At 60.8% G+C, this 57671-nt stretch carries 40 protein-coding genes and 1 pseudogene (2 of these 41 only partly in view); 33 read left to right on the forward strand and 8 right to left on the reverse strand.

Features of this window, described 5'->3' with window-relative positions:
* The 6 genes from LJX92_RS09275 to LJX92_RS09300 form a co-directional block, all read left to right on the forward strand.
* Positions 1-13098: the 3' portion of an SDR family NAD(P)-dependent oxidoreductase gene (locus LJX92_RS09275; RefSeq protein WP_228309635.1), read on the forward strand. 6465 nt of this gene lie to the left of the window's left edge; 13098 of the gene's 19563 nt are visible here — the last part of the coding sequence; its start codon lies beyond the left edge, outside the window; the stop codon is at positions 13096-13098.
* Between the two features lie 32 nt (positions 13099-13130).
* Positions 13131-14390, forward strand: coding sequence for an NADH:flavin oxidoreductase/NADH oxidase family protein (locus tag LJX92_RS09280; RefSeq protein ID WP_228309637.1), 1260 nt, complete (start codon positions 13131-13133; stop codon positions 14388-14390).
* Positions 14391-14468: 78 nt separating this feature from the next.
* The gene (locus tag LJX92_RS09285) at positions 14469-14747 is read left to right on the forward strand and encodes a phosphopantetheine-binding protein (protein WP_032881025.1); all 279 of its coding nucleotides are present in this window, start codon (positions 14469-14471) and stop codon (positions 14745-14747) included.
* Positions 14748-14787: 40 nt separating this feature from the next.
* Positions 14788-15531 (forward strand): SDR family NAD(P)-dependent oxidoreductase, encoded by a 744-nt coding sequence (locus LJX92_RS09290; RefSeq protein WP_032877026.1) that lies wholly within the window; start codon positions 14788-14790, stop codon positions 15529-15531.
* Positions 15532-15554: 23 nt separating this feature from the next.
* Positions 15555-16577 (forward strand): zinc-binding dehydrogenase, encoded by a 1023-nt coding sequence (locus tag LJX92_RS09295; protein ID WP_032877025.1) that lies wholly within the window; start codon positions 15555-15557, stop codon positions 16575-16577.
* Between the two features lie 56 nt (positions 16578-16633).
* Positions 16634-16885, forward strand: coding sequence for an acyl carrier protein (locus tag LJX92_RS09300; protein WP_032877023.1), 252 nt, complete (start codon positions 16634-16636; stop codon positions 16883-16885).
* A 20-nt stretch (positions 16886-16905) separates the two neighbouring features.
* Here the strand turns inward: LJX92_RS09300 and LJX92_RS09305 are convergent, their stop codons facing one another.
* Positions 16906-17916, reverse strand: coding sequence for an NAD-dependent epimerase/dehydratase family protein (locus LJX92_RS09305; protein WP_032877022.1), 1011 nt, complete (start codon positions 17914-17916; stop codon positions 16906-16908).
* A gap of 161 nt (positions 17917-18077) precedes the next feature.
* Here LJX92_RS09305 and LJX92_RS09310 point away from each other — a divergent pair, with 161 nt between their 5' ends.
* From LJX92_RS09310 to LJX92_RS09415, 22 genes are all read left to right on the forward strand, one after another.
* Entirely contained in the window at positions 18078-18314 is a 237-nt protein-coding gene (locus tag LJX92_RS09310) for an acyl carrier protein (protein WP_032877021.1), read from the forward strand.
* Positions 18301-19539, forward strand: coding sequence for a beta-ketoacyl synthase N-terminal-like domain-containing protein (locus LJX92_RS09315; RefSeq protein ID WP_103735468.1), 1239 nt, complete (start codon positions 18301-18303; stop codon positions 19537-19539). Before LJX92_RS09310 ends, LJX92_RS09315 begins: the two co-directional genes overlap by 14 nt.
* Positions 19536-20801: a hydroxymethylglutaryl-CoA synthase family protein gene (locus LJX92_RS09320; protein WP_032877019.1), complete on the forward strand. Its 1266-nt coding sequence runs from the start codon at positions 19536-19538 to the stop codon at positions 20799-20801. The genes LJX92_RS09315 and LJX92_RS09320 overlap by 4 nt, the downstream gene beginning before the upstream one ends.
* Positions 20798-21565, forward strand: coding sequence for an enoyl-CoA hydratase/isomerase (locus tag LJX92_RS09325; RefSeq protein WP_032877018.1), 768 nt, complete (start codon positions 20798-20800; stop codon positions 21563-21565). Before LJX92_RS09320 ends, LJX92_RS09325 begins: the two co-directional genes overlap by 4 nt.
* 53 nt (positions 21566-21618) lie before the next feature.
* Positions 21619-22362, forward strand: a complete 744-nt coding sequence (locus tag LJX92_RS09330; RefSeq protein WP_228309639.1) for a polyketide synthase — start codon at positions 21619-21621, stop codon at positions 22360-22362.
* Positions 22363-22373: 11 nt separating this feature from the next.
* The gene (locus LJX92_RS09335; protein ID WP_148852244.1) at positions 22374-25949 is read left to right on the forward strand and encodes a beta-ketoacyl synthase N-terminal-like domain-containing protein; all 3576 of its coding nucleotides are present in this window, start codon (positions 22374-22376) and stop codon (positions 25947-25949) included.
* Positions 25950-25994: 45 nt separating this feature from the next.
* Positions 25995-26933 carry an alpha/beta fold hydrolase gene (locus LJX92_RS09340; RefSeq protein ID WP_032877016.1) on the forward strand — a complete coding sequence of 313 codons (939 nt, stop codon included), beginning with the start codon at positions 25995-25997 and terminating at the stop codon, positions 26931-26933.
* A gap of 82 nt (positions 26934-27015) precedes the next feature.
* Positions 27016-30108 carry an isoleucine--tRNA ligase gene (gene ileS, locus LJX92_RS09345; RefSeq protein ID WP_032877014.1) on the forward strand — a complete coding sequence of 1031 codons (3093 nt, stop codon included), beginning with the start codon at positions 27016-27018 and terminating at the stop codon, positions 30106-30108.
* A 60-nt stretch (positions 30109-30168) separates the two neighbouring features.
* On the forward strand, positions 30169-31020 hold the full coding sequence (locus tag LJX92_RS09350) for a 4'-phosphopantetheinyl transferase family protein (protein WP_078820780.1): 852 nt from the start codon (positions 30169-30171) through the stop codon (positions 31018-31020).
* Between the two features lie 125 nt (positions 31021-31145).
* Positions 31146-32510 (forward strand): cytochrome P450, encoded by a 1365-nt coding sequence (locus LJX92_RS09355; RefSeq protein ID WP_103735464.1) that lies wholly within the window; start codon positions 31146-31148, stop codon positions 32508-32510.
* Complete coding sequence (locus tag LJX92_RS09360) at positions 32507-33436, forward strand: VOC family protein (protein WP_032877010.1); 930 nt, start codon at positions 32507-32509, stop codon at positions 33434-33436. Before LJX92_RS09355 ends, LJX92_RS09360 begins: the two co-directional genes overlap by 4 nt.
* A 47-nt stretch (positions 33437-33483) precedes the next feature.
* On the forward strand, positions 33484-34839 hold the full coding sequence (locus LJX92_RS09365) for an ANL family adenylate-forming protein (protein ID WP_228309641.1): 1356 nt from the start codon (positions 33484-33486) through the stop codon (positions 34837-34839).
* Positions 34836-35609, forward strand: a complete 774-nt coding sequence (locus LJX92_RS09370) for an SDR family NAD(P)-dependent oxidoreductase (RefSeq protein ID WP_078820783.1) — start codon at positions 34836-34838, stop codon at positions 35607-35609. The genes LJX92_RS09365 and LJX92_RS09370 overlap by 4 nt, the downstream gene beginning before the upstream one ends.
* Complete coding sequence (locus LJX92_RS09375) at positions 35603-35923, forward strand: acyl carrier protein (protein ID WP_032877008.1); 321 nt, start codon at positions 35603-35605, stop codon at positions 35921-35923. The genes LJX92_RS09370 and LJX92_RS09375 overlap by 7 nt, the downstream gene beginning before the upstream one ends.
* Positions 35920-38157 (forward strand): beta-ketoacyl synthase N-terminal-like domain-containing protein, encoded by a 2238-nt coding sequence (locus tag LJX92_RS09380; RefSeq protein WP_223018440.1) that lies wholly within the window; start codon positions 35920-35922, stop codon positions 38155-38157. The genes LJX92_RS09375 and LJX92_RS09380 overlap by 4 nt, the downstream gene beginning before the upstream one ends.
* Positions 38158-38301: 144 nt before the next feature.
* Positions 38302-38544: a hypothetical protein gene (locus LJX92_RS09385; RefSeq protein ID WP_032877005.1), complete on the forward strand. Its 243-nt coding sequence runs from the start codon at positions 38302-38304 to the stop codon at positions 38542-38544.
* Positions 38534-38917 (forward strand): Rieske (2Fe-2S) protein, encoded by a 384-nt coding sequence (locus tag LJX92_RS09390; RefSeq protein WP_050549317.1) that lies wholly within the window; start codon positions 38534-38536, stop codon positions 38915-38917. Before LJX92_RS09385 ends, LJX92_RS09390 begins: the two co-directional genes overlap by 11 nt.
* A 69-nt stretch (positions 38918-38986) precedes the next feature.
* Complete coding sequence (locus LJX92_RS09395) at positions 38987-40564, forward strand: class I adenylate-forming enzyme family protein (protein WP_158254352.1); 1578 nt, start codon at positions 38987-38989, stop codon at positions 40562-40564.
* Between the two features lie 34 nt (positions 40565-40598).
* Entirely contained in the window at positions 40599-42587 is a 1989-nt protein-coding gene (locus LJX92_RS09400; protein WP_228309642.1) for an alpha/beta fold hydrolase, read from the forward strand.
* Positions 42588-42626: 39 nt separating this feature from the next.
* Positions 42627-44018, forward strand: a complete 1392-nt coding sequence (locus LJX92_RS09405) for an aromatic ring-hydroxylating oxygenase subunit alpha (RefSeq protein ID WP_228309644.1) — start codon at positions 42627-42629, stop codon at positions 44016-44018.
* 191 nt (positions 44019-44209) lie between these two features.
* A complete protein-coding gene (locus LJX92_RS09410) occupies positions 44210-44914 on the forward strand; it encodes a helix-turn-helix transcriptional regulator (protein WP_050549315.1) in 705 nt (234 codons plus the stop codon).
* Positions 44915-44951: 37 nt separating this feature from the next.
* Positions 44952-46490: an amidase gene (locus LJX92_RS09415; RefSeq protein WP_228309646.1), complete on the forward strand. Its 1539-nt coding sequence runs from the start codon at positions 44952-44954 to the stop codon at positions 46488-46490.
* Here the strand turns inward: LJX92_RS09415 and LJX92_RS09420 are convergent.
* The gene (locus LJX92_RS09420) at positions 46483-47058 is read right to left on the reverse strand and encodes an acyl-homoserine-lactone synthase (protein ID WP_050549314.1); all 576 of its coding nucleotides are present in this window, start codon (positions 47056-47058) and stop codon (positions 46483-46485) included. The two genes, LJX92_RS09415 and LJX92_RS09420, sit on opposite strands and share 8 nt — an antisense overlap.
* 153 nt (positions 47059-47211) lie before the next feature.
* On the opposite strand from LJX92_RS09420, the gene LJX92_RS09425 reads away from it, so the two are divergent.
* The gene (locus tag LJX92_RS09425) at positions 47212-47439 is read left to right on the forward strand and encodes a helix-turn-helix domain-containing protein (RefSeq protein WP_228309647.1); all 228 of its coding nucleotides are present in this window, start codon (positions 47212-47214) and stop codon (positions 47437-47439) included.
* 270 nt (positions 47440-47709) lie between these two features.
* Here the strand turns inward: LJX92_RS09425 and LJX92_RS09430 are convergent, their stop codons facing one another.
* Together LJX92_RS09430 and LJX92_RS09435 are read right to left on the reverse strand one after the other, a co-directional pair.
* Entirely contained in the window at positions 47710-48843 is a 1134-nt protein-coding gene (locus LJX92_RS09430; RefSeq protein ID WP_416309135.1) for a catalase family protein, read from the reverse strand.
* A 29-nt stretch (positions 48844-48872) separates the two neighbouring features.
* Complete coding sequence (locus tag LJX92_RS09435; protein WP_148852238.1) at positions 48873-50681, reverse strand: di-heme-cytochrome C peroxidase; 1809 nt, start codon at positions 50679-50681, stop codon at positions 48873-48875.
* Between the two features lie 247 nt (positions 50682-50928).
* On the opposite strand from LJX92_RS09435, the gene LJX92_RS09440 reads away from it, so the two are divergent.
* The 4 genes from LJX92_RS09440 to LJX92_RS09455 all read left to right on the forward strand — a co-directional run bounded on the left by LJX92_RS09440 (position 50929) and on the right by LJX92_RS09455 (position 53220).
* Positions 50929-51669, forward strand: coding sequence for an FKBP-type peptidyl-prolyl cis-trans isomerase (locus tag LJX92_RS09440; RefSeq protein WP_005786709.1), 741 nt, complete (start codon positions 50929-50931; stop codon positions 51667-51669).
* 291 nt (positions 51670-51960) lie between these two features.
* Complete coding sequence (locus LJX92_RS09445; protein ID WP_005786711.1) at positions 51961-52416, forward strand: YkvA family protein; 456 nt, start codon at positions 51961-51963, stop codon at positions 52414-52416.
* A gap of 97 nt (positions 52417-52513) precedes the next feature.
* Complete coding sequence (locus tag LJX92_RS09450) at positions 52514-52852, forward strand: helix-turn-helix domain-containing protein (RefSeq protein ID WP_005786712.1); 339 nt, start codon at positions 52514-52516, stop codon at positions 52850-52852.
* Entirely contained in the window at positions 52849-53220 is a 372-nt protein-coding gene (locus LJX92_RS09455) for a hypothetical protein (protein ID WP_005786715.1), read from the forward strand. The genes LJX92_RS09450 and LJX92_RS09455 overlap by 4 nt, the downstream gene beginning before the upstream one ends.
* Here the strand turns inward: LJX92_RS09455 and LJX92_RS09460 are convergent.
* The 4 genes and pseudogenes from LJX92_RS09460 to LJX92_RS09475 form a co-directional block, all read right to left on the reverse strand.
* Positions 53217-54257 (reverse strand): annotated as a pseudogene (locus LJX92_RS09460) (GGDEF domain-containing protein); the annotation flags it as partial. The gene LJX92_RS09455 and the pseudogene LJX92_RS09460 overlap by 4 nt on opposite strands.
* Before the next feature lie 180 nt (positions 54258-54437).
* Positions 54438-56519: a carboxy terminal-processing peptidase gene (locus LJX92_RS09465; protein WP_228309648.1), complete on the reverse strand. Its 2082-nt coding sequence runs from the start codon at positions 56517-56519 to the stop codon at positions 54438-54440.
* Between the two features lie 360 nt (positions 56520-56879).
* Positions 56880-57533 (reverse strand): HAD family hydrolase, encoded by a 654-nt coding sequence (locus tag LJX92_RS09470; RefSeq protein WP_148852237.1) that lies wholly within the window; start codon positions 57531-57533, stop codon positions 56880-56882.
* Positions 57534-57566: 33 nt separating this feature from the next.
* A protein-coding gene (locus LJX92_RS09475) for an ABC transporter ATP-binding protein (RefSeq protein WP_032876992.1) crosses the window boundary here: on the reverse strand, positions 57567-57671 show its 3' end. The gene runs 885 nt beyond the window's last position; 105 of the gene's 990 nt are visible here — the last part of the coding sequence; the start codon falls outside the window, past its right edge — the gene reads right to left on this strand; it ends in the stop codon at positions 57567-57569.

The following is a 57671-nucleotide window of genomic DNA, read 5'->3' on the forward strand; positions in this document are numbered from 1 at the left end:
CGCTATGGCATTGACCCGGCCACCGTGCAGTTGGTCGAAGCCCATGGCACCGGGACGCGCCTGGGTGACCCGATCGAATTCCAGGCGCTCAAGGGGGCGTTCTCCCGTTACACCCAGCGCAAGGGTTACTGCGCGATCGGTTCGGTGAAGTCGAACATGGGGCACGCCGCCACCGCCGCCGCCATGGCAGGACTGTTCAAGGTCCTGTTGGCGATGCGGCATCGGCAACTGCCGCCGTCCTTGCATTTCCAACACACCAACCCGGCCATCGATTTCGCCGACAGCCCCTTTTTCCTCAATCAGCACCTGGGCGATTGGCCCGCGATTGACGGGGCCCCGCGCCGCGCCGCGATCAGTTCTTTCGGGTTCAGCGGCACCAATGCCCATATGGTCCTGGAGCAGCCACCCCTGCGCGTCCACCAGGCCAGTCTGGTGCCGGCGGTACTGATCGTGCTCGATGCACGCACCCGCGAACAACTGCACCAGCGCATGGCGGACCTGTTGGCGTTATGTGAGCGGGACGCGTCATTCGCAGTCGTAGACATGAGCTACAGCCTGCTCACCGGGCGCCAGCGTTTCGAGCAGCGTTTCCATGTTGTGGTCGCGGACCGCGCCGAATTGATCGCTGCGCTGCGCAGAGGCATGCCGGCTGACACGGCCGATCTGGCCGAAGCACACCAGCGCCGATTGCAAGGCTTGTCTGCTCGCGCCACGGGTCAGTCTCTGTACTACTTGCAGCAGTTGGCTGTATTTGCCGATGCCTGGGCAGCCGGCCAGGCAGTGGACTTCGCACCGCTGTTCGACGCCCTGGATTGCCAGCGCATGCCCCTGCCGGGCTACCCCTTTGCTCGGGAGCGTTATTGGGTAGTGGAGGCGATGCCCGCCCAGGACAAGGCTACCCATCCGCTGTCGGCCGCCATGATGCCCAATGACGGGGCGGCCATGGTCTTGCGCCTGGAGGGTGACGAATACTTCCTTGATCAACACCGCATCAACGGCGAGCCGGTGGTGCCCGGGGTGGCTTTTCTGGAGGTGCTCGCCCTTGCACGTGCTGCACATACACCTTTGACACCACTGAGCCTGATCAACCTGGTATGGCAGGCACCCTTGCGCGTGGTCTCGGAGCCCGTCGAGGTACGGGTGACACTCGATGTTCAGAGCCGACACACAGGGCTTGGCGGTGTTGAGGTCCACTCCGGGCACCCTGCGCAGGTGCACTGCGCCGGCCACTACGCTGCGCCGGCCACCGCACCCGCTGCGCTTGATCTGGCCGCCCTGCGTGAGGCCTGCCGAACGGCACCTCATTCAGCACATGACTGTTACCGGCACTTCACTGGCCTGGGGGTGGATTACGGGGTGAATTTTCGCTGCCTGGTGGAGTACGCCGCCAGCGCCGATATCGACCATCCGCAGCAACTGTTGGTGCGCTTGGCGCGCAACCCCGGTGCGACCCCCAACACCGGCTGGCTGCTCGAACCAGGCCTGACTGATTCGGCGCTGCAGGCCGCCGCCCACTGGCTGGCGCGCGATTGGCCGGAGCCGCGGGCGCTGGTGCCGTTTTCCCTGGAGCGCCTGGATGTGTTCAGTGCCGCTGAACCGGTATGGGCGTATGCAGTGCGCCGCCAGGCGGCAGGTTGGGCGAGCGTTCCGGCCGTGGATATTCAACTGGCCGATGCCAACGGCACGATCTGTGCGCAATTGCAGGGGTTGAGTTTTCGCGCCCTACCGCCACCGCAGCATCCCGGCGGTACTTCGCTGGATGCCGGGGAGAGCACCCTGTGGACGGGGGACTGGCAGCCTCGCGAGGCCACCATGGCGTTACCTGATTCTGTTGGAGAGCGCCTGTTGATGGTGGCCGCCGCGCCGCAGCGACTGCTGATGGAGCAGGCGCTGCACGGCTTGCCCTGGCATTCGCTGGTGGAGAGTGAATGGCCTGTGGGCGAGGGCTATACCCAGGCCGCGATTTCGTTGATCACACACTTGCAGGCGCACCTGCGCAAGGCTGACGGCCGGCCGTTGCACGTGCAACTGCTGGTGGAGCCACATGGGCCTTGGGCACTTTTCGAAGGCCTGGCGGCTATTCTCGAAACGGCGGCATTGGAGAACCCGGCGCTGACGGTCCAGTGCCTGCTGGTGGAGATCCAGGCGCCATCGGCGTCGCTTGTGAATGTCGTGAATCAGGCGCTGGCCCTGGGCGATCCACGCTTACGCTGGTGTGACGGGCAGTGGCAGAGCTTTGTCTGGCGCCAGTTGCCGAGCGGCCCCGGTGTTGTGCCCTGGAAGGCGACCGGGGTCTATTTGATTACCGGGGGCGCAGGCGGCATGGGCCAGGTGCTGGCCGAAGAGATTTTCCGCCATGCACCCGGGGCGACCCTGGTGCTGGCCACGCATCGGCCAACAACGCTAGAGGGCTTGGCGCACTTACACCCCGCATTCAATCGCTTGCGTGAGCGTGGGGCGCGGGTCGAAGTGGTCACCCTGGAGGTCAGCGATCGGCTGGCCACCCAGGCCCTGGTCGAACGGATCCTTGAGCGTTATGGGCGGCTGGATGGCGTGGTGCATAACGCGGGGGTGACACGCGACGCTTACCTGTTGCAAAAGACCGCCGAAGACGTGCGCGAGGTGTTTGCGCCCAAGGTCCAGGGCGTGTTGAACCTCGATGCGGCCACCGCTGAGGTGGCGCTCGATTTCTTCCTGGTGTCTTCGTCCATCAGCGCGCAGTTGGGCAATGTCGGTCAAGCCGACTACGCAGCGGCCAACTGCTTTATGGATGGGGTCGTGCGCGCGCGCCAACGTCAAGCCGAGCAGGGCCTGCGACACGGCCTGAGCATGGCTGTGGATTGGGGATATTGGGCCGACGGCGGCATGCGTATCGATGCGTTGTCCCTGGGCTTGCTCAAGCAGGCCTGGGGCCTTCTGCCTATGCCACGCGACGCCGGGTTGCACGCGCTTTATCAGGCGTTCAAGCACCGCCAGGCGAACACGCTGGTGCACTACGGCGTTGCATCGAGTGTGCGGCGTCTGCTGACGCCGACGACGCATCGTGTCGAGCCGCTCGAGCAGTGGCTGCTGGCCAACGTGGCAGCGCTGACCGGCGTGCCCGTAGCTGACATTGACCTGCAGCAGCCGTTTGCCGATTACGGCTTCGACCTGCCTATGCGCCAGGCCCTGGTGCAGCGCCTGAGCGAGACACGTGACCTGGCAGGGCAGGGCGCCCGCCTTTTGCGCTGCGAATGCCTCCAGGCTTTGCTCGACCATATCGTGCAGCTGCCTCTTACCGATTTGACGGAGAAGACTCCCGCCATGGATACACGCGACGACAGCCAGACCCGACACGCCAGGGATTTCATTATCGGACTGCTCAGGACCGTGTTGGTGACCGTGACTCGGGTCAGCCCGGCCCAGCTCCAGGATGACCGGCATTTCGAACACTACGGCATTGACTCGCTGATGGTCATCCAGATGACCGCCGAGTTGGAAAAGTCCTTTGGCTCCTTATCCAAGACCTTGTTCTTTGAACACAGCTCGATCAAAGAGCTGGCCGATTACTTTACGCGCAGGCATGCCGAGCGGCTCGGCGAACTGGCCGGTAGTGGGCCCGTGGCTCCGGCTCCTACGGTCGCCGAGTCGACGCCCGTGGCGCCCGTGAACGCACTGCCGGACGCCTCGCTCGCGCAGCCGATCGCCATTGTCGGCCTCAGCGGCCGCTACCCCAAGGCTGAGGACTTGCAGGCATTCTGGCGTAACCTGGCCGAGGGTGTCGATTGTGTCACTGAAGTGCCGGCCGAACGTTGGAGCCTGGGCGACCTGGCGCAACCGGGACGCTTGCCCGGCGGTAAGACCCTGAGTCGGTGGGGAGGCTTCCTGGATGACGTGGACAAGTTCGACCCGCTGTTTTTCAACATCTCACCCCACGACGCCGAATACATGGACCCTCAGGAGCGTGTGTTCCTGGAGTGCGCCTACGCGACCTTTGAGGATGCCGGCATGGCCTTGGGCCTGCGTAGCCCCGGTGCATTGCGGCGCACCGGTGTCTATGTAGGGGTCATGTACCAGGAGTACCAACTGTTCGGTGCCGAGCAAACCTTGCTGGGGCGCCCTATGGCGTTGTCCGGCAGCAGTGCGTCGATCGCCAACCGGGTGTCCTGGAGCCTCGGGCTCAGTGGTCCCAGCCTGGCTGTGGATTCGATGTGTTCGGCGTCGCTGACGGCGATCCATCTGGCGTGCCAGGGCATTCGCAGCGGTGACTGCGACGTGGCACTGGCAGGCGGCGTCAACGTCAGCGTGCACCCCAACAAATACTTGGGCCTGGCCCAGGGGAATTTTGCCTCCAGCCAGGGGCGCTGCCAGAGTTTCGGTGAGGGCGGCGATGGGTATGTGCCGGCCGAGGGGGTCGGTGCGGTCTTGCTCAAGTCCTTGAGCCAGGCGGTGGCCGATGGCGATCGTATCTACGGCGTGATACGTGGCAGCCAGATTAACCATGGTGGCAAGGCCAATGGATTCACCGTACCCAACCCCAATGCCCAAGCCGATGTGATCACCCAGGCGTTGGCCGCCGCCGGCGTAGACGCCGCCGATGTGGGCTATGTCGAGGCCCATGGGACTGGTACGGCCCTGGGCGATCCTATCGAACTGGCGGGCCTGGCCAAGGCTTACCGGCACTACACCGACCAGACAGCGTTCTGCGCGTTGGGCTCGGTCAAATCCAACCTCGGTCATTGCGAAAGCGCTGCCGGCATCGCCGGCCTGACCAAAGTCCTGTTGCAAATGCAAAAGGGCCAGTTGGTGCCTTCGCTGCACAGTGAGGTACTCAACCCGGCCATCGATTTTGCCCAGTCACCCTTCGTAGTCCAGCGCCACTTGGCGCCCTGGCCGCGACGGGTGCGCCGCGTAGAGGGCGTCACCGAGGAGCGCCCACGCCTGGCCGGGTTATCGTCCTTCGGCGCCGGCGGTTCGAATGCACACTTGATCATCGAGGAATACCTGGCGCCGACGCAGCCTGAGTCGCAAAGCCGGCAGCCACTGCCGGTGGCCGTTCTGTTGAGCGGCGCCAACGCCGAGCGCCTGCAAGCCTCGGCCCGGCGCCTCCTGACATTTTGCGCCGCGCCAGAAGCGCACGACCTGTCCCTGCACGACCTGGCCTATACCCTGCAAACCGGTCGAGAAGCGCACAACGCGCGGCTGGGGTTCCTGGCACATTCTATCGACGATGTGCAGGCGTGTTTGCGCGAGTATCTGCAAGGGGCGCTGACATCCGGGCGTGTGCAGGTCGGGTCGGCCCGGCAGGATGAGAACCCGCTGGTTCGGCTGTTGGGCGAAGACGATCTGTCGGCCATGGTTGCGCAATGGGCGGCCACCGGGCAGCAGGACAAACTGTTGGCACTGTGGGTCAGCGGCGGCGATATCGACTGGCAGGCGCTGTTGCCCGGACGCTGGGGCAGGATCATTTCCTTGCCAGGCTATCCGTTTGCCCGCGAACGCTTTTGGTACACGGGGATCAATTCCGATATCGGCCAGCAGAGCCCTCGCAGCCCCGGTGTGCAAGCGGCACCGCTCAGCGTGCTCAACTGTTCCGACCTGACGGGCCTGGGCTTTACCTGCCAGGTCAGTGGGCGAGACAGCTTTCTCGCCGATCATCACGTCCAAGGCAAGGCCATGATGGCGGGCTCCGCGTTTCTGGAACTGGCGCGAAAAGCAGCAGTAGCGGTGGCCACGCCTGACCAGCAGGGCGCCTTGGTGCGCCTGAGCGATGTGGTGTGGTTGGCACCCCTGGTGCTGGAAGACGGCGATGCACAACTGCGGGTACGCCTGTTTCCCGATGACACCGCACGTGTGCGTTTTGAGATCGCCACGAGCGGCGCCCAGGCACAGGCGCTCAACGTACGAGGTGTCATTGAACAGGTGCCCATGCCGACCCGTCCCCAGGTGGACCTACCCGCCTTGCTCGCGCGGCTACGCAGCAGCGCCGACTTCCATGAGCGTAACCCCGGACAGCTCTACGACGCCTATGCAGGCCTGGGCATCGATTATGGCGCAACGCACCGTTGCCTCAGCGCGGTGTATGTCGGCGACGGGCACGCCCTGGCCCTGATCGAGTGGCCTGCAGCGCAGCCGTTCGAGGCGAGTTACGGCCTGCACCCGTCAATGTTGGATGCGGCGCTGCAAGCGACGCGCGTATTGAGCGACGAAAGCGCACGACTGCAAGTGCCTTTCGCCCTGGACCAGTTGCAGGTGTTTGCTGCGTGTGAACCGCGCATGTGGGTACAGGTTAACCGCGACCCACAGCGCGAGAGTTATGACCTTGAGTTGTTCGATGAGCTCGGCTGGTTGTGCGCCAGCCTGCGCGGCCTGAAGGTTCGACAGTGGGCGCCGCCCGGTAATGGGGGGCTTGTCGAGGGGGACGAAGAGGTCGGGCTGCCGGCTGGCGAGGTGCTACTGGTGCCGCAGTGGAGCCCGTTGGCCATGCAGGCCGTCACTGCCTCGCCGACGGCCACACTGGTCATCGGTGCCGATGCTTCGCAACTGCGCAGCCTGGAGGGCGCGCAGGGGCCGTTGCTCAGTTGTGCGTCGGTACCCTCGGACAGTGTCGAGCAGTGGGTGACGCGGTTCCAGGGGTTGCCGGCCTTCGACCGCCTGGTGCTAGTCATCCCACCGAGTGCCGCCCGGCACGCGGGCGATGAATGCCTGATCGATGAACAGCACGCGTGCGCCCTGGAGCAGCTGCGTATCGTGCAAGCGTTGCTGCGTTGCGGGTTTGACAAGCGTGCGCTGCATTATGTGGTGGTGACTCGCGACGCTTGGACGCCCCATGACGCCCAACCCGTACACGCCGCCGTCCACGGCCTGGCGGGCAGTCTCGCCAAGGAGATGCCGCATTGGACGGTACAGGCCGTAGATCTGGCGCATCAGGAGCGTCTGGCCCCCACACATTTGGCGGTGATGCCCGTTGACCCTGCGCATACCTCGCGGCGCCTGCGCGATGGCGTCTGGGAGGGCCGGCAGTTGCTGCTTCATCGGCCGCAGGCGTCCGCGCAGCCGGCTTATCGCAGCAACGGCGTGTATGTGGTGATTGGCGGCAGTGGCGGCATCGGCCAGGTGTGGACCGAAAGCGTGGCTCGCGAGCACGCCGCCCAGGTGGTCTGGTTGGGGCGCCGGGCATTGGATGCTTCCATTCAGGCAGCCCTTGATCAGGTCGCGCTGCACGGCCCACGTCCGTTTTACATGAGCGTCGACGCCACAGATGCCGGGCAGTTGCAACAAGCCTGCGAGCAGATCCTGAGCCGCTTCGGCCGTATCGATGGCCTGGTGCATTCAGCCATCGTGCTGGACGACCGCAGCCTGGCGAATATGAGCGAAGACCAACTGCGGCGCAGCTTGCAGGCCAAAGTCGATATCAGTGTGCGCATGGCCCAGGTGTTCGGTGGCCAGGCACTGGATTTCGTGTTGTTCTTTTCGTCCTTGATCGCCTTCACGCGTAATGCCGGGCAAGCCAACTACGCGATGGGGTGCGTGTTCAAAGATGCCCTGGCGCGGCGCTGGGGAAGCAGCGGGTCGGTACCGGTCAAAACGTTGAACTGGGGCTATTGGGGGAGCATCGGCGTGGTGTCGTCAGCGGCCTACCGGCAACGCATGGAGCGTGAAGGCATTGGCTCCATCGAGCCGCGTGAGGCCATGCAGGCGGTGCGCACGTTGCTGGCCAGCCCACTGGACCAGATGGCATTCATCAAGACGTTGCGGCCGATCACCCTGGACGGCAATGCCGAGGCCGATCAGTGGGTCAGCCAGGCAATGGTAGCCAACGGGCCTTTGCACATTGAGGCTGATGTGGCGCAGTGGGTAGCTGCCGATGGTGCGCACGCTGCGGCCTTGCAAGACAAATACCGCCGCGACGCACAGCGCGAACGACTGCCGCAATGCCAGGTACTTTTGGTGCAATTGCAGGCAGCCGGGCTGTTCGACCAACCCACACCGCAGACCACCCAAGCCCTGTATCAACGCTTGCAGGAATGCTCCAGCGGGACGGTAGGTGTCGATCCTCGTTGGCTGGCCCACAGCCTGCGCTGGCTGGCCGATGAGGGCTGGCTGGCCACTGATGGCGACACTTGGCGCGTGCAGCGCGTGGTGGCCGCCGAGAGTGCCTGGGCCGCCTGGGACAGTGCATTGCGCGAGGCCGAGGGCGACGCCGACCGGCGTGCCCAGGCGCAGTTGGTTGACGCCTGCCTGCGCGCCTTGCCTGCGGTGCTGAGTGGGCACCTGCGTGCGACCGAGGTGATGTTCCCCGAGGGTTCCATGGCGCGGGTCGAGGGCATCTACAAGCACAATGCGGTGTCCGACTATTTCAACGAGGTGATCACCCAGGCGGTGCTGGCGCGGGTCCGCGCCGGTCACCAGGCCGGGGCGGCACCGGTGCGCATCCTTGAGATCGGCGCCGGCACCGGCGGCACTAGTGCAAGGGTGCTGCAGGGCCTGGATAGCTTGGGTGTCGAGGTGGGGCAGTACGCCTACACCGACCTGTCGCGGGCGTTTTTGATGCACGCCCAGACGGCTTATGGCGAGGGGCGGTCTTACCTGGATTACCGCATCCTGGATGTGGAGAAAGACCTGGTGCAGCAGGGCCTGGAACTGGGCAGCTATGATGTGGTGATCGCGACCAATGTCCTGCATGCCACCGCCGATATTCGCCAAGTGGTCGAGCACGCCAAGGCAGCGCTGAAGACGGATGGCTGGTTGTTGTTGAACGAGCTGAGCCAGGCGTCACTGTTCAGTCACCTGACCTTCGGCCTGCTGGAGGGCTGGTGGCGTTATCGCGACGAGGCGTTGCGGCTGCCGGGTACGCCGGGCTTGTCCAGTGAGCGCTGGCAACAGGTGCTGGAAGAGGCGGGTTATCGCGGGGTGATGTTCCCGTGCCAGGCGTTTCATGGGCTGGGCCAGCAAGTGGTGATGGCGCGCAGCAACGGGGTCGTGCAGGTGCCTCGGCGTGTCAGCCAACCAGCGGCGCCGAAGGTGGCTTTGGCCGCCCAGCCTGCTGCTGCGCCGCAACACGGCGTGGCGGCACCGGTACCGGCCGCCGATCAATTTACCCAGGTGCGCCAGGAAGTCATGGCCAGTGTGGCCAAGGCATTGAAGGTCGCCCTGGAGGTGATCGATCCACAGGAGTCATTCTCCGATTACGGGCTTGACTCGATCACCGGCGTCAACCTGGTACGGGTATTGAATGAGCGCCTGGGCATCGACCTGGGCACTACGGCACTCTTCGACTTTTCTACCGCCACGCGTCTGGCCCGGCATATTGTCGAGCAACATGGCGCGCACTTACCGCAGCCCGCGGTGACACGTGCGGCAGCCGCACCGGTCGCGCCCTTGGCCGTTGCAGTGCCGACGGCGTCCTCGCCTGCCGCCGCCCCGGCGCCAAGGGTTCAGTCGCCCGAGTCCTTCGTGCGAGAACCCATTGCAATCATTGGTATGAGCGGCCGCTTTCCCGGCGCCGAATCCCTCGATCAATTATGGGAACATCTGGCCCAAGGCCGCGACCTGACCACCCCGGTCGAGCGCTGGGACCTGCGCAGCTCCCAAGCCGATGTGTCAGGAAAGGGCCTGTGCCAGCGCGGTGGCCTGTTATCCCGGATCGATGAGTTCGACGCGTCGTTCTTTAACATCTCTGGCCTTGAAGCCACTTGCATGGATCCGCAGCAGCGGCTGTTCCTCGAGCAGGCCTGGACGGCACTGGAAGATGCCGGCTACGTAGGGCAGGCGACTGAGGGGCAACCGGTGGGGGTTTATGTAGGCGCCAGTGCCAGCGACTATCGCAGCCTGTTCGCTGAAGCTGCGCCCGCGCAAGCCTTCTGGGGCAACGCCAGCTCGATCATTCCTGCACGTATCGCCTACCATCTGGATTTACAGGGCCCGGCCATTGCCGTGGATACCGCCTGTTCCAGTTCGCTCGTCGCGATCCACCTGGCATGCCAGGCGCTCTGGACCGAGGAGATCGGCATGGCCCTGGCCGGCGGTGTGTTCGTGCAGTCAACCGCCGGGTTTTATCAGGCGGCGCAAACCGCCGGCATGCTCTCGCCCAGCGGGCATTGTCACGCGTTCGATGCGCGTGCCGACGGTTTCGTCCCCGCCGAAGGCGTCGGTGTGCTGATCCTCAAGCGCCTTCGCCAGGCGCAGGCGGATGGCGATTATATTCATGGCGTGATCAGTGGTATTGGCAGTAACCAGGATGGCGCCAGCAATGGCATCACTGCGCCGAGCGCGCAATCCCAGGAGCGGCTGATTCGCCAGGTGCACCGTGACTTCGCGATTGAGCCGGGTACGATTTCGATGGTGGAGGCCCATGGGACGGGTACACCGCTGGGCGACCCGATCGAATTCGAAGGCTTGACGCGAGCGTTCGCCCGACCTGGGCAGCAGGCAGGCTACTGTGCCCTGGGGTCGATCAAATCCAACCTTGGGCATTGTGTGACTGCGGCCGGAGTCGCCGGTGTGCTGAAGGTGGCGCTGGCGCTGCGCCACGGCCAGTTGCCTCCGGCAGCGGGTTTCACCCAGGCCAATGCGGCCATCGCCGTTCAGGGCAGCCCCTTTTATGTGCCGGATCAACTGCGTCCCTGGGCCACACTCGACGGTGTGCCACGGCGTGCCTCGGTCAGCTCCTTCGGGTTCAGCGGTACCAACGCTCACCTGGTGATGGAGCAGGCGCCGCTTCCACAACAGCGCGGCGCGTCCGGGGCCGGGCCCTGGCTGGTAGTGCTGTCGGCGCGCTCCGCGCAGCAATTGCGCGAGCAGGCGAGCAATCTGGCTGCCCACTGTGTGGCCGTGCAACGGTTGGACATGGCAGCGATGGCCTATACGCTGATGGCGGGGCGCAAGCACCACGAATGGCGCCTGGCCATGGTCACCCATGACGCCGGGCAATTGCAGCAAAGTCTTGAAGGCTGGTTGCAGGGGCGCGACGAGGCGACGGTGCACAGCGGGCATTGGGACGTACGCCGTTTCGTTGAACAACAGGAGGTGCTGCAGGCGGCCCGCGAGTGCCTGATTCGTCTGATGGGCAATCGCGATCAATCGACACGTGGCGAGGCATTGACCTCCCTGGCGCAAGCGTTTGTACAAGGGTATGAGCTGGATTATTCCAGCCTGTTCATGGCCGATGAGCGGCGTCGCGTGCCGTTGCCAACCTATCCGTTCTTGCGTCAGTCCTATTGGGTATCGGCGCCCGAGGTCGAGGAGCCGACGGCGGTACCGGCAGAGGAGGTGGCGGGCCAGTGGTTGTTCTGCGCGGAGCAATGGCGGGCTCACGACCTGCCAAGCAACTTTGACTGGGCAGCAAGCATCAAGGCCAGGTCTGGCGCGCGCGTGGCGGTGGTCACCCGTGAACAAGCGCGTTTCGATGCCTTCAGCCAACTGCTCTGCACGCTGTGGGCGCAGGCAGGGAGCCCGCCGCCGTCCGTCCAGCGCCTGCTGCCGGATGCACTGCCGGCTCGGGGGGCGTTACCCGAGGTGATCTTCTTCATCGGTGAGAACTCCAGCGACGGGAGGGCGTCGCCACCCGGAGGGTTGGACGCGATCAAGCAAGTGTTGGAGGTCAGCCGGCATCTGATGGCGACCGATTGGGAGCATGCCGTGGAGTGCTTCCACGTGTATCGCGCAAGCGGTTCCGGCAGCGACTGTGACGCCCAGGCAATCAGCGGTTTTGCGGCTTCCGCGAGCCTGGAGAATGCTCGGCACGGCTGGACGTTATTGGAATGTGACGCCGTGGCCGGCCCCGCCAGCGATTTACAGCTGATTGTGCGTGAATGGCTGGCTGCCGACCGTCAGGGCAGTGCGCCAGCCGTGGTCAAGTACCAGGGTACCCAGCGTTTGCGCCGGCTATTGGTTCAGCGTGAGGCGGCTGAGGCGCAAGCCCCGCGCTTTCGCCGCGATGGCCATTACCTGGTAGTGGGCGGGCTGGGGCCGGTGGGCGAGTTGTTGTGCCAGGAACTGGCGGGCACCTTCCAGGCGCGCCTGAGCATCGTCTCGCGCTCGGCGCCGAACGCCGAGCAACAGGCTCGCTGCGATGTGCTGCGCGCATTGGGCGCCACGGTCGATTACAGCAGCGTCGACATCACTGACCTGCCGGCGCTGCAACAGGTGGTCGAGCGTCGCGTGCAGGCGGCCGGGCCTTTGCAGGGTGTGATTCACTTGGCGCGGCTAGTGGATGACGGCTTGATTGTGGCCAAGCAGTGGGAGGCGTTCGAACGCTCGATTGGGGCCAAGGTCAAGGGCACGATAAACCTGGATCTGGCCACTGCCGATCAACCCCTGGCGTTTTTCACCGTGTTTTCGTCCATGGCGGCCTATGGCATCCGTGGTTCAGCCGATTACGGGTATGCCGCCGCGTTCCAGAATGCTTTCGTGCGCTACCGTCAGACGCTTGAGCGCCAGGGCAAGCGTCATGGCGTATCGAGTGCTTGCACCTGGGGTGCCTGGTGCGTGGATCGATACATGCCGGCCAATCGCCCGGCGCATTTGCAGGCCCTTGGGTTAGGGCTGATCGACATGCAGTCGGCGTTCGAGTACCTGCATACCGGCGCCGAACCGGGTGTGGTCGGCGCGATGAAAGTGCTCGATCCGGCCCTGGCCTGTCGCGGTCTGGGCATCGAACCTTTACCCGCGTCGAGTGTGCCGCCGGCTGGCGATGCCATCGGCTTGCACGCCCAACTGCACGCCTGGGAACAGGCGTGCGAGGCCGGGGCGACGCCGGATGCCGCGCAATGGTGCAAAGTGCTCAGCCGCTTTGAACTCGACGCTCTGGATGAGGCGACCATTGACCGTCTCGACCGCTTGTTCTTCCCCAGCGCACCCCGGCCGGCAACGGTCGGCGCGGGTGCACTGCTTGAGCAAGTGCGCGAAGTGATTGAGCGGGTGCTGGTGGTTGATGAGCCTGACCTGGACACCGCGTTTTCCCGGTATGGCATGGACTCGGTGGGCGCCATGCAGGTGTCTTCGGCATTGAGTCGGGCCTTGGGTTGGCTGGTGGAGCCGCGCTGGCTGGTACAGCACGCCACCATTCGTGCCCTGGCCGAATTCCTGCAAAGCCGGAACGAGGCCGCCACCCAATGACCGATCACTCTTCACTCTCAAGGAATGTGACCATGGACCAGAGTCCAGCGCTGCCCGATCTGGGCAGCTCCTTCGCGCTGCCCAATGGCGTGCGCCTGAAAAACCGCCTGGTCAAGGCCGCCATGAGCGAACAGCTCGGAGATCGACGCCATGATCCAGGGCCTGGCATGGAGAACCTCTACCGCCAGTGGGCACAGGGCGGCATAGGTTTGTCGATATCCGGCAACATCATGGTCGATCGCAATGCCATCGGCGAGTTGAGAAACGTCGTGCTGGATGCCCACAGCGACCTGAATGCATTCCGGCGCTGGGCCCTGGCAGGCAGTAGCCATGGCACGCACCTATGGGCCCAACTCAACCATCCGGGCAAGCAGATCATCAAGCTGCTGTGCGACGAGCCGGTGGCGCCATCGGCCATCAGCCTGGGCAGCGGGCTGGAAAAACACTTCAATTGCCCGCGCGCACTGACTGAGGACGGCATCGAAAAGATCATTGCGCAGTTCGCCACCAGTGCGCGACTGGCCAAGGTCGTCGGGTTCACTGGCGTGCAGATCCACGCGGCCCATGGCTATCTGATCAACCAGTTCCTGTCACCGCTGCACAATCAGCGTAGCGACCAGTGGGGCGGGAGCCTGGCCAACCGCATGCGCTTTTTGGTCCGGGTCTACCAGGCGATCCGCAGCGTGGTGGGTGACGCGTTTCCAGTGGGGATCAAACTCAACTCGGCGGACTTCATGCGGGGTGGCTTTACCGAAGAGGAGTCGTTGCAGGTGGTGGTAGCCCTTGGCAATTTGGGGCTCGATCAACTGGAAATATCCGGCGGCACCTACGAAAGCCCAGTGATGGTCGGCAACCAGGCCGCCAGCACCCGCGAGCGCGAAGCCTACTTTCTCAATTACGCGGCCAGGGTGCGCGAGGTCAGTACGCTGCCGTTGGTAGTCACCGGTGGTTTCCGCTCTGGCGCTGCGATGACCGCGGCGCTGCGAGACGCGGCCACCGACTTCATTGGGCTGGCACGTCCACTGGCGCTGGAGCCGGACATGCCGGTCAAGCTGTTGTCCGAAGCCACTTACCGTGTCGACCTGCGGCCCTTGAGTACAGGCTTTGCCGCCCTGGACCGCATCGCGACGCTCGATGTGTCGTGGTACGAACATCAATTGCAACGTATGGCCCGCCACCAGTTGCCTAAGCCCGGCCTGAGCGAGTGGCTCAGCCTGGGCAAGACCCTGCTGGATTTTGCCGCCTGCGCCAGGAAAAAGCGCAGTACGCAGTGCTCAACCTATAAGCGCTGATAGGTGGCAGCCCTCGGGCACTCTTGTACATTGCGCCCGACAGTCCCTCCCATGAACCCTGAAAGGCGGAACATGTACATGGAAGAAATCTATACGTTCGTAGTCAGTACGCTGGCTTCCAGTTGCAAGGTTCAACCCGGCGATATCGAACCGACCACCAACTTGTTCGCCGATCTGGGGATCGATAGCGTGGATTTTCTCGATGCGGTGTTCTGCATCGAGAAGCACTACGACATCCGTATCCCGGTGGGCCAATGGATGAGTGCCGTCAACGAAGGCAACGCGGCAATGACTGATTACTTCGTGATGGAACACTTCGTTGCCCAGATCGCTGCTCGTGCGGCAGCCTCGGCATGAGTGATACCTGGGCCGTCGGTTGGCCCCGGAAGATTCAGGCATGCGTAGGCAGGTAGTCGTTACCGGCGGCGGCCGAGGCATTGGCGCCAGTATTTCCACGGCGTTGGTGCAGGCCGGGTTTGTCGTATTGATTGTCGGGCACCGTGGCATCAGCGCGGGCGTTGCCTTGTGCGAAGAGCTGGACGCCCGATACGGCGCAGGCAGCGCACGCTGGGTTGGCTGCGACCTGGGCGATGCCTTGGCCGTGGAGGGCCTGTGCCGCTCGCTGGAGGCAGAAGACATTTATGGTCTGGTGCATTGCGCGGGCGTCAGCCAGGACAGCCTGGCCGCCGTTGCGGACCTGGATACCGCGCGGCACATGATGCAAGTCAATTTCTGGGCATTTGTGCAGTTGTACCAGGCCCTGGTGCGGCCCATGTCCATGCGCCGCGCAGGCAGAATCCTGTGCATCGGCTCGGTCGCAGCCGACTTCGGTATGAAGGGAAATGCGTTGTACGCCAGCAGCAAGGCAGCGCTGCGGGGTTTTGTACGTTCGAGCATGACCGAAGTCGCCTCACGCGCTATTACGATCAATTGTATCGAGCCGGGTTTTATCGAGACGGCACTGCTGGATCGCTACGCCGAACAGCGTTCGGCCATCGACCGGCGGATCCCAGCGGGTCGCTATGGTTCGCCGGAAGAAGTGGCGGGGCTGGCGGCGTTTTTGTTTTCAGAGGCCGGCAGCTACATCAACGGGCAACATCTCACCGTCGATGGTGGCCTGTCACGCAGCATGGCCGGCTAGCCAACCTGTAATGAGGAGGTTTGATGCGGGCGCTTCAACTGGTTGATAAACAGCGCCTGGCGCTGCGCGAGCTGGTGTTGCCTGCCAGGCCCGCGCCGGGTCACGCACGGGTGCGCATGGCGTTCATGACGCTTAATCACCTGGATCTTTTCGGTTACCGCGGGATGGCCTTCGCACGACGGACATTGCCTGTCACGGTGGGTGCCGAAGGCGCAGGCTTTGTGCAGGACGTGGGGCCAGGTAGTGACCCCGAACTGATCGGGCAGGCCATGGCGATCTACCCCAGTGTATTTTGTGGGTGCTGCCCGGCCTGTCTAGCCGGCCGGGAGAACCTGTGCGCCGACTCGCCCGGCGTAATGGGGTTTCATTGCGACGGGGTTGCCGCCGAGTACGTCGATGTCCCGCTGCGTATGCTGGTGCCGATACCTGCTGGCGTGCCCATGGAAATGGCGGCCTGCGCGCCGGTGACCTTCGCCACGGTGCACCATATGTTGATCGACAACGCACGCCTGATGAGCGGCGAAACCCTGCTGGTGCACGCGGGAGGCAGCGGGATCGGCTCAATCGCCATTCGCCTGGCCCGTCACCTGGGCGTCACGGTATTCGCAACGGTTGGTCGTGCCGACAAGGTTGAGCGTGCCCGGGCATTGGGCGCCGAATATGTGATTGATTACCGTGAGGAACGATTCCTGCGGGTGATTCGCGAGCAGACGGCACGCCGCGGGGTCGACGTGGTGTTCGAGCATGTGGGGGCCGATACCTGGGAGCAGAGTCTCCTGAGCCTGGCGCGTGGTGGCCGCCTGGTGATCTGCGGCTCGACCACAGGCGTGGAGGCGCCCACTAACCTGATGCACCTGTTCAATCAGCAAATTCACATTCATGGCTCTTTCGGTGCGCCCCTGAGTGGGCTGCGCGATGCATTGGCGTTGATCCAGCAGGGCGTGTTGCCCGTGATCGACTGCGTGATGCCGGTGGCCGGTTTCGAAAGTGGCTTGCAGCGCCTGCGCGAGCGGGATGTGTTCGGCAAGATCGTATTGCAATTCTAATCCGCGCCGGCGCCTGCACGCGCCGGCGTTTTTGTCGCTTGTAGGAGGAGGTGAAGATGGAAATCAACGTGGCGCAGCAAACGGTCAGTGAGTCGATCCGTGAGTTGAAGTTGCCGGGATGGGAGACGGCGTCGATCGAGACTGAAACGCACTTGCAGGGTGAACTGGGCATCGATTCCCTGCACAAGCTGATATTGCTCACGCGCTTGCAGGAACGCTCGAATTTCCAGTTTGCACAACTGAACAACGAGGCCTACAAGTTTGACACCGTAGGCGATCTGGTCAATCTCCTGGTAGCGCATGGCTAGGTGCCCTGCGCTACCTTGATTCAGGGTGCTGTCGGGGATAATGATTGAAGGGTATCGGCGACGCTGTGTTCCAGCGGCCGATAGCTCAATTGAAAGGCGCGCCTGGCGCGCTGGTCATCGAATACCCGGCGCACGCCAAGGTTCTGTCGCAGATAGCGACGCGACAGGCGTGAGTTCAGCATCGCGCTGAGGTACATCAACCAGTCGGGTGCTCGTCTTTGGGGTGCCTTGCTGTCGGGAAAGCGCTGCTTGATCATTGTGGCCAGTTCCAGCATCGAAGCCTCATGGCCCGGCACGATAAAGCGCCCCTCAATGACGTCATCCAGCGCCGCGCGCACATGCAGTTCGGCCAGGTCGCGCACATCCACGAAATGAAAGTTCAGGTCCGGGCAGACTGGTGTCTTGCCCGTGTGCAGGTCATGGAGGATGGCAATGCTGGTGGCAGCATGCCGGGGGTCGAGCACCGGCCCGATGATCACCGATGGGTTGATGCACACCACGCGAGGCTCGCAGGGCCAGGGCTGGAAGGCGTCCGTCACCAGTCGCTCGGCGGCTGTCTTGGAATACCAGTATGGGTCGCTGGCTTCCAGGGAGGCATGGTTCCAGTCGGCCTCGCTGAAGGCGTGCCCGGCTGGCATGTCTGGCGACAGAATGGCCGCCATCGACGAGGTGTACACGAAGGTGCGCACGCTGGCGGCCTGGCGTATGCCGTCGATTACGTTTTGCGTGCCGTTGACATTCATTTCCAGGGTTTGCTGCCAAAGCCGCGAGCCAGGCCGGGCGTTGTTAGTGACGCTGGCGGCGCAGTGAATAACGGTGTCGCACTCACTGAACAGGGCATTGCACGCGCCTGGCTGCGCCAGGTCGACTACGTGTAGGCGCAGTTGCGCGTGGCGGGCTGCCAGGCCTTGCAAATGCGCAGTGGGGCGGCGCAACAGGGCGTCGACGGTGCAGCCGTGGTGCAGCAGCTTTTCCACAATATGGCTGCCCAGAAAGCCTGAGGCGCCGGTGATACAGATGTGTCGGGGCATCGGTAGCGATCCTTGGGTGTTCACACGGTTGCTGGGTATAGCCCAGACCGCGATCACTGACTACTACAAGGTCTTATAGGTTTCCCGCCGATTTCGATCCGCTAAGTTAGTCGCTGCACCCCCTGAGCAACCACCGGTTGAGCCGGCTAAAGGATAGATAAATGACCCAGGCCGAAGTCTTCGATTTGATCGTCAAGCATGCCCGCGAAACCCTCCCTGAGCTTCAACAACCCATCGCCCGGAACGACCGCCTGGTGGACCTGGGCGCCAATTCGATGGACCGCGCCGACATCGTCGCCATGACTTTGAGCGCCCTTGGGTTGCGCATGCCAATGGTGCAGACGCAGGCCGCTCGCAATATCGGCGAATTGGCCGAGTTGCTTCATGGCAAGCTCTGACACGCAAGGGCTGTTGATCAGCGGGCTGGGCGTGGCTTCGTCCATCGGCACCGGTCAGCATGACTTTATCCAGGCCTTGCTGGCTGGCAATCATGCTTTTTCGATGATGCGCCGCCCGGGTCGTCAGTTGGAAAGCACATTCATCGGTGCTGAAATCGATGTGGACGAGCAAGCCGGCGCCAACCTGGAATCCGGTTCGCGGGGCATGTCGTTCTCTGCGCGCATTGCCCTGGCGACCTTGGCAGAAGCGTGGGCGGATGCGCAGCTGGATCAGTGTGACCCGACGCGTATCGGCCTGGTGGTCGGTGGCTCTAACTTCCAGCAGCGCGCCATCGAGCAGGCCCATGCGCCTTGCGCGCTGACCCCGTACTTCATCAAGCCCAGCTACGCGACGCAGTTTCTCGATACCGACCTGTGTGGAGTTTGCACCGAGCGCTTCCCCATTCGGGGGTTCGCTTACACTCTGGGGGCTGCGTCGGCCAGTGGGCAGATGGCGATTATCAATGCGGCCCAGGCTGTGCGAGCCGGGGATGTGGACGTGTGCATTGCCTTGGCGCCGGTGATGGATCTGTCGTATTGGGAGTGCCATGGCTTTCGCTCCCTGGGGGCGATGGGCTCGGACCGTTTTGCCGAGAGTCCGGCCCTGGCGTGCCGCCCTTTTGACCGTGATCGCGATGGGTTCATCTACGGTGAATCCAGTGCAGTCGTGGTGATTGAAAGCGAGGCCAGCGTGCGCCGCCGTGGCGTTTCGCCGTATGCGCGGATTGCCGGCTGGTCAGTGGCGATGGACGGCAATCGCAACCCCAACCCTTCGTTTGACGGGGAGTCCTGTGTGATCCGCCAGGCCCTGGACAAGTCGGGCTGGCGGGCGCGCCAGGTGGACTATATCAACCCGCACGGCAGTGGCTCGGTACTGGGTGATGAAACCGAACTGCGTGCCTTGGCTCATTGCGGCTTGCGCGAGGCGTCGATCAACGCGACCAAGTCCCTCATCGGTCATGGCCTGGCTTCTGCCGGGCTGGTGGAGACCATAGCCACGGTACTGCAAATGAAGGCCGGGCAACTGCACCCCAACCGCAACCTGGATCACCCCCTGGATACCGGGTTCGCATGGGTCTGCGACCGCGCTGAACAGCACGCCCTGCGCTGTGCACTCAACCTCAGCTATGGCTTCGGCGGCATCAATACAGCGTTGTGTCTGGAAAACTCAGGAAGGCTGCAATGACGAGGCAAGTGGGTATCGAGGCAATGAACGTATTTGGCGGCGCGGCGAGCCTGGATGTGACCATGCTTGCGCGACACCGCAAGCTGGACTCCCAGCGTTTCGGCAACCTGCTGATGCACGAAAAGAGCGTGGCGTTGCACAGCGAGGACCCGGTGACGTTTGCCGTGAATGCCGCCAAGCCACTGATCGATGCCTTGAGCCCGCAAGAGCGCGATCAGATTGAGTTGTTGATTACCTGTACCGAGTCGGGAATCGATTTCGGCAAGTCCGTCAGTACTTATGTGCATGACTACTTGGGGTTGAAAAAAAACTGCCGGGTTTTCGAACTCAAGCAGGCCTGCTACTCGGGCACTGCCGGTTTTCATAGCGCGGTGCAGTTCGTGTTGTCCCAGACCTCGCCCAATGCCAAGGCACTGGTGGTCGCAGTGGACCTGTGTCGCTTCCTGATGATTGGTGAAGGCGGCGCCGCAGCGCAGGACTGGGCTTTTTCGGAACCCAGTGGCGGTGCGGGCGCAGTGGCCATGTTGATCAGTGACAAGCCGCATGTATTCAGCCTCGACATCGGCGCCAGTGGTTATTACAGCTTCGAGGTGATGGACACCTGTCGGCCGGAGCCCGACAGCGAAGCCGGGGACGCCGATCTATCGTTGATGTCGTACCTGGATTGCTGTGAGCAAACCTTCAATGAATATCGCCTTCGGGTCGACGACGTGGACTATGCGCGCACGTTCGACTACCTGGCGTTTCACACGCCTTTTGGTGGCATGGTCAAAGGCGCGCACCGCTTGATGATGCGCAAGTTCGCGCCAGCCGACCCGCCAGCCATCGAAGCTGATTTCGCCCAGCGTGTGGCGCCCGGGCTGGCGTACTGCCAACGCGTGGGCAATATCATGGGGGCCACGATGTTTCTGTCCCTGGCCGGCATCATCAGCACCGCGCGGTTCGATGAGCCTCGGCGTATTGGATGCTTTTCCTATGGCTCGGGTTGCTGCTCGGAGTTTTTCAGCGGTACGGTCACGCCCCAGAGTCGTGATCATCTGTCTGCCCAGGCCATCGCACAACAACTCGATAGTCGCTATAGCCTGAGCCTGGCTGAGTACGAGTCAATCCTGCTGGGCAATGACGCCGTGCGGTTTGGTACCCGCGACCACACCGTCGCCTGTCCAGTCACCGACAGCGTAATCGCGGCGGGAGGGTTGTCGGGCAAGTTACTGTTAAGCGCGATCAACGGTTACCACCGCGAATACAGTTTCCAGCCATGAACTTCCAGGCCACCGAGTTTCGCACTGAAGGCAGCCTGGCATTCCTGCGTTTTGCGCGTCCTGAGTCGAACAATACGATCAACCGCCAAATGGTCGACGAATGCCTATGGGTATTGGAACACTGCCAGGCGCATTCGACCGTGCTGGTGCTTGAAGGCGGGCCCGAGGTTTTTTGTTTCGGCGCAGATTTCCAAGGCATGCATGACGACGCCGTGCGCGGCGCCAGCGAACGCCATCAACCAGAGCGGCTCTATGAAATCTGGCAGCGCATGGTTACCGGTTCGTTCATCACGGTGAGTCATGTACGGGGCAAGGCCAACGCCGGGGGCATGGGCTTCGTGGCTGCGAGTGACATCGTTCTCAGCCATACCGATGCCCAGTTCAGCCTCTCGGAACTCATCTTTGACGTAATGCCGGCGTGTGTGTTGCCGTTTCTGATTCGTCGCGTGGGCTTCCAGCGCGCGCATTACCTGACGCTGTCGACCCAGCCGGTCAGTGCGGCACAGGCCAGCCAGTGGGGGCTGGCGGACGACGTGGCAAGCGATAGCGATGCGTTGCTGCGCCGCCACCTGTTGCGCTTGCGGCGCCTGTCCAAGCATGGCGTCGAGCAATACAAGGGCTATATGAACAGGCTGTCCACGTTACCGTTCGACGCCCGACAGATGGCCATCGAGCAAAATCACCAGGTATTCAGCAACCCGCGCACCCGCGAAAACATCCACCGCTATGTCAGCCACGGCCTGTTCCCATGGGAGCCTGATTGATGTGCCTGACGGGCGCGCCCATGGCTGGCGAATCGTTGCAAAGAGGAGTGCCGATGGACAGTGTCATCGATTTTCAGGCGCGTGACGACGGGGTAGTGGTGCTCACGCTCCAGGACCGTGAGCATAAGAATACCTTCACGCCGGCGTTGATCGACGGATTGATACAGGCCTATGCGCGAATCAACGCCAGCGACGCCTACAAGGCAGTGGTGATCACGGGCTACGACAGTTTTTTTTGCAGTGGCGGCACCCGCGAAGGGCTGCTTGCCTTGAACCAGACGCGTGGCGATTTTACCGATGCCAATGTCTACAGCCTTGCATTTGAATGCAAGATCCCGGTGATCGCCGCGATGCAGGGGCATGCTATCGGCGGCGGCCTGGTAATGGGCTTGTTCTGCGACATCGTGGTGTTGTCCCGCGAGAGCCTGTATACCGCCAACTTCATGAAGTACGGCTTTACCCCCGGCATGGGCGCGACCTATATCCTGCCCTCCCGGCTCGGTAGCCTCGGCCAGGAAATGCTCCTGGCGGCGCAGAGCTACAGTGGTGCGCTACTTGAAGCACGCGGCGCGCCGTTTGCAGTGTTACCGCGTGCCCAGGTGCTGGCCCACGCCCTGGAGTTGGCGATGGAGTTGGCCGACAAGCCCCGGTTGTCGCTGGTCACGCTCAAGCACCATCTAAATCGCAAGCTGCGCGAAGACCTCCCCGCGGTCATTGAGCGTGAGCTGGCGATGCACGCGTTGACAATGCATCAGCCGGAAGTCGGCAAGCGAATCTCAACCTTGTTTGGCCGGTGAGAGAGACCCTTATGACCCTGAAGACCATCCTCGACGAACTGCGCGAGGGCCGGCTGAGCATCGAGCAGGCCAAGGCACGCCTGCGTATGCTGCCGGCACCCCAGCCGACGGCGCAAACCCCTGATCCCGTGGCGGTGGAAGCTGGCGATATTGCCATCATCAGCATGGCGGGACGCTTTCCTGGTGCGGCGTCGGTGGAGCAGTTCTGGGACAATTTGCGTGCTGGCGTAGACAGCATTACGCAAGTGCCGGCGACCCGCTGGGATACCGACACGTATTTCAGTGCACAAAAGGGTGAGCCGGGCAGGGCGTATTGCCGATGGGGCGGGTTCATCGAGGATGTGGACCGTTTCGATTCACTGTTTTTCGGCATTTCTCCGCGCGAAGCCCAGTTGATGGACCCTCAGGAGCGCCTGCTTTTGCAGGAGGTCTGGACCTTGTTCGAACGCATCGGCTACACCCGCGATTACCTGGCTGAGTCCTGCGACGGCGAGGTCGGGGTGTTTACCGGTTCGATGTATCAGCAGTACCACGCGTTCGACGCCGATGTGCCGCGCAAGGCCACGGTAGCCTTGTCATCGACCGCAAGCATGGCCAACCGGATTTCGCATTTTTTCAACCTCAAGGGTCCCAGCCTGGCGCTCGACACCATGTGTTCCTCGGCGGCAACGGCGCTGCATCTGGCCTGCGAAAGCCTGCGCAGCGGCAGTTGCCGGTTGGCGGTGGTGGGGGCGACGAATCTGTCTATCCACCCGTTCAAATATATTGCGTTGTGCCAGGGGCAACTGCTCGCCAGTCATCCGGGGGTTCGAGCCTACGGGCAGGCAGACGGGTTCCTGCCCGGTGAAACCGTGGCTGCGGTGCTGCTCAAGCCGCTCAAACAGGCGATTGAAGAAGGTGACACGGTCACTGCGGTGATCAAGTCCACCGCTATCAGCCACAAAGGCTATACACCCGGCTACAGCGTGCCGAGTGCTGCTGCGTTCGAGACCCTGCTGTCGCGGCATTTCCAGCGCTCGGGCATCGACCCCCGGAGTGTCGATTACGTCGAGACCTCGGCCTCAGGTGCAACCCTGGGCGATGTCGCTGAGTTCCAGGCGTTGCGAAGCGTCTATGGGCCGCGCAATACGCACTTGCCACACTGCCGTCTGGGTTCGGTGAAGTCGAACATTGGCCATGCAGAAGCCGCGATTGGCCTGGCGCAGGTGATCAAGGTGGCGTTGCAACTGCGTGACCGGGTGCTGGTGCCGTCGATTCTGACCGAACCGCTTAATCCACAAACCCGCGCTGATGAGGCGCCGCTGCGGGCCCAGCGCAGCCTGGAGCATTGGCACCATCCCAGCGATGCACCTGGCGGCATGCCCTGGCCGACACCGCGCCGTGCCGCTGTGCATACATTCGCCGCTGGCGGTGCGAATGCCCACCTGCTGTTGCAGGCGTACGACGCTGCACCCGCCGCCGTTGAGCCGGTCTCAACGCCAGGCCCGTGGCTATTGGTTTTTTCCGCAGCGACTAACGAGCGCCTGCAGGCTGTGCTTGGCAGTGCTCGGCGAGCATTGGCTGCCACCCCTTCGCTCACCCTGGATGACTTGGCGTTTACCCTCAGTCAGGGTCGTGAAGCCATGAACTGCCGGGTGGCATGGGTGCAGCGCCAACCTGGCACCTTGCTCGACACTCTGGATGCGGCGCTGGCCTGTGTTCACCGGCAACAGGGCAGTGTGGACGGCGTGGTGATTCACTATGGTGACCTTGAGGAGGTCGAGGTGCCGGATACCGCGCCCCTTGAGCGCCAGACGTTGAGCCTGGAAGAGCAGGCCCGGGCCTGGGTTGTTGGACAGATCAGCCTGCAACAGGTGTCTCGCCAGGCCAGCCTGCGTGCTGGCCGCCGCATCGTCGAGCTGCCGACTTATCCGTTTGCCAAGGTTCACTGTTGGCTGCCGACCGTTGACACATCCGCCACGCCTGCGCCTGCGATAGCCATCGCGCTGGAGGCGAACGCCGAGGATGTGCATGAGGTGGTGCGTGCGCAAATCGCCGCACTGACGCAAATCGATCCGCACACGTTGCAATTGGGCAAGCCGTTGCTTGATTACGGTTTGAATTCAGTGACCATGCTGGTGCTGGCGGCTTGCCTTTGCCAGGCATTGGAGGGGCTGGATGAGAGTCGTGACGGCCCGCAGTTAGTGCTGTGTAGGACAGCCGGCGCGCTGATCGAACAGCTTGAGCAAATGCTCGCTCCCATGCCGCCTCCGGTCAGCGAGCCGATGCCGTCGACCGCTACCCCGATCGTGCCGAGTGTGCCTGCGGCGAGTAACTACGTTGCGCCGGAACAATTGCAGGTGTACCACCGCAACGGCTACGCCTTCGATTTTGCCCACCAACCCGCCGCGCTGCCGGAGCGGGCATGGGCCGGCAAACGCGGTGTGGTGCTGGGGGCCGGGCCGGCTGGCCTGGTGGCAGCCCTGACCCTGGCGGCCAATGGTTTCGAGCAGGTGTATGTGGTCGAAAAGCGTACCGCGATCAACCGTATGCAAATGGTCACGCTTTACCCTCACACCTTGCCCTACCTGAAAAGCATCGGGGTGCTGGATGCCGTGGCACGGCGCGCCGCACGGATTGTGCGACACGATTTCTACCTCAATAGCGCCGGGCAGCGCACCCGGTATTTCTCCCGCGAGTTGCCGGCCGGCATTCTCGACAGTATCGATGCAAGCATGGCGTATGGAGACGAGACAGTCGCCGAGCTGTTCGTGGGTGAGTCGGTGATGGCCATTTCCCTGGCCGACTTGCAGGCGGTGTTGATGGAGCAGGCTTGCGCGCGGGGCGTGCGTTTTATCGCCGACCATCAGGCGACGGTGGTCGCCGACGACAGCAGGCCCGCTACCTGGCAAGTGTTGCTGAGTGCAACGGCAGGTGCGCCGTCATTCCCCCTCGATGCCGATCTGGTTGTGGTCGCTGACGGTGCGCGCAGTGCCGTGGCCCAGGCCGCGGGCATCGAGTGCACGCTGCTGCAGACCCCTCAGGGCAGTGAGAGCTGGTATGTGTTTCACTGCGCCAGTGAGGTTGCGACGTCACGCTTGAGCTATGAGTTCGCCTTCGATTCGCGCGGGCGTCTCGATCACTGCGCTTTTGGCCTGGCCTACCCTGTGCGCAAAGAGTTTGGCGTGGCGTTCTACAGCAGCACACCGACGCCACCGGCGCTCGAGCTGCTTTTGGACAAAGCTGACTTCTTCGCCAAAAGCTGGGGCGTCGAGCACCAGGGGATCAACTGGTTGACGCAACGTATTGCGGTGCATCACAGCAGGGCCGAACGGGTAGTTGATGGCAACCTGTTGTTGGTAGGAGATGCAGCCGGCACCGGCTCGCCCAACGCCGGCCTGGGTTCGGGCCTGGCGATTTCGGCCTATGGCTGGGCCCTGAACGAGTATTGCCGGCGGGCTGCGACGGATCGGGAGGCCGCGGCGGATTTCTATCAGGCCGCCGCCAGCCGCTATCCGTTGGCATGGCAAAGCCGTTCGCTGCACATCTGGGACGAGATCAACAATCTGGCAGCAGGCGTGGCGGGGCAGCGACAAACCGGTACATGAGGCACCTTGGGGCAAGCAGGCACAGTGAAGAGAGGGACACACAGCATGCAACTGATCACGCACGATGGCTTGAGCCTGGAGGTGCTACACACGCAGGCGCCGGGTGGCACCGTGGTGTTCGTCAATGCCCTGGGCATCGGCAACGCCGTGACGCAGGGCGTGGCCCAGGCGCTGCAGGCGGCCGGTATTGGCTTTGTCACCTGGGAACGGCGCGGATTGCCGGGGGCGTATGATGATAGGTTTCGCGAATATGCGCTGGACGATCAGGTGCGCGACCTGGAACACCTGATGGCCATGCTCGCTCCTGGCCCGGTGGTACTGGCCGCCTGGTGCACCGGCATTCATACCGCGTTGGCTTATGCGCGCAGATGGCCCGCACGCTTGGAGGCGCTGCTGTTGTTCAACAGCCCGAATTTCTTCAATAGCCGCTACAGCGCAGTGGCTGGCGATGCCATTGGCAAGGTCAGTCGCATATTGGTCGAAGATGAGTCCAAGCTCGATTTCATGTACCACACCATCTTCGCCAATAACACGGAACAGACAGCCACCCGCCTCACAGGGCTGGCCGATGCGCGCATCCGCGGCTTGGTGGAGGCTCCCTTCAAAAGCGGCCCCCAGGCATTGCTGCGCTATATGTACCTGATCCAAAGCGCCGCTGAGCCTGAAGTGGATCGCCAGTGGTGTGCCCCGATCAGCGTGCCAGTCCTGGTGATAGGGGGGCGGAAAGACACCATGGTGTCGTTCCAGGACTCACTGAGCCTGGGAGAGATTCTGCCCAATGCGCAGGTGCGCATCATGGACGATTGGGGGCACTACACGCTTTTCTCTGATACACAAGAGAGTGTATCCAAGGTTATGCTGGGGTTTCTGCAAACGCTGGAAGCGTTTGACTGTCGTACCGTGCCACCTGCTTTTCTCACCCCTTTTTGTGCGCCGTCAGTTGTATCGGCCGCCAGTCGACAGGGTGAGGCAGACGTGGATTGACGGGCGATGGCGGCGGCAGACCGCCAGGTAAGGTAAAGCCCCGAGGGGGTGCTTTTTTTGTTTTTACTGACAGGTGTGACTGATGAGTACGGAAGGAAGTGGGCCGGTTAGATTTCCGGCAATGGAAGATGCGGTACTCGAGCGGTGGGAAAAAGAAAAGACGTTCGAGCAATCCATCAGCGCCCGTGAGGGTAAGCCGGTGTACGTATTTTATGACGGCCCGCCGTTTGCTACCGGCCTGCCGCACTACGGCCATATTCTGACTTCCTATATCAAAGACGTCATACCGCGTTACCAGACGATGCTCGGCAAACAGGTCCCACGCCGCTGGGGCTGGGATTGCCACGGCTTGCCGGTGGAGTTCGAAGTCGAGAAGGCCATGGGCTTCAAGTCCAAGCGCGATATTCTCGAGTTTGGCGTGGAGCAGTTCAACGACGAGTGCAGAGAACTGGTGCTCAAGTACGCCGATGACTGGCGTGGCTTTGTCAACCGGATGGGCCGTTGGGTCGATTTCGATGGCGCCTACAAGACCATGGATAACGACTACATGGAGTCGGTGCTGTGGGGCTTTAAAACCTTGCATGACAAGGGGCATGTCTACGAGGGCGGCAAGATCGTGCCTTACTGCGTGCGTTGCCAGACGGTGTTGTCGAATTTCGAGGCGCGCCTGGACGACGCCTTCCGCCCGCGCCGCGATATGTCCGCCTATGTCAAGTTCAGGCAACAAGACCGCCCGGACACTTTCTTCCTGGCATGGACCACCACACCCTGGACGTTGCCTGCCAACGTCGCACTGGCCGTGGCCGCCGATGAAAACTATGTGTGCATCGAGCACGGCGAAGAGCGCCTATGGCTGGCCGAAGGTTGCCTGGGCGGCTTGTTCGATGAGCCGGTGATCCTGGAACGCTGTACCGGCGCAGAGCTGGCTGGGCTGCGTTATCTGCCGGTGGTCGGCGAGGTGATCGATGCCTCGGCCCATCGCGTGGTCACCGCCGACTTCGTACAGATGGGCGATGGCTCTGGCATTGTCCACATTGCCCCTGCGTTCGGTGAGGACGACGCCTTGCTCGGGCAGCAATACGAGTTGCCTGCACCTAACCCTGTTCGCGACGACGGTACCTTTTCCGATGCGGTGGCGCAGTATGCCGGGCAGAATATTTTCGAGGCCACGCCGCGCATCCTTGCAGATCTGAAGAGCAGTGGCTTGCTGTTCAAGCAAGAACAGATCGAACACAACTATCCACACTGCTGGCGTTGCGATAACCCTCTGATCTATCGCGCGGTAGAGTCCTGGTTCATCCGCGCGTCGGCGCTGCGCGAGCAGTTGGTGGAAAACAACAGCCAGGTCAACTGGGTGCCCGAGCATGTGAAGGAAGGGCGCTTCGGGGACTGGATCCGTAATGCCCGCGATTGGGCGGTGTCACGCAACCGTTTCTGGGGTGCGCCCATCCCGGTATGGCGCTGTGACCAGTGCGGCACCGTCGAGGTGATGGGCAGCATCGCGCAGATCGAAGCGCGTTCCGGGCGCAAGGTCGAAGACCTGCATGTGCCTCATATCGACGAGCATCGTTTCGCCTGCCAGTGCTGCGAGGGCACCATGAGTCGGGTGACCGGTGTCTTCGATTGCTGGTTCGAATCGGGCGCAATGCCGTTCGCCAGTCGGCACTACCCGTTCGAAAACAAGCAGGAGTTCGAACAGACTTTCCCTGCCGACTTCATCGTCGAGTACCTTGCGCAGACCCGCGGTTGGTTCTACACGATGATGGTCATCTCCACCGGCTGTTTCGAGCAGAACCCCTTCAAAAACGCCATGTGCCACGGGGTGATTCTGGCCAAGGACGGTCGCAAGATGTCCAAGCGCCTGAAGAACTACCCCAACCCGATGGATCTCATGCAGACCCACGGTTCGGACGCCTTGCGCGTGGCCTTGCTGGCATCGCCGGTCTGCAAGGGAGAGGACATCAAGTTCAGTGAAGAGTCGGTGCGCGACGTGGTGCGCCGCTACCATCTGCTGTTCTGGAATTGCCTGCAGTTCTATAAAACGTTCACCGAAATCGACCAGTTCAGTCCTTCCGGCGACCTTGGCCAGCCCCTGGACAATGTCCTGGACCACTACTTGTTGCATGAGTTGGCGGCGCTGGAATCGGATATCAAGATGTGGATGGAGTCTCTGGATTTTTCCAAGATCTATTCGCGTATCGAAGTGTTCATCAACGTCTTGAGTACCTGGTACCTGCGCTTGAACAAGGCACGCATCTGGCGCGATGGCCTGGATGACGACAAGCGCCAGTGCTATGAAGTGCTGCACTACGCGTTATCTAATTTTGCTCGTCTGCTGGCGCCCTTCATGCCGTTTCTGGCTGAGGCGGTCTACACCGAACTGGGGTATGCCGACTCTGTGCACCTGCAAGACTGGCCGAGCATCGATCGCCAGTACCTGTCGTACGAGCTGGCCGATGAGATGAGCAGCCTGCGTAACTTGATCGCCAGCGTGCGCAATGTGCGCGAAACCAATGGGGTTTCGCAGAAGTTTCCGTTGCGCAGCATTCGCGTCGCGGGTATCGAACAGGCCGTACTGGAGCGCTATGCACAGTTCCTCGAGGAGGAACTCAACGTCAAGCAGGTCCAGTGGGCCGCCGATGCCGACGAGTGGGCGCAGCCCGTGGTGGTATTGATCTTCTCCTTGCTCGGCAAGCGACTGGGCCCGGCGATGAAGGCGGTCACCACAGCGGTAAAGGCCGGAGAGTATGTAATCGATGAACAGGGGGTGCTGGTTGCCGCAGGGCAGACGATCCAGCCCCACGAGTTCGAGCGTCGCCTGACCGTGCGTGACACGCTCAATAACGTCGGGATTGTCGAGAACATGGTGGTCTGGCTGGACTTGGACATCGATGCCTCGCTCAAGCGCGAAGGCGCCGTACGTGAGCTCAACCGCAGGCTGCAAGACCTGCGCAAGAAAGCCAAGCTGGGCTACACCGAAAAAGTCGACATCGCCGTGCTCGGCGGTGCCTATGTCGATGAGATCCTGGTGCACCACGAGGACTGGCTCAAGAGCCAGTTACTGGTCCAGAGCTTGTTGCGCAGCGATCTTGAGGCGCCGCTGGCAGTGGACGAAGTCGAGCTGCCCGAGGGCGACCCTGTGCGTATTCAACTGCGCCGTAGCGTACTGGCCTGAGGCAATGCCGACCTGGTGCCGCGCTGTCGAGCGGCACCAGGTGGTGCCGCTGGAGTCACGATGGATCGTGAGTGGCCGTTACCACCGGGCGATATCCAGTTGTGGGTCTGTCGTGATGAGTTGATCGTCGCGGCTGACCTGTTGGCCGAATATGCCGCGGTGCTCAGTGACAGTGAGCGCCAGCGGATGGCGCAATTTCATTTTGCCCGACATCGCCATCAGTACCTGGTTACCCGGGCGCTTGTGCGTCATGTGTTGTCGATGTATCGCCCCGGTATTCCCCCGCAGCACTGGTGCTTTGCCTACAACGATCACGGCAAGCCGTGTATCGATCCGGTGTTGGACCCCTCGCAGTCCCTGCACTTCAATGTTTCCCATACCGATGGCTTGATCGTCATGGCTGTGTCGCGACAGGCAATCGGCATCGATGTTGAAGACCTGCAGCGCCAGGGCGACGGCGTTTCGGTGGCCGATACGTTCTTTGCGGCCGCCGAGCGCCACGACCTGCAGCAGTGTGGCGCAGCGCACCGTGCGCAGCGATTTTTCGAGATATGGACACTCAAGGAAGCCTACATAAAGGCCCGCGGCGAAGGTCTTGCTGTACCGCTCGACAGCTTTGCCTTCCGGCTGGGGCCAAGCTGCGGACATTCCCTTCAATTCAACCCACCGACAACCGACGCCCGGCATTGGCAATTCTGGTCAACACTGCTGCTGGCGCGCTACTGCCTGGCTGTGGCTGCCTGTCATGAATCGCCTCGGGCCAGGTTTTGCCTGCGCGTGCAGGAAGTCATTCCCCGCGTGCGTACCCTCGACCTGGCCTGCCTGTGTCGGCGCCAAGCGGCCCCCCACACGGTGACGCCGCCATGGAGGCTGCCGGGCATCTGCGCCACACCCGAGATCGACCTCGGCTAATTTACCTATCAGTGCTTATAGGTTTGGATCGCGCCGCTTTTGGTTATGCTTTTTTCGCTGGGCACTGATGTGTCGCAGGCAGGGCGCGGCAATGCATAGACCAAACGCCATCCGGGAGAGCAACGATGACATCGTGGGAAAGAGAGGTCTCGAGTGGGGCCGGCAACCGCCAGCTTCCCGTGGTCAAGGGCTGGCCACTGCTCGGCAGTGCGTTTGCCTTGATCCGCAACCCCCTGGGCTTCTTGCAAACCACGCGCAGTACCTATGGCGATGTCTACCGGGTCAAGGCCGCGCATATGAACTTCGTGGTATTGGCCGGCATGGAGGCGAACCGATTCGTGGCGGACAAGGGCAAGGATTGCTTTGTCTCAAGCGGGTTCTGGGAAGCGACCTTGCAAGAGATGCAATGCCCGCATTCGTTCATCGGCGTGGATGGTGATGCCCATCGCTTCCAGCGCAACCTGATGAAGCCGCTGTTCTCCAAGTCGGCGTTCAACGAGCGCATTCCCATGCTTGCGCAGATCTTCACGGATACCCTGCAAGCGCGCTACGGCGTTGATCAAAAGGTGTCGGCGCTGTTTCGGCATGTGCTGTCGCAGCAGATTGGTGGATCACTGCAGGGTTATCAACCCACGCCGGATGAAGTCGAGGCGCTGATGCGGTATCAGAATACCGCGATGAACGTTTGTGCCCTGAAAAAGTGGCCGCGGCTGGCGTTGCGCCTGCCGGGTTACCGGGCGGCGAAAAAGCAGGTGCAGGCGCTGGCTGACCGGATTATCGAGTCGGAACGGACCCAGGAGCAAACCCAGGGTTACTTCCAGACGCTCAAGGAAAAAGGGCAGATGGTCCAGCCCCAGTGGTTTACCCCAGGAGATATGCGCAACCACGCCATCATCTCCTACCTGGCAGGCATCGACACCGTCGGTGCCACCTTGAGCTTCATGCTGCTGGAGCTTTTCAAGCAGCCGCACTTGCACCAGGCGTTGCGTGATGAAGTGGATGCCTGTTTCAGCCAGGGATTGCCGGACGCTGATGGCCTGGAAAACATGGAGACCCTGAAGAACTTCATCCGCGAGGTGATGCGTCTTTATCCAACGGCCTACGCCGTGCGCCGTACGGCAGCGAAAGACTTCGAGTTCCAGGGTTACTCGATCGACAAAGGGCAGGACATCATTCTATTCACCACTGCCAACCACACGGATCCTGCGTGGTTCAAGAACCCTCAGGTCTTCGACATCACTCGCTATGAAGAGCCGCGGCTTGAACACCGCGCCAGCGGCGCCTGGGCACCCTTCGGTCGTGGGCCGCACACCTGCATCGGGGCGGGGCTGGCCAATATCCTGTTGTCGTTGAACCTGGCGCTGTTTTTGTATCACACCGATTTGCGCCCGGCGTGCAAGCTCAGCGATATCAAGATGGATTTCTCCAACCCCGCCGCAGGCTTGAGCGAGCGATTTGCCATTTCCTTTACGCCACGGAATCGCCCGTGAGCAGGTCCGAACTTGCGCCGCCGCGATTGTGCCAGGTCGCAATCTGCTCCGCCGACGCCGCCACCAGCATGCAGTTTTATGCCGCGTTGTTGGGTTTGCGTGCCACCGGCAGTTTTCAGGTTCGCGGACCCATGGCTGCCCGACTGTTCGAGATGACGGCGGTGCAGGGCGTCAATTACTGGATGGCTGACGCACAGGCATTTTTTCAGCTTGAATTCTTCGAGTTCAGCCAACCGTGCCGGTTGCCGGCGGCAACGCGCACACGCAGCGGCTACGAGCGCTTGTTTGTCGCGGTAGCCGATATAGACGCCGCCGTGGCGCGCTTGCAGGCGGCCGGTATACCCGTCGACCTCACCGGCACAGTGCTGCGCGACCCCGATGGCGTACCGGTGCAACTGGTGGAGGCTGAGGCTGGCGGCGCGGTCGGGCGCATTATCGGCGTACGGCTGGTGGTCGAAGATCTGGAGGACGCCGTGGATTATTTTCATCGGGCGCTGGGGCTGCCGCTGTCGGCGTGCCAGCCCTCGGCCACGGTCAGCTGCGACACGCCGCGCTGCGCCCTGGATGCGGGTGAGCACTGGATCGAACTGGTGCACCGCCAAGGCGTGGGCGCCGTACGACCACTCAATGAACCCGGACTGATGAATGTCGCCCTGGGCGTACGCCGCCCAAGCCACTTCAATGCCCTTTACCGACGCGTGCTGCGTGAAGGCTTCAGCTCAAGCACGCCGCCGGTTGGCGGTGGGTTATCCCACGTGGTGTACCTGCGCAGCCGCGCTGGGCTGTCGGTGGAGTTGCTGCAATTGCCCGCCTGGATGGATGCCATCTGGGGCTTTCGCGCTCCCGGAAGGTTGGCCAGGCTGGCGCGGTTACTGATTGGAGGGCTGGTCGGGTTGTCGGCCAGGATGGCTCGCGCATCGCCTTGAGCGTTCGTGCGGTGTTTTGGCAAACAGCAACAGGAGCACAGGCAGACATGAGAGAGGAACGTAATTGGATCAGCGACCGCCTGGCTTCGTTCGGCGACGGCATTGCGCTGATCGCCGATGGGCAGCAGTCCTCCTTCAACGCCATAGGGCAAGCGATGATGTCCTGGCAGGCGCTTCTGGCGCACCAGAACATCGCGTGCTGCACGGTAATCATCAATGGTGATTATAGCTGCGCGATGGTGGGGGCGATTCTGGCCTTGTACACCCGGCATTGCGTGGTGGTGCCACTCAATCGCAGTTCGTCTGAACGCTGCGCGGCGGTGGCACGTACGACAGGGGCCAGTTGGATCATCGACGCCGATCACCCCGGCGATCTGCAGGCGTTAACCACACAGTTGCCCACCCACGAGTTGGTGGCAGGCCTGTTCGATCGCCGAGAAGCCGGTCTGATATTGCTCAGTTCAGGCAGCAGCGGCGAGCCCAAGGCCATCCTGCTCAGCCTCGAAAGGCTTTTTGCCAAATACCGCGATGCGCCGCGCTCAAGGCCTCGTACCACGGCTGCATTCCTGTTGCTGGACCATATCGGCGGTTTCAATACGTTGCTGCACTGTTTATTCAGCGGCTCGACACTGGTCAAGCTCGATTCCCGCGACGCCGTGAGCATTTGCCGGCAGATTGCTGAACACCGGATCCAGCTCCTTCCCGCCACCCCTACATTTCTCAACATGCTGCTATGGGGACGGGCGTACGAGACCTACGATCTTTCCAGCCTGGAACTGGTGACCTACGGCACCGAGACCATGCCCGAATCGACCCTGGCCGCGCTGAACGAGGTGTTCCCGGCTGTGCGTTTCAAGCAGACCTATGGCATGAGCGAGCTGGGCATCCTCTCCACGCGCTCGGAGTCGAGTGACTCGCTGTGGATTCAAATTGCCACTGACGATGTGCAGGTGAAGGTGGTTGATCAGATTCTGTGGATCAAGACCCGCACCGCGATGCTCGGCTATCTGAACGCGCCGTCGGTGATCGATCAGGAGGGCTGGCTATGCACGGGGGATATGGTTGAAACCCGTGGCGATTATTTCCGCATCCTCGGGCGTGGAGAAAGCCTGATCAATGTGGGAGGGCTCAAAGTGCTGCCGGTAGAAGTCGAGAGTCGGCTGTTGAGCCTCCCCTTCGTCAAGGATGCCGTGGTATGGGGGCGCAAGAGTCCGGTCACCGGGCAGATCGTGGCCGCCACGGTCGTTCTGGAGGGTGAGTTGGACACCGACGACGCCAAGCGCCAGATCATGCTGCATTGCCAGCAAGGGTTGGAAGATTTCAAGGTGCCGCGTCATATCGAATTTGTGACCGGGCGCCTGCACAGCGATCGATTCAAGAAAATCAAGGTGGCCTCGCAATGACTGATGCAGTTTCTGACGCTTTACACACTCGCCATGACAGCGCTCCATCTGCGGTAAAGGGCACCATCATTGTCAGTGGCGGTAGCCAGGGCCTGGGATTGACGACGGTCCGATGTTTCCTGGAGGCAGGCTATAACGTCGCGACCTTCAGTCGTCGAGAGTCCCCGGCTGTCACGGAGTTGAGCGAGCGTGCCGACTTTCATTGGCAGGCACTGGACTGCACCGACTACTCAGCGCTCACCGCCTTCGTCCAGCAGGTGGAAAAGCGCTTCGGTGGCCTCGACGGGCTCGTCAACAATGCCGCCACCGGTGTTGAAGGCATCCTCAGCACGATGCGCGTGGCGGACATCGACAGTGCGCTTGATATCAACCTCAAGGGCCAGTTGTACCTGACCAAGCTGGTCACGGCCAAGCTGCTCAAGCGTGGCGCGGGCAGCGTGGTGAATGTGTCATCTATCAATGCCCTGCGGGGTCATTCCGGCCTGACGGTTTACAGCGCAACCAAGGCCGCGATGGATGGCTTGACCCGCAGCCTGGCCAAGGAGCTGGGCCCACGGGGCATTCGCGTCAACTCAGTTTCGCCTGGCTACTTTTCCAGCGACATGGTCAAGGACCTGAGCCCCCAGACACTCAGCAGGATCGAGCGCCGCACACCGTTGGGGCGTCTGGGTACCCAGCAGGAAGTGGCGGATCTGATCCTGTACCTGGTAGACCGGGGCACCTTTGTCACCGGTCAAAACATCGCAGTCGATGGAGGTTTCACATGCTGAATCATCAAGTCATGGATCAAGTATTCGATCAAGTAGAGCACCAGATCGCTCAGGTTCTGGGGGCGAAGGGTGGGCCTTTGGTGGCGGTGGAAATTGACAGCCGCTTCAGCGACTTGGGCCTGAGCTCCCTGGATCTGGCGACGCTGATCAGCAACCTGGAAGCGGTTTATGGAACAGACCCCTTCGCCGATGCCGTGGCGATCACCAGCATCGTGACCGTGGCGGACTTGTGTCGAGCGTATGCGCAACAGGGTGTGCCGGGGCCGAGTCCGGACCCGCTGGACGCCCAACTGCGTGATCTGCGCCAACTGTGAGCCAGGCCCTAGAGAGCCATCTGGGCGACCTGGCCGTTGTCGGGTTGGCATGCCGCTTTCCGGGTGCACCTGACCAGCGAGTGTTCTGGGAGAACCTGCGCCAGGGCCGCGAGTCGATCGTTGACCTTGACGATCAGCAACTGAGCGCGGCGGGTGTCACCCGCGAGCAATGGAGCGAGCCTGGTTATATCCGGCGCAGCCCGGTGCTTGAAGGCATCGAATGGTTCGATGCGCGGTTCTTCGGGGTTTCCGCGCGCGAGGCCATATTGCTCGATCCGCAGCATCGACTGTTGCTGGAGGTGGGGTATGAGGCGCTTGAGGATGCCGGGCATGTCAAGGCGGCTCAAGCCGGCGTGACGGGTGTCTATGCATGCATGGGGGGCATCACCACCAGCTATTTGCATCAGTTTGGTGACCGTCTCGACCCCTTGCATCATGAAACCGCCAGCCTGGTTCACCAGGGTAACGACAAGGATTTTCTCGCCACGCGCCTGTCCTTCAAGCTCAACCTGACAGGCCCGAGCATGACCGTGCAGACCGCGTGTTCAAGTTCGCTGGTGGCGTTGCACCTGGCCTGCAACGCTCTGCGCCTGGGGGAGGTCGACACTGCGCTGGTGGGGGCAGCCGCCATTCGTATTCCGCACCATACCGGTTATCCCCTCGGACAGAGCCCGTTATTGTCTCGCGACGGTCGTTGCTGTCCGTTTTCCAGTGATGCCAGCGGCACGTTGTTCGGCAGCGGCGTGGCGAGCGTCATCGTGCGCCGCCACGCCGACGCGATACGCGATGGTGATCATGTGTATGCGCTGATCAAATCCAGCCATGTCAACAATGATGGGGCGATGAAAATCGGCTACACCGCCACCAGTGTGCCAGGGCAGGCCAAAGCCATGGTGCGGGCGATCACGCTGGCGCGCGCCAATGCGCGGCAGATCAGTTATGTGGAGTGTCATGGTACCGCCACCAGCCTGGGCGACCCTCTGGAAATCAAGGCGCTTGAAAAAGCCTTCCGCCTGGATACCCAGGACCACGGTTTTTGTGCGATAGGCAGTGTCAAATCCAATATTGGTCACCTTGAACAGGCAGCCGGCATCGCCAGCCTGATCAAAGTGGCGTTGATGCTAAAGCACGACACCCTGGTGCCTTCACTCAATTTCACCACGCCCAATCCGCGCATCGATTTCGAGCATTCGCCGTTCCGGGTCAGCCAGGACACCCGGGTGTGGTCGCAGGCGCTGGAGCAACCCGCCGACACTGCGCGGTTGGCAGCGATCAATTGCCTGGGGATCGGCGGCACCAATGTGTTCAGCGTGCTGCAGTCCGTTGCGCCAGCTCTGGTGCGCGGGACCGACGCAGCGGTGGACGTGCCGATTTGTCTGTCTGCCGCAACGCGAGAGCAACTACGCCAATACCTGCTGCGGTTCGCCCATTTCGTCCGTGACAGCGGGCCAATTGATCGTCTGGCGCTGGCGCATACCATAAACATCAGCCGCAGCGCACATCGCGAGCGGTTCGCTGGTGTGTTGAAAGCAGGCATAGACGTGGACAGGTTTTTTGAAGAGGCCGCACACAGCGTGCTGGATGCGCCGGCGACGTTCACGCCGCGCCTGGTGTATTACCTGTGCGAGCAGCCGCAGCACCTTGACGATGCCAGTCGGCAGGCATGGCTGGCGGCGCCGAGATACCAGCGCATGGCCGATGATTACGCAGAGTGCCTGGGCCGTCTCTCCAGTACGCCACAGACCGTTGAAGCGGCGGCTCGCTGCGCCGAACTGGCGTTCGAAGTGGCGCTGTATCAACAGTTGGTGCGCTGGGGGATGGTGTTCGAGGCCGTGATCGACAGGGGTTACGGCCACTGGATCAACCGCTGTCTGCAGCTCGGGTGCGGCGCATCGTCGGCACTAGACGCTAGCCCTGAGTGGTTGAGCGCGTTTGTGCAGGAGGGGCAGGGCGCCGCCCAGCTTGCTTCCCCTGGCTGGCCTGATTCGGCCCAGGTTGCAGTGCTCGTCGTCAGCCGCCAGGCCTGGGCTGTAACCGTGCCATCGTCCGGGCGCTGCGTGCATCTGGCCGAGGAAATGCTGACGTTCGCTGACGTGGAACGCTTTGCCTGCGACGTTGTGCAGGCCGGAGTCAGCTTTGATTGGCTGGATTATTACCGCTTGGTAAAGGCACAGAAACTGTCATTGCCCACGTATCCGTTCGCCCGTCAACGCTATTGGCCAGTTGAAGACTGAAAGCCCGCGTGCGGTAAGTTTTTCATGGGCGCGGGAAGATGTCTCCCCATAAGGCTTATAGGTTGATGGCCGCCAGGAAGATGGGGAATATAAAAATCCAATCCGCACCGATGCCCGGGTCGCCGGCATCCACAGGAGGCGTAGATGCAGATCACTCGCCAGACCGTCCAGGACGCGTTGCAGGCCACCCTGGGCCGAGCCGTGACGGTCGAGCCACATGTGCCACTGATCGAGACTCGATTGAAAATCAACTCGCTGACCATGATGGCACTGTTCGCGCAGCTTGAGCGTGTCAGCCAGGTCACCGTTGCGCAAAAGGATGCAGTTGGCCTCTACGGTTGCAGTATCGACCAGATCGTCCAGTGGTTCGCCCAACGTGAGCAGTGAGGTCGTGAAGGCGTCGTCGCCGTTGGTAGAGCATCCGCCCGCTTGTCAGTTCGCCGCGAAGCGGGATGCGCTGGAGGAAGGCGGCACGCTGGCTGTTCAAGTAGAAGGGCAGGCGATATTGCTTTGCCAGGCCAGGCAGGCGGTCTATGCCGTGGAAAACCGCTGCCCGCATCAGGGTAAGACGATGGACGGCGCCTTGATCCGGCGCGGCCAACTGATTTGCCCGCACCACGGCGCCAGGTTCGACCTGGAGACGGGCGAGGCGTTGGGGCCGCATACCCGCTGCGCACTGACGACCTACAAGGTGCATCTGATCGACAGCGACGTGATGATCGAGCAACGCGCACAGGCCAGGCCGGAGTGCGGTACGTGAGCCTGCTTCGCCTGGCACCGCGGCTGGCAATGTGCGTCTTCTATTTTTGGTATGGCAAGGGAATGTGAGATGGAACAGTTGACCCCTGGCGTCGGTGCAAATGTATGCCTGGCATTAGCGCAGGTGTGCGATCGGCATGCCCAGCGTACCGCGCTGCACTTACCGGATCTGGGCAGTGCCGCGAAGCTGTCCTATGCCCAGCTTCATCAAGCTATCAGCAACGCAGCGGTGGCCTTGGCCGGGCTGGGTATCAAGCGTGACGATCGAATCGTGCTGTGCCTCGATGTCGAAGCCCATGCCTTGATCCTGGTATTCGCCTGCGCCTATCTCGGAGCGACCGCTGTAGTAGTGGGTAATCGCCTCAGTCAGGAAGAAATGCGCTACATCGTCAGCGATGCTGCGCCGAAGATGGTCGTCACCTCACTCAATGACCTGGGGTTGTTTGCCGGCGACCTGCATACTTCCCTGGTAGTGGTGGCAGCCTCGGACGAGGACACCGGCGAGTGCTCCGTTTTTCCTGGCATCGATGAGCTCGTCTCCATGCGGGGGGCCTGCGTCGGCATGGCGTGCGTCGCAGGCGATCATCCAGCGCTGATCCTCTATACGTCGGGCACTACCAGCCAGCCCAAGGGCGTCGTCATCTCCCACGCGCACCTGGTGTGGTCAGCGCAGTCCAATATCGAGCACCTGCAGGTCACCGAAAACGATGTGACGCTGGTGTTTTTTCCGCTCTGCCACACCATGGCTTTTTCCTATCAAGTGCTCACCTCATTGTTTTCGGGAGCCGCCATGGTGCTACGGCGGGTGTTCAACCCCCAACGCTTCTGGAGCGATGCGGCACACTTTGAATGCACATGGGCCGCGATCCTGCCGTTCGTTTGTCATGCCCTGGCAGCCCTGGAGAAACCGGTTCGACACAGCTTCAGGTTTTGGGGCTTTCCCAGCCGCAACACCGACGTGGAGGCGCTGTTTGGTGTGAAGACCGTAGGGTGGTGGGGCATGACTGAGCTGTTTGCCATTGGCAGTGTGACGAGCGAGCAGCACAGCGCGGACCTCAATTATTCGATTGGCAAGCCAGTGAGTGGCTACCGCTATCGGTTGACCGATCCCGTCACGAATGCCGGGCCGTTCAATGCGCGAATCAGTGCCGATCTGCAGTTCAACGCGCAACCCGGCAAGAATCTGTTTCTGGGCTATCTCAACAAGCCTGGCGAAACCCGCGACGCCTTCACAGAGGACGGTTGGTACATCACTGGCGACCGCTTTTTCGAGACTACCGAGGGCGTGCTGTTTTTTGATGTGCGCTTGAAAGACATCATCAAGGTGGGCGGGGAAAACGTATCGGCTTCGGAGATTGAGTTCGCTGCGTACGCCAGCGCCATGATCAGCGAAGTGGCGGTAGTGTCGCGCCCCGATCCCTTGTTGACGGAAACACCGGTGTTGTTTGCCGTGCTCAACGCTAGCGGTCGTGAGGACCAGGCGCTCGCCAGGCGGCATATCGAACAGGCCTGCCGCGAGCGCCTGGCCGACTTCAAGCGGCCTCGCGAAATTATTTTCCTGGAAGATTTTCCCCGTGCCGGCTTGCGCAAGATTGCCAAAAATCAATTGCGCCAGATGGCTTTGCAACAGGCCCATGAACCGGCCTGAGCAGGCCCGTCATTTACCGTTTGAGGAAGGCGACATGAAAAAGCTCTATGTGACCGGCGGCACTGGTTTTCTGGGAAGCCATTTTATCTATCGGCATTTGCTCACCGGTGAGTTCGATGTGACCTGCCTGGTCAGGGGGCGCGACGACAATGAGTGCCGACATCGTATCCGCGATGCGGTGCTCTCGGCGGGCCAGCATTATCCTGCCACTGACGCGCGACTCTCTTTTGCCGGCTTGAAAGCCCGGCGCGCCGATATCACCCAGCCGTTGGCGGGGATGGATATCGCTCAGTCCCGGGCGCAGGCCTCGGAGCAGGCGGTCTTCCTGCACTTTGCTTCATCGCTCAATTTCGAAGAAAAGAACCGCGACATTATCTATGAGCACAATATCAACGGCCTGACCCATGCGTTCCATGCAGCACAGGCGTTGGGCTGCCAGACGTTTTTCTATATCTCGACTGCTTATACCGCAGGCGTTGGTTCGGGTGAGGTGGAGGAATGCCTGCACCAGAGCACTGAATTCAATAACTATTACGAAGAAACCAAATGTGCGGCCGAGCACTTGATTGACCGCCTGTGCACTGCCAGTGGAATTGAGTTGGTGATTATCCGACCGTCGATTGTTATCGGTCCGCAGGCCACTCAATCCGCAGGTGGCAGCACCACTGGCCTGTATGGGTTCCTGAGGGAGGTCAACCGCCTCAAGCGCGCCATGCGCAACACTGAACAAACCGTGCGCCTGTCGGGTAAGCCCCACGCCAGGGTCAACCTGGTGCCAGTAGATCAGGTGTGCCAGGACATCATGCGGGTGTACGACAATCTGGCGAGTTGCCCGCGGGGCATCTTCCACGCCACGTCGTCGACCAATATCGAAGTGCGCGTGTTGCTCGATATTATTTCCCGGGCCATTGAGCTCAGTGGTTTGCAGATCGATGAAAGCGGGCTGGAAAACCCCTCGGCCATCGAGAAACTGCTGGCCCGTAAAACCGTGTTTTACAACCCCTACATCCACAACACCAAGACCTTTCTTCGGGCCGACGGAGGCGGCTGTGCGCTGACGATTGCAGACGTCGAGGGCTACATCAAGGGTGGGGTGGTGGCGCTGAGTCAACGCAAACCTGACCTCTTGCGTCAATACGTGATCGATACAGAAGACCGGGTGCCCCTCAATGTCTATGCCTCGGCGGACAAGCGCAAGGAAACCGTGGTCTTCATCAACGCAGTCGGCATGCCTTTGGAACTGGCCAACCGCCTCAGGGAGGCCCTGGAAGATGACTTCCGCTTTGTTACCTGGGAAAGCCGCGGTATCCCCAGCCCCGTGGATGATATCGACACCATTGACGTCAGTGTTGCGGCGCATATCGGCGACCTGCAGCGGATTTTTGATTACTTCAATATAGAAAAAGCACATCTGATCGGCTGGTGTTCGGGGGCCTACATCGCCTATCACGCCCGCAAGTTGAAAGAAGTCGCGAGCCTGACGCTTATCAGTGGCGCGTATGGCCTGGTGAGCGCAGAGGAAGAGGAGACCGCTTTCATGCGCAACCTGCGGCAGGTGTTGCCGCTTATTTCACAGTCGCGTAGCCAGGCAGAGCGCTTTCACGCGTCGTTTTTTGCGCGCTCCGGCAGTGAGAATACCGAGAGTGCGACACAGAGCCGCCAATCCAGCGAGATCCTCGACGCGACGGATCCGAACCTTATCCACCTGACGAGCCTGCCCTTTGAATCCGCGGAGTCGCTGTATTGCTATAGCCGGGCTATTACCGCGCTGCAAGTCGGCGAGTACCCGCTGCAGGATGAGCAACTCGGGGTGCCGTGCCATGTCATCGCCGGCACCTGTGATGAAGCTGTGAGCCCCCATGAGTCAAAGCGCTTTATCGAACTGCATGAGGGTGCTGACTATTCGGAAATCGCTGGCATGGATCATTTTGGTTTGTATAACCACCTGGGGTTGTTGGGGGTGGTGACGGCGTATATCAAGAACCTCAGCCCGGTGATGCCGGGTTCCCAGGCGGATGCATAAGTCCAGCCTGCTCATCCACACGGCATCAAAGGAGGGAAGATGAAAAGCAAATTGATCGAGCACGTCGCGGACTTGTCCATGCCCATCGATTATCAAGAGGTCCTGGCACGCGACGATCAGAGCAGTGTCCCGGCCGATATGCGGGAGCATTTTCCCGCAGGCCGGTACAGGATGGAGGTTGATCGCGACGCCTATCTGTCTGCCGGTTTTCATCAACTGGAAATGGATCGGATGTGGTCTCGAGTTTGGCAGATGGCTGCGCGGGAGGAGCAAATTCCAGAGGCGGGGGATTTGACGCTCTACGAGATCGGCGAGTTATCCTTCATCCTCGTTCGTAACGAAGCACTGGAAATCAAGGCCTACTACAACAGTTGTCGTCACCGTGGCCGGCGCCTGTGCTCGGGCGATTCGAGCGTGCGAGAACTGCGTTGCCCCTATCACGGATTTGCCTGGGACCTGGATGGCACCCTCAAGCGCATACCGGCGGCATGGGATTTTGCCCACCTCGACTGGGAAGGTCGCCGTTTGCTGGAGGTCAAGACAGACACCTGGGGCGGTTTCATTTTCATCAATATGGATCCTGCCTGCGAGCCTTTGGCCGATTATATGGAGAGCCTGCCCGGTGAGTTGGCCATCAATCAGTATGAGGGCAAGTACATTTCGGGGCACAGCCGGCACATACTCCCGGCGAACTGGAAAAACGTCATGGAGTCCTTCATGGAAGGGTTGCATGCCCCCGAGACGCACGGGCATACATGGGCCCATCTGAGCGATACCCTGCAATACGATGTTCGACCCGATGAGCGTCATGTGAGCCGCAGTTTTCACGCGGTCGGGCTATCGGTCTGCGAGGATCATGAGCCGCTGTCCGAACAGGCGATCATGGATCAATTTCATCGCAACGTACTCAATGGGAAAAGCGGCCCCTACGCCCCTCACCTTCAGGCCGGCATGACAGCAAGGCGCTACATGGCCAGTGTGATGCGTTTGCAATACGGGTTGGCCAGTGGCAGGGATGTCAGTGGGTTGTCTGACGCTGAAGCCGTCGATGTACTGCAGTATTCGCTGTTCCCGAATATGATCTTCTTTCGCGGCATTTCTCTGCCGCCCGTGCTGCGTTTTCGCCCCAACCAAAACGACCATAATAGCTGCATCTTCGATCTTTTCTACTTGGTCGACATACCCAAGGGCGCGCAGCGACCCGAGCCTGCAGCGACCGTGGAAATGGGGCCGGACGACACCTATGAGCACGCCGGTGTACTGCCTGACTGGTTAGGCTATGTATACGATCAGGACATGGACAATATCAAGAATATGCGTGCGGGCCTGCAAGCCTTGAGCAATGACCCGCTGGTATTGAGCGATCTTCATGAATCCAGGATACGGCACTTCCATAACACACTTATGCACTATCTTGACAGGCGCGATTGAACCATTCGTCACGGGACTTAATGCGCGCCATTATGACTTTTGTTTAATTTGACAATCTATGTTTTTTCGTTAACTTACTTCTTGAAGTGGATTGGATCCAACCTGCCTGGCAAGGTGAGCGTTGCTCTTCGAATAGTGGCCATTCAATGTGGGGCGGCCACTAATAGTCCCCATATAACAAGGAGGTTAAGATGCTTGAAGACATTCTGATGTGTGAGACGCTGGAGGCCTGGAGTAAAGTGCTGTTTGCCTTGGCGAAAGAGTATGGATTTTCTTCGGTGCTGTTTGGGGTTAAGCCCACGATCAGTACGCCTTTCAGCTCTTCGACCATCATCAGTAATTATTCCAGGTCATGGCGCAGTATCTATGACGCGAATGCCTATTACGAAGTCGACCCTGTTGTGTTTCATTGCTTGAACAGTTCATTGCCGTTGGTCTGGACAAAGGAAAATTTTATTAACAAGCCCGAACAGCAATTGTATGAGGCTGCGAGCGCCAGTGGTGTTTGTTCGGGGCTGTGTATGCCCATCCATGGGCCGCGCGGAGAGTTCGGAATGTTGAACTTTATTACGGATGAGAAGTCACCGGCCGACGTCATTCGTTCCAAGGGGCTGCCACAATTTGCCTTGATGCGTGATTATCTGATCGAATCGTTCCAGAAAATACAGAGTGCTGCTGAAAAGGAGGTCGAAAAACCACCGAAGTTGACCGCTCGTGAGCTGGAATGTCTGAAGTGGGTGGCCGCCGGTAAAACCTCTTGGGAAATTTCGCGAATTCTGTCCTGTGCAGAAGTTACAGTTAATTACCATGTCACCAACTTTATGCGTAAGTTCAATGCTGAATCACGCCAGCACGCCGTGATCAGCGGCATCCGTTCCGGCCTGGTCACGCCCTGATGCGGATTATCGATAACGCCTTCAATTAAGGGTTCTTATGGTCAGCGCGTTCCACTTTCCTGAATACGACCAGTTGGACGGCATTGCGCTGGCTGAGATGGTGCGCCTTAAAGAAGTAACCCCTCTGGAGCTTGTGAGCGCCGCCGTTCAGCGGATCGACGCAGGAAATGGCGCGATCAACGCGGTGGTGCATCTTCTTGAGCGCGAGGCCAAGGCACAATGCGAGGTGCCATTGGCAGACGGCCCGTTGTCCGGCGTCCCCCTATTGGTCAAGGACCTGCTTGCGGAGATTCAGGGCTGCCCCACACGTAACGGCTCCCGGCTGTTCGCGCACTATGTTGCCAGGGAGGACTCGCAGACGATCAAGCGTTATCGACAGGCGGGGTTGATCTTTGTCGGTAAAACCGCGACGCCGGAGTTGGGCTTGCATCCCTATACCGAGTCTGATGCAACCGGTGCCACACGTAACCCCTGGAACTTGGAATTGTCGCCGGGCGGCTCCAGCGGCGGTGCCTGTGCAGCGGTCGCGGCGGGCATGACCCCGATTGCCCACGGCAGCGATGGAGGTGGCTCAATTCGGCTACCCGCTTCCCATTGCGGGGTTTTCGGCCTCAAGCCAACACGTGGTCGGTCTCCCTGCGGGCCGCATTTTTCAGAGTTATGGCAGGGCCTGGTAGTTGAACACGCGGTCTCAAAAAGCGTGCGCGACAGTGCTGCCATGCTCGATATCCTGATTGCGGGGAGTGATGATGCTGATGCTTACCGTTGGCCCGCACCGGCTCAATCGTTTCTTGCGGGTATCGGCGATGCGCCTGGCAGGCTGCGCATTGCTTATACCTTCAAGCCTTTTCTGGGTGGGGATTTGAGTCCCGACTGTCGCGCCGCGTTGGAAAGCAGTTTGAAGCTGTTGACGGACCTTGGGCACGAGGTGGTTGAAGCCCATCCACCCTTGGCATCCCCCGATCAATTATGCGAAGCCATGCTGACCCTGGTGTGCGGGGAAATGGCGAGCCTGGTGCAGAACGCGGGGCGCATGCTTGATCGCGTGGCGACTTTCGCGGATTTCGAGAGCGGGACCTGGGCCCTGGCCCGGCAGGGCCATATCCTCAAAGCGGTCGATCTCGCCAGGGCGAGAGAGTTGGCGCTTCATCAGGGGCGCATCATGAGCGCCTTTCATGAACACTACGATGTGCTGGTGACGCCGGTAGCCAACCAGTTGGCATCGAAGGTGGGAGCGTTTCGCTTGAGTCCGTTGGAGGATCGCCTATCGCGTAGAGTATTAGGTAAATGGGGAATGGACTGGCCCCTGCGACTGGGCAATCGCCTTGCAGAACATTCGCGCACTGTCATGGAATATATGGGGTGGTCGACACCGTTCAATATGAGCGGGCAACCGGCGATGAGTGTGCCTCTGTACTGGAACGAAACAGGACTTCCCATCGGCACACAGTTCATCGCAAAGATGGGCAATGAGGCCTTGCTGCTGCAACTTGCACGTTCGCTTGAAGTTGCACGGCCCTGGCGACATCGTAGCCCGCCTCACTCTTCAGTGGCGTCAAGTACTCAGATCAAATAGCATTGACTGCGTCCAGGGTCTTGTTGCTCAAGTTAACTTCAACAGCGATGGCTCGTTCTACGCCGATAGTCAGGGGCGGGCCTAGTCTGACCAACTCCAGCCCCGCTTTCATCAGCATCTTTTCGACACCCACGGAAGTAACGGTGATGAGCTTTTCAACGTGCTGCGAGTGCGCATGCCTGATGAGGTGACCAATGGCCTTCATGGCGGTATTGGAAAAGCCGAAGCCGCCGCGCTCACTGGCACTTATGGCAAATCGGCTAAGCTCCCAGATGTTGGCGGCACGCGGAGGTTTTTTAGTGGTCAACAGGTTGGGGAACGTGTCTTTGAGCATATAGGGACCTGTGGTTGGCAATATACGCCAGCAGCCCGCCACTTTGTTTTCGTTGATATCATCGATCAGCAGCATATAAGTGGGGGCCAAGGCGTCGTAACCATCTATCTCCATGTCGGCAATTATCGACACATCCCAGCCTTTTTTATCCTTGAAGATTGAAGCCCGAAGTTTATGCATGCCCTCCAGATAACGTGGTGATATGTTCTCGCGTTTGTCTATTAGATATTTCATGCTGGCTTCCTCGGCTTCGAAGTGCATAGCTTTATGCAGATTGCATAAGCGTTAAACTATAAGTGTTGATAGGTATCCTGATATCAAGGAGTATGTGAAGATCCCCTTCTTCTGAGCGGGAGTTGGGCGTTTATGTATAGATGTTCAAAGTTTGTGAATGAGGTCATTTTTTTTCGAACGAAAAAAGGGGTGACCCAGGCGGATTTCTGGGCGAAATTTGGTGTCACCCAGAGTTCAGGAAGTCGAATTGAAAAGACGGGGCGGATGCTTGTTCCGTTGTACATGCTGCTGCGCTTGTACTGCGCAGGGGTTATTGCAGACGATGATCTTGAGTTGGAGTTCGAGCGTATGGGCAAGTCTGCCTCGGACAGGTTCGGCTGACTCCCAAGCCTGGCGAGTACTGCTGGGTTATTTGAGTTTTTTCTTGCGTGTCTGGCGAACGGCCAAGTGTTCGAAAATAAACGACGCGGTGCCGAACACTGCAATTATTGAAAGCACGAGCATGCCGAGAGTTGAGCTTTCCACGGTGATTTCCTGCGTAGATTTGAGTTGACGATCACGCTAGGGCCTCGGCTTCCTGGCTTCAATAGACCCGACGCAAACCTTACGGCGCCGGGCCCATTGTTACGCGCTCTTTACGCGCAACGGCCGCTACGGCGCATTGCGGCTGTGACGGTAGTCGCTGACCGCTTCATACACCGCCTTTCGCAACCGGTTGATGCCGCCGATGGGGCGGTGTGCTTCCACACCGAACCAAGGGTTGAACGACTGGTTATCGCAGGCCAGGTTCTGCGCCGGCGTGTCGAAATCCTGGGCAGGAATCCTGACCTTGGCCACGGTTTCATACGGCGCATCGCTTTCTTTCCATTCGATGCTGGTGTCTTCGATGGGCATGAACTTTTGCGGGTTCTGCCGTTGGATCTGCAGCACGAAACAGGCCGCTACGCGGTCGGTGGACAGTTGCTGATTGAGGGCGCTGCGCAGGAAGTTCGGCAGGGCCTGGTTCTGTTTAGGCAGTACGTATTCCGGGCAGCTTTGCGGGTCGGGCGCGACGCGAAACTTGGCGTTGGCCGCGCCAAACTTGTAGGGCGACACTGAAAAGTAAGTCGTCTGCGTCGGGCTGGCCGGTGCGGGCGCCAGCGTTGCCAGGGCGATAAACAGGTGACGTATTTGCCAACTGCGCGGGTCGAGCTTGGGAAAGAACGCCAGGACCTTCTTGCCATCCGCTTGCGCGCCGATGTTCTGCGCGTATTCGGCGACATCGCTGACAAAGAAATTCGGGTGGCTGAACATCACGAAATCCTGCTCGGTGCGGGCTTGCTGGTCGGCCATCAGTTGCTTGCCCGGCACATCCAATAGCTTGATCGCCATGCCGCGGGCATCGCGGATGCTGTCGAATTGCGGGTAGGCGTTGCCGTTGGACAGGCGCATCGTCGCCTGCCAGACCTTGCCCGGCTCTGCGAACACGCCTTGGCGCAAGGCCGGGTCGAGATCCGCCAGAACGCTGACCTCGGCTTTCACGCAACCATGGGCCTTGGCATGGGCATCGCGCAGGTAGCGAGTGCCTTCGCGGTGCTGGTCAACGATGCGTACGGCGGTCTGGATGATGCCTTGGGTCATCGCTGCTTCACCCGGCGGGATCTGTTCATCCGCTGACACCGGGCCACTGTGCTGCCAGGCGAACCATACGGTCGCCAGTAGCCACCCCAACAGCCCAACGCCCACCAGCCACAACAGGGTCTTGCCGAGAAAAGCGCCGAGACGCAGCCAGAGACGAGCGAGCATGGAACGTTCCTTGTTTTGTGATCGAATAATCATGGCAGTTGGTGCTCCAGCGGGCCGCCCAGTACTTTGAGGTATTCGAGCAGCGCCCAGCGCTCCTGGGGCAGCAAGCCACGACCAATGACGCCATTGCCCCGTGCGCCTGCGCGGAATTCGTGACCGCTGTTGTGATTGCCGGTGATTCGGGTATCGAACAGGAAGGCATTCTTGAACGAGGCGGTTTCAAAACCCAGATGGCGTGGATCGTAGTTGAACGTGCCTTTATAGAAGGTGGTGCTGCGTTCGTCCTGGGGCGAAAGCAGTTGGTAGATCGTCGGCACCGAACCGTTGTGCAGGAACGGCGGGGTAGCCCATACGCCTGCCAGTGGTCGCGCTTTATAGGCACGCAATTCGCGCACGCCAATCGGCAGGCCGAACCCGTCCAGGCTCGGGCGCTCGGCCGGGGTCACGCCGGCAGCGCGGTAGGCATGTTCTTCGACAAAGGCGGTGACGTAGGCCAGCCCCTGGGCCACGGACATTTTTTTCAGATCCAGTGGCGCGGTGGGCGCAGGGTGTAGTTCAACATTGAGTTGGGCCAGTTCGGCCGGGTCCCATTGCAGGGCGCTGAGGTCATAACGCTGGTCGGCAATGTTGCTGGCGGTGCCGGGGTCGGTGCCGATGTAGTCCACCGGCAGCATTTTCAACTGCTGCACCGGGCGGCCATTTTCCTCGGTGACCGCGGGTATATGGCAGCCAGCACAGTTTTCGGCGAAGAGTGCGCGACCTTGTGCGGCGAGGGGTTTGTCGATGGCGCCGAACAAGTCCTCCGGCCAGGTTGGCGGCTTGAGGCGTTGCAGGGTTTCTTCGATCAGGTGCAGGTCCCGCACGCGTACGCTGGACGGGTAGCGAGCGTCGCCCTGGAGCGGTTGGCCGGCACTGTCGAAGAAGGCCAGGGTTGCGCCTACACCAAGGGCTTCACCGATATTGCGCGCCATGGGCTGCTGAGCCGAGCCATTCCACTGCACCCAGTCGAATGTCCAGATATCCCACAACTGCGGGTAGTCCACTGGGGCATTGGCGACACGATAATTGTCGGGGGAAATAGCGTCGCCAAAGCTGGCATTGGCGATGCGCCCGAAGGCGTCAGTACGACCGGGGCCTTCTTCGGTGGGATAGAGGCCGCGATGGGTATCATTCCAGGCGACTTTGAGGAACTGGTTCAGCGATTGTTTGAAGTCCTGGCGCAGCTGATTGTGCTGGGTATCGTACTGATCACCCAGGACTTTGCGGGCGAAGCGCTCGAACTTCCACGGGTTGTAATACGTAGCGGCAAGGCTGGCGACCAGGGCTTGGCCAAAACTGCCGCCCCGCAAGGTGGGTACGCTGGAGGGCAGCACGTGTTGCGCCGAGCCACCGTCGATACGCAGGGCCTGGCCCTTGAAGTGCAATTGACCGGTGTGGCAGGCCGCACAGGTGATATCCAGGTATTGAACCTGGCTGTCGGCGTTCTGGTGTCGGGCAAAACCTACCGGCAGGTTGCCAGGGTTTTGCGGGGTGGGCACTTGCTTGGGGTCGACCAGAAACCCAAAGCGCGCCAGGTACTCCGGCGCGGCAAAGCGTTGCTCGGAGAACGGCAGCTCCAGGGCCGTGAACCAATCGTAGTGCAGGCCCTTTACCTGGGTGCCCTGGGGCGTGAAGTAGTAGGTCTGGCGGTCAGCGGCACTCCATTGATCCTGGTAGTGCACCTGCTTTACTGGCACGTAGTCCGGTAGCTTGGGGTTGAGGGTGTAATAGAGCACCACGGCCAGAATCAGGCCCAGGGCGATCAGTATCAGGAGTAAAACACGGGAAAAAGTGCGCAAGATAACTATCCTTGTCGAATTGTCGCGTTGTTATGCCACTGCGCCACAGGTGCGGCAAGTAGCGATGAGCCTGCTGGCAGGCGGTCCCGCGATCCGTCGCGGTGCCCCATGATAAATGGAAATGCTTTTAAACACGTGAACTTATCAGAAGTTTCCTGCTCACATGCCGGTAGCCATTGGTCGTGGCCGCCTGATAAGCTCGCGACTTTATTCGAATGCCCTTTTGGCGCATGAACAAGGAAATAGCATGAAACAGCATCGGTTGGCGGCGGCGGTGGCCCTGGTTAGCCTGGTACTTGCGGGTTGTGATTCGCAGACCAGCGTAGAGCTGAAAACCCCGGCGCAAAAAGCTTCCTACGGCATCGGCCTGAACATGGGCAAGAGCCTTGCCCAAGAAGGCATGGATGACCTGGACTCCAAAGCGGTAGCCCAAGGCATCGAAGATGCTGTCGGCAAGAAAGAGCAGAAGCTCAAAGATGACGAGCTGGTTGAAGCCTTCGCCGCGCTGCAAAAGCGTGCCGAAGAGCGCATGACCAAAATGAGCGAAGAGTCGGCAGCTGCCGGCAAGAAATTCCTCGAAGACAACGCCAAGAAAGACGGCGTCGTCACCACCGCTTCCGGTCTGCAGTACAAGATCGTGAAGAAGGCCGACGGCGCACAGCCCAAGCCAACCGACGTGGTGACTGTGCACTACACCGGCAAGCTCACCAACGGCACCACCTTTGACAGCTCCGTGGATCGCGGCAGCCCGATTGACCTGCCGGTCAGCGGCGTGATCCCGGGTTGGGTCGAAGGCCTGCAACTGATGCACGTTGGCGAGAAGGTCGAGCTGTACATCCCGTCCGACCTGGCCTACGGCGCCCAGAGCCCGAGCCCGGCGATTCCAGCCAACTCCGTGCTGGTATTCGACCTGGAACTGCTGGGCATCAAGGACCCAGCCAAGGCAGAAGCTGCTGACGCACCTGCTGCACCAGCCGCCAAGAAGTAATCGGCGCCTGAACACACAACGCCCCGTCTCGACGGGGCGTTGTTGTTTCTGGGTAAATCCGATAGAACCCGCAGCATTGCGCGCAGTCTGATGTAAGACTCGAGCACGGGTAGCCGCACATACAGGCCAAGTCAATGAAATCTTGGGTTTTTTTTATGTGCGCAAAAAACGCCCGATCTGACTGTAAGCCTTATAGACCGTGGCTTTCAGCTGATAAAACAGGCTCTGTTCACAAGGTTATCCACAATTTGTGTGGATAACCTTTTACCTCGCCTGGAACTGGAGTGCCTGATGAAACCACCCTTCAACTTCACCCGTTTTCTGCCCATGGCCGCGCGTCTGCTGGGCCGTGGACGTTTGCCGACCTTGCTGTTTGCCGTTGCGGCCAAAGGCTCAAGCCAGGGCAATCGCCTGGGCCAGCTCAAGGATGATCTCAAATTGCTCCAGGCCCTGTGCCTGGCTTACTGGCGCGGCGAATACCGAGCGATCAGCCCCAAGGCGTTGATCTCGGTGGTGGCGGGGTTGATGTACTTTCTGAGCCCGATTGACGCGATCCCGGACTTCATCCCGATGTTCGGCATGTTCGACGACATCGCGGTGCTGGCATGGGTCATGAAGACCCTGAGCGGCGAACTGAGCGCCTTTCGCGCCTGGCGGGATGCGCAACGCCCGGAAAAACTCGCGGTGGTTGAGCGCCTCCCTGCAACGCCTGAGCTGCTGGCCCAGGAAAACCCACAAAAAAACTAATGATGCCGGGGATCCCCCAGCGACCTTCGTGGCTGTTAGGATTACACTTCTAAGGAAAGAACTTACTTAGTAAGTGTTTTTATCCTACGGGGCAGTCATGGATATTCAGATCATTTCACGCGATGGCGCACCCGAATATGCGGTGTTGCCATGGGACCAGTACCAGGCGCTGCTAAAAGCTGCCGGTCAGCAGCCACCTACACCCGCTTCTTCTCCTGCCGCCTCTGCCGCCATCGACCAGGACCTGCGACCGCTCGCAGACCTGCGCGGCCTGCGTGAAGCCAAGGGCCTGGCTATCGAGACCCTGGCACGCACGGTGGGGATCAGCCCCTCGTACCTTGGTTTGATTGAAAGTGGTGAACGCCAGCCGGATGCCGCCATTCGCCGCAGCCTGGCCTGGGAATTGGGCGTGGCAGGTTGGAGGGATGAGTCTTGAGCCTACGTATCAGCCGTCAACACTGGGATGGGTTGCTCAACGAATTGGATCAGGCGCGTCGCCAGCGCCATTTGTTGACGTACCGGGCGCTGCTTGAGCGCCTGCAATTTCCGACGCCAGCCATGCAGACCCTGGCGGCTGCCCTGGAGCACCTGGCGGCGCTGGATGCCAAGGCCGAGCAGCCGCTGCGCAGTTCCCTGGTGATCAGCCAGGGTGCCAGCCGCCTGCCACGTACCGGGTTCTTTGAGTGTGTGGAGCGTCTAGGGCGCTTCAGTGGACCCTCCGATGGCGTGGCGGCTGCGTCCTGGCACGCTTCGGAAGTGGTGCGGGTGTTCGAGTACGAATACCCGGAGTCCGCCGAGGCTTAAAGCGCTGCTGAGTACATGTCCAGGCTGTCGATCACATGGATGCTGTAGCCGGCCACGTCCTTGGCATGGTGCTTGGCTTGCGAGGCCAGTTCTGCCAACTGGCTGGCATCGAGTTGCGCACAGGCCTGTGGATACAGATGCACCACACCGATAGACAGCGATAGCAAGGCGAACTCCTGGCGCACGCCCTGACGGTTGAGTGACACGAAGCAACCAGCATCCACGTGCTCGGCGCGGTAAAAGCGTCGGCATTGGGTATGGAAGTCGTCCAGCAACTGGTTGAGCCGCTTGCGCCAATCCTGCGGGCCCAGCACCAGCAAAAAGTCATCGCCGCCAATATGCCCGACAAAGTCGCGGCTGGGGTCTACCTGGTCGTTCAGGCATTGCGCCAGGCACAGCAGCACTTCATCCCCACGCCCGTAGCCGTAGATATCGTTGAACGGCTTGAAACTGTCGATATCCACATAACAGATCAGCGACTCGCGCTGTTGCTGCAACAGCCGAGCCAGGCATTGCTGGATCGGTACGTTGCCTGGCAGCAAAGTCAGCGGGTTGGCGTAGCGCGCCTGCTGGATTTTCAGTTCGGTGATCAGCTTGAGCACGTCGATCACCCGGCCCAGGCCCAGATAGTCACCGTTCAACGTGATGATGAAATCTTCTTCGATGCGCTGCCGTGCGCGGCTGGTCAATAAACGGCTGACCTGTTGCAAGGACTGGCTCAACTCCACCGCCAGGAAATCATCGCTCATCAATCGGCTGATCGGTTTGCGCGCAAACAAGTCGGTCGCGAACGGCTTGAGCAGCGCGTCCGACAGCGAGTGTCGGTGCACAATTCCAATCGGGCGACCGCCGCCATCCAGCACCGCCAGTGAATTGAGATTGGCCTGGTGATGGAACGCTTCCAGCACTTGAGCCGTGGCGGTGTCTTGATCCACCGCTGGCTGTTCGTTCAGCAGGGCGCTGAGGTCACTGCCTTCATCGCTGAGGGCAGTCGTGGTGTTATCCGGCTTGGGCAACATCAGGCGCGCTTCCTGCGGTGTGCAAACTGCCTTGAGCCAGGATTGAGCCCAATGCATTCAGCGGTTCGGTCACGGTCATGGCGATCTCGATCGAAAAAAAAGGACCGCAGGCGTTAAGCCTGCGGTCCTTTCATTTCACGACAGAATGATGTCTATATGATGACACTGCGTGGAGCGGTCACATTAAATTGCCATCATTTACTGCTTGGCCACCTGCTTGGTGATCTTCAGGTAGTCGAGGAGGATCCGGCCAGTCTCGGCCAAGTAGGCATCATCTTCCGGTTTGGTTTTATCCGCTTCGGTCGGCAAGGCATCTTCATCTTCTTTCTTCAGCTCTTTGAGCGGATCTTCACCCTTGGCTTTGCGGCGAGTGTTTTCCAGCACCAATTGCTGATTCTCGATGCTGGAGTGCTGTGCACGGCGATCCGCTTCGTTGAGGCTGACGGTTTTCTCTTCCATCAGCTTCTTGGCCAGGGCCAGCTTGTCGCGGATAAACACGAACTCGGCATCCTTGGCAGAGCGGGTGTCGTGGTCTGCCTTCAACTGCGTCAGGAACGGCTTGAACGGATCCGACGCCGGCTTGATCGCAGGGCGGATGGTGTCCCATGGCATGGCTTCAGGCAGTGCGCTTTCGCCGATTTCCTTGGTGTCGATAATCGACGGGAAATCGATATCCGGCAGCACGCCCTGATGCTGGGTGCTCTGCCCGGAAACCCGGTAGAACTTGGCCAGCGTCAGTTTCAGCTCGCCATGGTTCAGCGGCTGAATGGTCTGCACGGTGCCCTTGCCGAAAGTCTGGCCGCCGATGATCAGCGCACGGTGATAGTCCTGCATGGCGCCGGCGAAAATCTCTGAAGCCGAGGCCGAGAGACGGTTGACCAGCAACGCCATCGGCCCCTTGTAGAAGGCGCCCGGGTTCTCGTCTTCCAACACGTCGACACGCCCATCAGCATTGCGGACCAACACGGTTGGGCCTTTGTCGATAAACAGGCTGGTCAGCTCGGTGGCTTCTTGCAGGGAGCCGCCGCCGTTGTTGCGCAGGTCGATGACCACGCCGTCGACTTTTTCTTTCTGCAGTTCCGTCAGGATCTTCTTCACGTCGCGGGTGGTGGACTTGTAGTCCGGGTCACCGGCACGGAACGCCTTGAAGTCCAGGTAGAAGGCCGGGATCTCAATCACGCCCAGCTTGTAGTCCTTGCCATCCTGCTTGAGGTTGAGGACTTTCTTCTGCACCGCCTGGTCTTCGAGCTTCACCGCTTCACGGGTGATTGACACGATCTTGCTGGTCTGGTCGTTCGGTGCGTTGGTGTGCGGAATCACTTCCAGGCGCACCACGCTGCCTTTGGGGCCACGGATCAGCTTGACCACTTCGTCCAGGCGCCAGCCGACCACATCGACCATCTCTTTGTCAGCCTGGGCCACGCCGATGATCTTGTCTGCCGGGGCGACCTGCTTGGTCTTGTCTGCCGGGCCTGCCGGCACCAAACGTACGATCTTGACCTGGTCATTGTCGCTTTGCAGGACGGCACCAATGCCTTCCAGGGACAGACTCATGTTGATATCAAAGTTTTCCGCGTTATCCGGCGACAGATAATTGGTGTGCGGGTCGTAGGACATCGCGAAGGTGTTGATGTAGGCCTGGAAGATATCTTCGGCACGGGTCTGGTCCAGGCGCGCCAACTGATTCTTGTAGCGCTTGGTCAACAATTCCTGAATGGCCTTGGGCTCTTTGCCGGCGATCTTCAAGCGCAGCACTTCGTCCTTGACGCGTTTGCGCCACAGGTCGTCCAGCGCTGCCGTGCTGGTCAGCCAAGGGGCATCCTTGCGATCCACCAGAAGGGTTTCCTTCTGGGTGAAGTCGAGCTTGTCGATGCCTTTGTTCAGCTCACCCAGGGCGAAGTCCAGACGCGCTTTGACGCGGTCCAGGTAACGCTTGTAGATGGTGAAGCCGGGCTGCAGGTCGCCGCCTTTGAGGAAGTCGTCGAACTGCGTCTTCCACTTGTCGAACTCAGCGATATCGCTGGCCAGGAAGTAGCTGCGCGACGGATCCAGCAGCTTGAGGTAGCTGTCGTAGATGATCACCGAGCGAGCGTCGTCCAGCGGCGGCTTGCTGTAGTGATGGCGCTTGAGCAACTCGACAACGTTAAGGCTGGCAATCACCTCATCGCGATCAGGCTGAAGGTTGTCCCAGCTATTGGCTGCGAACGTATTGGTCGACATCGACGCGAAGCCGAGACCAATGAAAAAAGCGAGGGCGGTACTGGGGAACAGATGCTTCATGCTGATTCGACGCGGGGGCAATTGATAACGCATATTAGGCCGTCTTTGAGGGAGCCGGTTCCATATGGTCCGGTCGCATAATGCAAAAAGCCCGACGCTACTGCTACGGGCTCAGTCCAGACTCACTATGGAGGCACTGTGAAAGCATTGCAAGGCGTTGAGGGGCATGTGGAGGGTTAGAAGAACCCAGTCCTACATTCGATGTAGTCCATATTGCCAACAGCCTGACCGAATCCTGGATTGAAATGCAGTCAGTGTGGAGCTGGCTTGCCTGCGATAGCGGTGCACCAGATGAAGAATTCTTCACTGTTGCACCGCTATCGCAGGCAGGCCAGCTCCCACAGGTTGATCTCTATTGATTCAGGTCCAGTGGTGGATCGGCCAGCCGGCCTGTTCGGCGTGGGCGCGCAACACCGGGTCCGGGTTCACCACCTGCGGGTGGTCGACCTTGAGCAATAGCGGCAAGTCATTGCGCGAATCCGAGTAGAAATACGCCCCCTCCAGCGTTTCTCCTTCCTGCTCCAGCCATTCCAGCAGGCGCGTGATCTTGCCTTCACGATAGGTCAGCACGCCTACGGTGCTGCCGCTGTACACGCCGTGGCCGACGTCCAGGTTAATCCCCAACACTTCTTCAATACCGATACGCGCCGCAATCGGCGTGACCAGGTGAGTGCCCGAGGCGGAAATCACCAGGATCCGGTCGCCATTCGCACGGTGGCGGGCGATGGTCATGGTGGCGTCGCTATAGATCAGCGGCTCGATCACGTCCTCGACCCACGGCTCCACCAGATGCTCGATTTCTTCCGGGGTGCGGCCGATCATCGGCTCCAGGCTGAAGTCCATGAAGTCTTCCATGCGCAACTCGCCTCGGCTGTAGGCGTCCATCAATTCGTTGTTCCTGCGCATGAACGACTCAGGGTCTACCCAGCCCAGGCGGCCCATCTGTTCGCTCCACAGGGTGGCGCAGTCGCCGTGGATCAGGGTGTCGTCCAGATCAAAAATTACCAATGCCATCCGTCATGTTCTCTCTCAATAGGTCGCTGCCTGTCAGGCTACTTCACACAGGGCGCTGGGGTCGATGGAAAGTGCCAGGCGCTGGCCGTCCGGGTGCAGGTCGTCGGCCGAGCGATTGAGTACGTCGACCACCAATTC

It is taken from the genome of Pseudomonas sp. HN8-3, assembly GCF_020790195.1.
GTDB classification, from domain to species: domain Bacteria; phylum Pseudomonadota; class Gammaproteobacteria; order Pseudomonadales; family Pseudomonadaceae; genus Aquipseudomonas; species Aquipseudomonas synxantha_A.

What these genes read in the sequence shown, in the direction of transcription:
- LJX92_RS09415 (WP_228309646.1), top strand. Translation starts at nt 44,952, where the DNA reads ATGGTCAGCGCGTTCCACTTTCCTGAATACGACCAGTTGGACGGCATT.
- LJX92_RS09410 (WP_050549315.1), top strand. Translation starts at nt 44,210, where the DNA reads ATGCTTGAAGACATTCTGATGTGTGAGACGCTGGAGGCCTGGAGTAAA.
- LJX92_RS09285 (WP_032881025.1), top strand. Translation starts at nt 14,469, where the DNA reads ATGGAAGAAATCTATACGTTCGTAGTCAGTACGCTGGCTTCCAGTTGC.
- LJX92_RS09430 (WP_416309135.1), bottom strand. Translation starts at nt 48,843, where the DNA reads ATGCTCGCTCGTCTCTGGCTGCGTCTCGGCGCTTTTCTCGGCAAGACC.
- LJX92_RS09370 (WP_078820783.1), top strand. Translation starts at nt 34,836, where the DNA reads ATGACTGATGCAGTTTCTGACGCTTTACACACTCGCCATGACAGCGCT.
- LJX92_RS09385 (WP_032877005.1), top strand. Translation starts at nt 38,302, where the DNA reads ATGCAGATCACTCGCCAGACCGTCCAGGACGCGTTGCAGGCCACCCTG.
- LJX92_RS09445 (WP_005786711.1), top strand. Translation starts at nt 51,961, where the DNA reads ATGAAACCACCCTTCAACTTCACCCGTTTTCTGCCCATGGCCGCGCGT.
- LJX92_RS09420 (WP_050549314.1), bottom strand. Translation starts at nt 47,058, where the DNA reads ATGAAATATCTAATAGACAAACGCGAGAACATATCACCACGTTATCTG.
- LJX92_RS09315 (WP_103735468.1), top strand. Translation starts at nt 18,301, where the DNA reads ATGGCAAGCTCTGACACGCAAGGGCTGTTGATCAGCGGGCTGGGCGTG.
- LJX92_RS09325 (WP_032877018.1), top strand. Translation starts at nt 20,798, where the DNA reads ATGAACTTCCAGGCCACCGAGTTTCGCACTGAAGGCAGCCTGGCATTC.
- LJX92_RS09330 (WP_228309639.1), top strand. Translation starts at nt 21,619, where the DNA reads ATGGACAGTGTCATCGATTTTCAGGCGCGTGACGACGGGGTAGTGGTG.
- LJX92_RS09295 (WP_032877025.1), top strand. Translation starts at nt 15,555, where the DNA reads ATGCGGGCGCTTCAACTGGTTGATAAACAGCGCCTGGCGCTGCGCGAG.
- LJX92_RS09375 (WP_032877008.1), top strand. Translation starts at nt 35,603, where the DNA reads ATGCTGAATCATCAAGTCATGGATCAAGTATTCGATCAAGTAGAGCAC.
- LJX92_RS09450 (WP_005786712.1), top strand. Translation starts at nt 52,514, where the DNA reads ATGGATATTCAGATCATTTCACGCGATGGCGCACCCGAATATGCGGTG.
- LJX92_RS09400 (WP_228309642.1), top strand. Translation starts at nt 40,599, where the DNA reads ATGAAAAAGCTCTATGTGACCGGCGGCACTGGTTTTCTGGGAAGCCAT.
- LJX92_RS09340 (WP_032877016.1), top strand. Translation starts at nt 25,995, where the DNA reads ATGCAACTGATCACGCACGATGGCTTGAGCCTGGAGGTGCTACACACG.
- LJX92_RS09310 (WP_032877021.1), top strand. Translation starts at nt 18,078, where the DNA reads ATGACCCAGGCCGAAGTCTTCGATTTGATCGTCAAGCATGCCCGCGAA.
- LJX92_RS09300 (WP_032877023.1), top strand. Translation starts at nt 16,634, where the DNA reads ATGGAAATCAACGTGGCGCAGCAAACGGTCAGTGAGTCGATCCGTGAG.
- LJX92_RS09465 (WP_228309648.1), bottom strand. Translation starts at nt 56,519, where the DNA reads ATGAAGCATCTGTTCCCCAGTACCGCCCTCGCTTTTTTCATTGGTCTC.
- LJX92_RS09365 (WP_228309641.1), top strand. Translation starts at nt 33,484, where the DNA reads ATGAGAGAGGAACGTAATTGGATCAGCGACCGCCTGGCTTCGTTCGGC.
- LJX92_RS09470 (WP_148852237.1), bottom strand. Translation starts at nt 57,533, where the DNA reads ATGGCATTGGTAATTTTTGATCTGGACGACACCCTGATCCACGGCGAC.
- LJX92_RS09280 (WP_228309637.1), top strand. Translation starts at nt 13,131, where the DNA reads ATGGACCAGAGTCCAGCGCTGCCCGATCTGGGCAGCTCCTTCGCGCTG.
- LJX92_RS09440 (WP_005786709.1), top strand. Translation starts at nt 50,929, where the DNA reads ATGAAACAGCATCGGTTGGCGGCGGCGGTGGCCCTGGTTAGCCTGGTA.
- LJX92_RS09405 (WP_228309644.1), top strand. Translation starts at nt 42,627, where the DNA reads ATGAAAAGCAAATTGATCGAGCACGTCGCGGACTTGTCCATGCCCATC.
- LJX92_RS09335 (WP_148852244.1), top strand. Translation starts at nt 22,374, where the DNA reads ATGACCCTGAAGACCATCCTCGACGAACTGCGCGAGGGCCGGCTGAGC.
- LJX92_RS09320 (WP_032877019.1), top strand. Translation starts at nt 19,536, where the DNA reads ATGACGAGGCAAGTGGGTATCGAGGCAATGAACGTATTTGGCGGCGCG.
- ileS (WP_032877014.1), top strand. Translation starts at nt 27,016, where the DNA reads ATGAGTACGGAAGGAAGTGGGCCGGTTAGATTTCCGGCAATGGAAGAT.
- LJX92_RS09395 (WP_158254352.1), top strand. Translation starts at nt 38,987, where the DNA reads ATGGAACAGTTGACCCCTGGCGTCGGTGCAAATGTATGCCTGGCATTA.
- LJX92_RS09355 (WP_103735464.1), top strand. Translation starts at nt 31,146, where the DNA reads ATGACATCGTGGGAAAGAGAGGTCTCGAGTGGGGCCGGCAACCGCCAG.
- LJX92_RS09290 (WP_032877026.1), top strand. Translation starts at nt 14,788, where the DNA reads ATGCGTAGGCAGGTAGTCGTTACCGGCGGCGGCCGAGGCATTGGCGCC.
- LJX92_RS09305 (WP_032877022.1), bottom strand. Translation starts at nt 17,916, where the DNA reads ATGCCCCGACACATCTGTATCACCGGCGCCTCAGGCTTTCTGGGCAGC.
- LJX92_RS09350 (WP_078820780.1), top strand. Translation starts at nt 30,169, where the DNA reads ATGGATCGTGAGTGGCCGTTACCACCGGGCGATATCCAGTTGTGGGTC.